41 protein-coding genes and 1 tRNA gene (2 of these 42 running past the window's edge) are annotated in these 57,671 nt (G+C 33.0%); 15 read left to right on the top strand and 27 right to left on the bottom strand.

Annotated features, from left to right (window positions below):
* Window positions 1–158 carry the final stretch of an ABC transporter permease gene (locus HH304_RS07380; RefSeq protein WP_169679679.1) on the top strand. Its footprint begins 1,123 nt before the window's first position, so the window shows 158 of its 1,281 coding nt (coding positions 1,124–1,281); its start codon lies off the left edge, out of view; it ends in the stop codon at window positions 156–158.
* A gap of 10 nt (window positions 159–168) precedes the next feature.
* The gene (locus tag HH304_RS07385) at window positions 169–906 is read left to right on the top strand and encodes an outer membrane lipoprotein-sorting protein (RefSeq protein ID WP_169679682.1); all 738 of its coding nucleotides are present in this window, start codon (window positions 169–171) and stop codon (window positions 904–906) included.
* 63 nt (window positions 907–969) lie between these two features.
* Here HH304_RS07385 and HH304_RS07390 read toward each other — a convergent pair whose 3' ends face one another.
* The 5 genes from HH304_RS07390 to HH304_RS07410 form a co-directional block, all read right to left on the bottom strand.
* Complete coding sequence (locus HH304_RS07390; RefSeq protein WP_169679686.1) at window positions 970–1,425, bottom strand: outer membrane insertion C- signal; 456 nt, start codon at window positions 1,423–1,425, stop codon at window positions 970–972.
* Window positions 1,426–1,737: 312 nt separating this feature from the next.
* Window positions 1,738–2,568 (bottom strand): hypothetical protein, encoded by an 831-nt coding sequence (locus tag HH304_RS07395; RefSeq protein ID WP_169679689.1) that lies wholly within the window; start codon window positions 2,566–2,568, stop codon window positions 1,738–1,740.
* Between the two features lie 212 nt (window positions 2,569–2,780).
* Window positions 2,781–2,854, bottom strand: a tRNA-Arg gene (locus tag HH304_RS07400).
* Between the two features lie 137 nt (window positions 2,855–2,991).
* Entirely contained in the window at window positions 2,992–3,702 is a 711-nt protein-coding gene (locus HH304_RS07405) for a DUF547 domain-containing protein (RefSeq protein WP_169679692.1), read from the bottom strand.
* Entirely contained in the window at window positions 3,695–4,915 is a 1,221-nt protein-coding gene (locus tag HH304_RS07410) for a bifunctional alpha/beta hydrolase/OsmC family protein (protein ID WP_169679695.1), read from the bottom strand. The genes HH304_RS07405 and HH304_RS07410 overlap by 8 nt, the downstream gene beginning before the upstream one ends.
* A gap of 187 nt (window positions 4,916–5,102) precedes the next feature.
* Here HH304_RS07410 and HH304_RS07415 point away from each other — a divergent pair, with 187 nt between their 5' ends.
* From HH304_RS07415 to HH304_RS07425, 3 genes are read left to right on the top strand one after another with little or no spacing between them, the layout of a single operon-like run.
* Complete coding sequence (locus tag HH304_RS07415; RefSeq protein ID WP_169679698.1) at window positions 5,103–5,966, top strand: hypothetical protein; 864 nt, start codon at window positions 5,103–5,105, stop codon at window positions 5,964–5,966.
* A gap of 18 nt (window positions 5,967–5,984) precedes the next feature.
* Window positions 5,985–7,172: an ergothioneine biosynthesis protein EgtB gene (egtB, locus tag HH304_RS07420; protein ID WP_169679701.1), complete on the top strand. Its 1,188-nt coding sequence runs from the start codon at window positions 5,985–5,987 to the stop codon at window positions 7,170–7,172.
* A 5-nt stretch (window positions 7,173–7,177) separates the two neighbouring features.
* On the top strand, window positions 7,178–8,143 hold the full coding sequence (locus tag HH304_RS07425) for an L-histidine N(alpha)-methyltransferase (RefSeq protein WP_169679704.1): 966 nt from the start codon (window positions 7,178–7,180) through the stop codon (window positions 8,141–8,143).
* 26 nt (window positions 8,144–8,169) lie between these two features.
* On the opposite strand, the gene HH304_RS07430 is transcribed toward HH304_RS07425, so the two are convergent.
* Together HH304_RS07430 and HH304_RS07435 are read right to left on the bottom strand one after the other, a co-directional pair.
* The gene (locus HH304_RS07430) at window positions 8,170–10,362 is read right to left on the bottom strand and encodes an FUSC family protein (protein WP_169679707.1); all 2,193 of its coding nucleotides are present in this window, start codon (window positions 10,360–10,362) and stop codon (window positions 8,170–8,172) included.
* Between the two features lie 77 nt (window positions 10,363–10,439).
* Window positions 10,440–11,549, bottom strand: a complete 1,110-nt coding sequence (locus HH304_RS07435; RefSeq protein ID WP_169679710.1) for an alkene reductase — start codon at window positions 11,547–11,549, stop codon at window positions 10,440–10,442.
* Between the two features lie 168 nt (window positions 11,550–11,717).
* Between HH304_RS07435 and HH304_RS07440 the strand changes: the two genes are divergently transcribed.
* Entirely contained in the window at window positions 11,718–14,126 is a 2,409-nt protein-coding gene (locus HH304_RS07440) for a GAF domain-containing protein (protein ID WP_169679713.1), read from the top strand.
* A gap of 13 nt (window positions 14,127–14,139) precedes the next feature.
* On the opposite strand, the gene HH304_RS07445 is transcribed toward HH304_RS07440, so the two are convergent.
* From HH304_RS07445 to HH304_RS07465, 5 genes are all read right to left on the bottom strand, one after another.
* Entirely contained in the window at window positions 14,140–14,424 is a 285-nt protein-coding gene (locus tag HH304_RS07445; RefSeq protein ID WP_169679716.1) for a hypothetical protein, read from the bottom strand.
* Window positions 14,425–14,494: 70 nt separating this feature from the next.
* Window positions 14,495–18,166 carry a BamA/TamA family outer membrane protein gene (locus HH304_RS07450; RefSeq protein WP_169679719.1) on the bottom strand — a complete coding sequence of 1,224 codons (3,672 nt, stop codon included), beginning with the start codon at window positions 18,164–18,166 and terminating at the stop codon, window positions 14,495–14,497.
* A gap of 6 nt (window positions 18,167–18,172) precedes the next feature.
* Window positions 18,173–19,324: an aminotransferase class V-fold PLP-dependent enzyme gene (locus tag HH304_RS07455; protein ID WP_169679722.1), complete on the bottom strand. Its 1,152-nt coding sequence runs from the start codon at window positions 19,322–19,324 to the stop codon at window positions 18,173–18,175.
* A 165-nt stretch (window positions 19,325–19,489) separates the two neighbouring features.
* The gene (locus tag HH304_RS07460; RefSeq protein WP_169679725.1) at window positions 19,490–19,858 is read right to left on the bottom strand and encodes a VOC family protein; all 369 of its coding nucleotides are present in this window, start codon (window positions 19,856–19,858) and stop codon (window positions 19,490–19,492) included.
* Window positions 19,859–19,998: 140 nt separating this feature from the next.
* Window positions 19,999–20,829 (bottom strand): SdiA-regulated domain-containing protein, encoded by an 831-nt coding sequence (locus tag HH304_RS07465; RefSeq protein WP_169679728.1) that lies wholly within the window; start codon window positions 20,827–20,829, stop codon window positions 19,999–20,001.
* Window positions 20,830–20,871: 42 nt separating this feature from the next.
* On the opposite strand from HH304_RS07465, the gene HH304_RS07470 reads away from it, so the two are divergent.
* Window positions 20,872–22,101, top strand: a complete 1,230-nt coding sequence (locus HH304_RS07470; RefSeq protein ID WP_169679731.1) for a Pycsar system effector family protein — start codon at window positions 20,872–20,874, stop codon at window positions 22,099–22,101.
* A gap of 15 nt (window positions 22,102–22,116) precedes the next feature.
* Here HH304_RS07470 and HH304_RS07475 read toward each other — a convergent pair whose 3' ends face one another.
* The 5 genes from HH304_RS07475 to HH304_RS07495 form a co-directional block, all read right to left on the bottom strand.
* Entirely contained in the window at window positions 22,117–22,713 is a 597-nt protein-coding gene (locus HH304_RS07475) for an outer membrane beta-barrel protein (RefSeq protein WP_169679734.1), read from the bottom strand.
* A gap of 3 nt (window positions 22,714–22,716) precedes the next feature.
* Window positions 22,717–23,358: a DUF4136 domain-containing protein gene (locus HH304_RS07480; RefSeq protein WP_169679736.1), complete on the bottom strand. Its 642-nt coding sequence runs from the start codon at window positions 23,356–23,358 to the stop codon at window positions 22,717–22,719.
* Between the two features lie 38 nt (window positions 23,359–23,396).
* Window positions 23,397–25,577: a hypothetical protein gene (locus HH304_RS07485; protein WP_169679739.1), complete on the bottom strand. Its 2,181-nt coding sequence runs from the start codon at window positions 25,575–25,577 to the stop codon at window positions 23,397–23,399.
* Window positions 25,578–25,629: 52 nt separating this feature from the next.
* A complete protein-coding gene (locus tag HH304_RS07490; RefSeq protein WP_169679742.1) occupies window positions 25,630–26,220 on the bottom strand; it encodes a porin family protein in 591 nt (196 codons plus the stop codon).
* A 76-nt stretch (window positions 26,221–26,296) separates the two neighbouring features.
* On the bottom strand, window positions 26,297–27,229 hold the full coding sequence (locus HH304_RS07495; protein WP_169679746.1) for a DUF4421 family protein: 933 nt from the start codon (window positions 27,227–27,229) through the stop codon (window positions 26,297–26,299).
* A gap of 104 nt (window positions 27,230–27,333) precedes the next feature.
* On the opposite strand from HH304_RS07495, the gene HH304_RS07500 reads away from it, so the two are divergent.
* Window positions 27,334–28,905 (top strand): GAF domain-containing protein, encoded by a 1,572-nt coding sequence (locus HH304_RS07500; protein ID WP_169679749.1) that lies wholly within the window; start codon window positions 27,334–27,336, stop codon window positions 28,903–28,905.
* A 34-nt stretch (window positions 28,906–28,939) separates the two neighbouring features.
* Here HH304_RS07500 and HH304_RS07505 read toward each other — a convergent pair whose 3' ends face one another.
* Window positions 28,940–30,178, bottom strand: coding sequence for an OprO/OprP family phosphate-selective porin (locus HH304_RS07505; protein ID WP_169679752.1), 1,239 nt, complete (start codon window positions 30,176–30,178; stop codon window positions 28,940–28,942).
* Between the two features lie 170 nt (window positions 30,179–30,348).
* Window positions 30,349–32,733: a TonB-dependent receptor gene (locus HH304_RS07510; protein ID WP_169679754.1), complete on the bottom strand. Its 2,385-nt coding sequence runs from the start codon at window positions 32,731–32,733 to the stop codon at window positions 30,349–30,351.
* A 550-nt stretch (window positions 32,734–33,283) separates the two neighbouring features.
* On the opposite strand from HH304_RS07510, the gene HH304_RS07515 reads away from it, so the two are divergent.
* Complete coding sequence (locus tag HH304_RS07515; RefSeq protein ID WP_169679756.1) at window positions 33,284–36,469, top strand: TonB-dependent receptor; 3,186 nt, start codon at window positions 33,284–33,286, stop codon at window positions 36,467–36,469.
* Window positions 36,470–36,517: 48 nt separating this feature from the next.
* Here HH304_RS07515 and HH304_RS07520 read toward each other — a convergent pair whose 3' ends face one another.
* A complete protein-coding gene (locus tag HH304_RS07520; RefSeq protein WP_169679758.1) occupies window positions 36,518–37,987 on the bottom strand; it encodes a GAF domain-containing protein in 1,470 nt (489 codons plus the stop codon).
* 536 nt (window positions 37,988–38,523) lie between these two features.
* On the opposite strand from HH304_RS07520, the gene HH304_RS07525 reads away from it, so the two are divergent.
* Entirely contained in the window at window positions 38,524–39,702 is a 1,179-nt protein-coding gene (locus tag HH304_RS07525; protein ID WP_169679760.1) for a GAF domain-containing protein, read from the top strand.
* Window positions 39,703–39,705: 3 nt separating this feature from the next.
* Here the strand turns inward: HH304_RS07525 and HH304_RS07530 are convergent, their stop codons facing one another.
* The 3 genes from HH304_RS07530 to HH304_RS07540 all read right to left on the bottom strand — a co-directional run bounded on the left by HH304_RS07530 (window position 39,706) and on the right by HH304_RS07540 (window position 42,421).
* The gene (locus tag HH304_RS07530; protein ID WP_169679761.1) at window positions 39,706–40,119 is read right to left on the bottom strand and encodes an META domain-containing protein; all 414 of its coding nucleotides are present in this window, start codon (window positions 40,117–40,119) and stop codon (window positions 39,706–39,708) included.
* Between the two features lie 47 nt (window positions 40,120–40,166).
* The gene (locus HH304_RS07535; protein ID WP_169679763.1) at window positions 40,167–40,922 is read right to left on the bottom strand and encodes an NYN domain-containing protein; all 756 of its coding nucleotides are present in this window, start codon (window positions 40,920–40,922) and stop codon (window positions 40,167–40,169) included.
* A 62-nt stretch (window positions 40,923–40,984) separates the two neighbouring features.
* Entirely contained in the window at window positions 40,985–42,421 is a 1,437-nt protein-coding gene (locus tag HH304_RS07540; protein WP_169679765.1) for a pyridoxal phosphate-dependent decarboxylase family protein, read from the bottom strand.
* 265 nt (window positions 42,422–42,686) lie between these two features.
* On the opposite strand from HH304_RS07540, the gene HH304_RS07545 reads away from it, so the two are divergent.
* The 5 genes from HH304_RS07545 to HH304_RS07565 all read left to right on the top strand — a co-directional run bounded on the left by HH304_RS07545 (window position 42,687) and on the right by HH304_RS07565 (window position 50,361).
* Window positions 42,687–43,736, top strand: coding sequence for a hypothetical protein (locus HH304_RS07545; protein WP_169679767.1), 1,050 nt, complete (start codon window positions 42,687–42,689; stop codon window positions 43,734–43,736).
* 24 nt (window positions 43,737–43,760) lie between these two features.
* The gene (locus HH304_RS07550) at window positions 43,761–44,222 is read left to right on the top strand and encodes a hypothetical protein (RefSeq protein ID WP_169679769.1); all 462 of its coding nucleotides are present in this window, start codon (window positions 43,761–43,763) and stop codon (window positions 44,220–44,222) included.
* 102 nt (window positions 44,223–44,324) lie between these two features.
* A complete protein-coding gene (locus tag HH304_RS07555) occupies window positions 44,325–47,426 on the top strand; it encodes a WD40/YVTN/BNR-like repeat-containing protein (RefSeq protein ID WP_169679772.1) in 3,102 nt (1,033 codons plus the stop codon).
* 69 nt (window positions 47,427–47,495) lie between these two features.
* Window positions 47,496–48,692 (top strand): hypothetical protein, encoded by a 1,197-nt coding sequence (locus HH304_RS07560; protein ID WP_169679774.1) that lies wholly within the window; start codon window positions 47,496–47,498, stop codon window positions 48,690–48,692.
* Window positions 48,693–48,702: 10 nt separating this feature from the next.
* Window positions 48,703–50,361 carry a hypothetical protein gene (locus HH304_RS07565; RefSeq protein WP_169679776.1) on the top strand — a complete coding sequence of 553 codons (1,659 nt, stop codon included), beginning with the start codon at window positions 48,703–48,705 and terminating at the stop codon, window positions 50,359–50,361.
* Between the two features lie 72 nt (window positions 50,362–50,433).
* On the opposite strand, the gene xrtN is transcribed toward HH304_RS07565, so the two are convergent.
* From xrtN to HH304_RS07585, 4 genes are all read right to left on the bottom strand, one after another.
* Window positions 50,434–51,747, bottom strand: a complete 1,314-nt coding sequence (gene xrtN / locus HH304_RS07570; protein WP_169679778.1) for an exosortase N — start codon at window positions 51,745–51,747, stop codon at window positions 50,434–50,436.
* On the bottom strand, window positions 51,722–54,262 hold the full coding sequence (locus tag HH304_RS07575; RefSeq protein ID WP_169679781.1) for an XrtN system VIT domain-containing protein: 2,541 nt from the start codon (window positions 54,260–54,262) through the stop codon (window positions 51,722–51,724). Before HH304_RS07575 ends, xrtN begins: the two co-directional genes overlap by 26 nt.
* 136 nt (window positions 54,263–54,398) lie before the next feature.
* On the bottom strand, window positions 54,399–54,914 hold the full coding sequence (locus HH304_RS07580) for a nuclear transport factor 2-like protein (protein ID WP_169679784.1): 516 nt from the start codon (window positions 54,912–54,914) through the stop codon (window positions 54,399–54,401).
* A gap of 345 nt (window positions 54,915–55,259) precedes the next feature.
* Window positions 55,260–57,671, bottom strand: the 3' portion of a protein-coding gene (locus HH304_RS07585; protein WP_169679787.1) for an alpha-L-rhamnosidase-related protein. 237 nt of this gene lie beyond the right edge of the window; 2,412 of the gene's 2,649 nt are visible here — the last part of the coding sequence; its start codon lies beyond the right edge, outside the window; its stop codon occupies window positions 55,260–55,262.

A 57,671-nucleotide genomic window follows, 5' to 3' on the forward strand; every position in this document is an offset into this window, starting at 1 on the left:
TGATTATGTCATCAGTAATCAGAGCCAGGGTCTCTTCTTTCCTGTTTGTTATTGGATTCATACCTGGTGTTATAGCTACTCTTTCGGGAAGTTTATTATCCGGAGTTGGAATATTCAAAAGGCAAACAGCAGATCTTTTTAAAGAACTAGAACTATAATTTTAATATTATGTACACCATTCTTTTGTTAATCAAATTAATAGTGATTGCAGGTTTTCAAACTAGCAACCCTGATGCTGCTGAAATATTGAAAAAGGTTGATGAAAACCTTGTTTCTGATAATCGAATTACAACTTCAAGAATGGTAATCAGAGGCAAGAGAACCGAGCGTATTATTGCTGCAAAAAGTTATATAAAAGGAACAGAGGATACGTATACAGTTTATCTTTCTCCGGAAAGAGAAAAAGGCACGAAGATGTTAAAACTTTCTGATAAATTGTGGATTTACTCTCCTTCTACAGATAGAATCATCCAGATATCAGGGCATATGTTAAGGCAGTCAGTTATGGGTTCTGATCTTTCATATGAAGATATGATGGATAATACAAAATTACTTGATGCCTACGATCCTAAAATAATTAAGGAAGAGACAATCGATTCAAGGTCTTGTTGGGTTATCGAGTTGATTGCAAAATCCTCAGATGTATCATATCAAAAACGTTTGTTATGGGTTGATCAGGAGAAATATATTCCGTTAAAAGAAGAACTTTATGCAAAAGGTGGTCAATTACTTAAGAGAATAACCCTATCGGATATAAGAGAAGTAGATGGTAGAACATTCCCATTTAAGATGAACTTTAAGGATATGCTTAAAGATGGAGAAGGAACTGATTTTATAATTGATGATTTATCCTTTAATAAGGAAATTCCTGAAGAGTATTTTAACAAATCTGTTTTAAAGAAATAATAAGTAAAAAGCATGAACGGTTACGATCATGCTTTTGTGTATAGTGGTGGTAAAATAATTTAGTTATCTTGTCTCTCCTGCACTTCCAAAACGCCATCTAACGTTTAATCCAAACCCTTCTGCATCTAATTCTGTGTCTTCAATAATTTCGAAGTACGGACGCCAATCTACACCTATAGCAATCGGAATATTATTAAAACGATATTCTAGACCTATTTCTCCAACTGCACCTAATTCAAACGGATCTTCACCTAAAACTGTATAAGGTCCAAAACCCATATACCAGTTAAACGCCTCACCTCCCAGCGGGCGATAAAATAAATCCCAAATAACATCAATACCTACTCCATCACCAAAAGATACGTTGGCGTGAATTCTGTTAAACTCTCCAGATTTAAAAACTGCGTCTAATGCAACATGATTTCTTCTGATCGCACCAAACCTGGCACCTATTTCCTGGCATTCAGCATAAAAGGACGTACCTAATACAAATGCTAATCCTATTAGAATTTTTTTCATAACTAAATAACTTTTGTTGAATGTGTAGTGTCTTATTGTCTTTCCCAACGGAACGTCTATATTAAATATATGAATTATTTGATATTAAACATACATATTTTAATAATAATTATACGTAGGAATTATTTTTTTGCCCTTTTCTTTAAAAGAACATTATACTAAATAGATTATTGAGGCATTTTGTTTTGAAATATCTTTTCTTTTTTTCAACTCAGAGAAAATTTCAACTTTATTAATGATATTCCCCCATTTTGTTAATCTAAATACATTTAGTATATACCTTTAATGAAGTGAATGTACTATAAAAAGGTGCTACTTATGCTTAGAACCGTGTGGAGTTCTTTTAATCATATAGTTTAATGCTGCGTTGTGAGAGTCAATATCTGTTCCAAATGCATTTCGATCTTCTGAATAAACTATTTTGCCATTATCGTTAATAACTTTTAAACCAACATTAACGTCGTATTCTATGACTGTGCTAGTTGATGAGGTAGTTATTTCTGAACCTTTTTGTTCCCTATCTTTTCGGTCATCACTTCTACTGTCTTTGTCTTTATAAGTAGTTACGTTAGAGCCATAAGATCGTGCTCCTTTATTAGTAATGGTTGTTGTTCCATAAGCAACAAATTCAGTACCTAAAAGTTCAGCAATTTGTTTAGGTGTTTTGGTTTTTATATTGTTATAATCAATACCATGTTGAGCCAACAAAGCATTTGTTGTCATAGGGTCTTGGATTTGGATACCAGAAGTATTTTTCTTGAAAGATGAGGCAGCCTCTGATTGAACAAGATTGCTATACTGTTCAGGATTAATGCCCGGATCATTTGAAATTATGTCGAATGGTAATACTGCCAATTTTCCACGTCTGGATTCCGGTGTCGAGGTCGGCCCCATTGCTGCCGTTGTTTGCGAGGTTTGACTGGATTCATTAAAAACTTGTTCACGACCACTGGCGAAGGCTATTTTGTTTATTTCTGATTTTTTAATTTCATACTCCAAATCTTCGCCTTCAAAAACAAATTTAATTATATCGCCACTGACTGCAGTGACTTTACCTTTCATTACCTCACCATTTAATTTGTAAACAATATCGTTTTCTGATTGAGCTATTAGAGTGTTTGCCAATAGGATGAAAATTATCATTAGGATGGCTGAGTTAATATTTTTCATTTTGGTAAATGTAGATTGGTTTGCTATATAAATTAACTAATTTATTGTCAGTATTTTAACAGAGTAGTTAATGAAAGTTTATTCAATTGAAATCCAAGATTGAAGAAGTCGTTGGAGATATGAGGGAAAAAGTATTTATTAAGGGTATAAAAAAAAGCCTTAGAACTAATTTCTAAGGCTTTTTGTGATCCCACCAGGACTCGAACCTGGAACCTACTGCTTAGAAGGCAGTTGCTCTATCCAGTTGAGCTATGAGACCTTCCGTGTTGCGTTTTTCTGTGTTTCGCGGTGCAAATATAATCCCTTATTGCATTTAGGCAAACCCTTATCAAAAGATTTTTCTAATGTTATTTGCTTCTTTCTGATTTTCAGTGAAATAAATTTCAAAATATTTTTTCAATTTGTCAATTCATGTTCCTTTAAATAGTCTTTTGCAATATTATCCGGGCTATCTTCATGGTTGTATCGGGTGAACTCTATTTTATAATGCAGTTTATCTTTTTCGATAATTCCAAATCGAAACAAAATTTCCCTTACTCCTTTCATTCCTCCAAAATCACCTAGGTACCATTGAAATATTCTTGTTGTATATATTTTATTTAAGTTTTCAACTACTCTTGTTTCTGCTCTTAAAAAGTTGATACTGGCATTATCGAGTTTTTCATTTAGATCCTCATTTGAATAGGAAGATATCGGTGGGCAACTAATGGCTCCACAGTTTAGCGTAAAGTGTATCCGGTAGTCTACTCTCGAAGGCATAAGTTGGCCATATTTAATAAATGAAACCGGATTATTAATATAACCTACACCATATTTCATCTTACCTCTTCTTAGTATCTGATGTTCGATCACATCAAGAGATAGACTTTTCTTATCTATATAAATGGCTTCAACTTTGTAAATTTTGGGTTTTGCTATATCTTTTCTATGTAATAACATGAATGAAGCATTGTAAATATTTATCCAGAAGCTGATCTTTTCAGAATCATCATTTAATGAGTTTAGATTAACATTCTTAAGCGAGTGAGTTGCCTGATTAATATTTTGCTGATCATTAGCTATCACAGCATCTAAAAGCTTAATACTCAGGTTTACTAAATTATTCATTAATAATTTCTGTTTCGATTTTTGATTTGGTAGAAAGCGTTTTATGCACAGGGCATTTATCTGCAATTTCACCAAGCCTTCCTATTTGATCCTGATCCAGATTTCCGGTTATTTTGATTTTTCTTTTAAACAAATCAATTTTCGCTCCCTTCTCTTTGTTATTATCACAATCTTCAGCATGTGTTTTATCGTGCTCTATTTCTACATTGATTTCTTCCAGACTCCAGTCTTTACGGTCGGCATACATTTTTATTGTCATTGCAGTACATGCCCCTAAAGCAGAAGAAAGTAACCCATACGGAGTCGGGCCAAGGTCATCTCCACCAACATCTTCTGGTTCATCAGCCAGCCATCGATGCTTTTTGTCAATGATTTCAGTAGTATAGCCATCTTCGGCATTGAGGCGTATCTGTATATGCTTTTCATCGCCCTTAATAACTTTTTCTTTTGGTGGAAGATATCTTTTAACCCATGTTCCAATTACATTACCCACATATTGTGAATCCTCATTGTTTGTTAATAGGTGATCAGCCCCATCAAGACTCATAAAGCTTTTAGGATGATGGGCGGCTTCATATAATTTTCTGGCGTGGTCAATCCCTACAATTTCATCTTGAGGAGAATGAAGAAACAGAAAAGCCTTATTCTTTTGTTTTTTTAATATAGAATCAAGTCGTTTATCTTGTAGGTCCTGAATAAATTCCTTCCTGATATTAAATGGCCTCCCTCCTATGTTTACCTTAGCATATCCCTGTTTCATGATTTCATCAATGTTATTTTCAAATAAATGAGACACATGTTCGGGATCAGAAGGAGATCCGATTGTTGCCACAGCTTTTACTTCAGGAATTTTATCAGCAGCATAGATTACCGCAGCTCCACCAAGAGAATGTCCAATTAATACAGAAGGTGCTTCAAAATTTTCTCTGAGATAATCAGCACCGGCAACCAAATCCTGAATATTTGTACTAAAATCGGTGTCTTCAAAATTTCCTTTGCTTGATCCGAGCCCGGTGAAATCAATTTGAAGTACACCAAATCCACTGTGAGTCATAGCTTCCGCAATTTGTTTTACAGCTTTGAAGTTTTTGTTACAGGTAAAACAATGCGCAAAAATAGCAGTATGATAAGTTGCTGAGCCTACTGGCCGGGTAAATCGTGCGGCGAGTACATTTCCATCTGCATTTTCAAAGGTTACATATTGTGATTTCATAAAACCGGGGTTTAAAACAATAAGTTAATTATACAATTATGTCAAGACACATTTTTCACGATGAAATTTTTCATTTGTCAGAATAAAGACATTACGATTTTTTAATACACAAATAATTTAGATTGCTCGCAGACCTAGCATTATTGTTTTATCTTAAAGAAAATTAACCAATACTATATCTTTTCCTATGACAGATGAATGGCGTACTTTGAAGGTTGTTCATAGCGAAAGTTTGAATAAGACTATTGTTACCCTGCATAAGTTATCACAATACTTATCTTGGGTTGGAAGTAGTTATATAGAAAAAGCTGATGACTTTAGTCATACTAATCTAGGCTGGGATGCAATTAATAGTTCATTGATTGGAAGATGGACTTCTGATGGCGTTAGAATCAGCTTTAATTTTCAAGAATTCAGTTATAAACTAGAAGCTCCATGGCATTACTCTATAATCCTACCCGAAGATCAAACTTTTGGAGAGGTAGAAGAATTATTGAGACATTTATTAATTGCCTGCGGACTAACCGGATCGCATTTTCAACCTTCTGATGATTATCAGCTTCCCTATGAATTTGATTCAGATGAGGAAGTAGAAAGACCAAAAAGCAAATATTTAAGTTATTGGGCAGACTGTAGGTCTAATGCAGATCTAATGCTTCATAAACTGGCAGCTGAATATGCCGGATCGAGTGAAGTAAGAGTATGGCCACATCATTTTGATTCAGGCATGGTTATTCCTATTGAAGTAAAGAATGACAAGACATTAAAGTCAATTGGTGTCGGGTTATCTATTGCAGATGGTTTATCTAATGAGCCTTATTTTTACCTTAATTATTTTTCGAAAAATGATGAGAAAGGAAGCCTGGTAGATTTAGAAGATTCAGATGCAAGGACAATTAATAAAAAACACTTTAAAGGATATATTTTACCCCTATCCATGATTGTAAGTTATACAGGATCACAAGCTCAATATGACATTACTATGGATTTTTTAAATCGAGGAATCGATGGAATAATGAGCTATTCAGGTCTTACAAAACAAATGGTTTAATAGAATAGTATATATTTTATGCATAGTCAATCAATTATTAATCCGGCCGCTGAAAGCTTATTATCTCTAACCGATCGCTATAATAGTGTAAGGGAAAAATCTGTTGAATTAAGCAGGCCTTTAAATAAAGAAGATTTTGTTGTTCAACCTGTTGAATTTGTTAGCCCGACCAAATGGCACCTTGCTCATACTACCTGGTTTTTTGAAGAATTTTTGCTGGTTCCATTATTAGCTGATTATAAACGTTTTCACCCTGACTTTGCATTCTTATTTAATTCATATTATGAAGCAGTAGGCGAAAGAATGATCCGGTCTGAACGGGGTAATATTACCAGGCCAGGTGTTGAACTTATTTTTGATTATCGAAAATATGTTGATGACAGAATGCAGGTCCTACTTAAGAATTTCCCTGATGATAAGGTGGAATTACTTGAAATTGGTCTAAATCATGAACAACAACATCAGGAACTATTATTGACAGATATAAAGTACGTTCTTGGCCATAATCCATTATTTCCTCCATATAGTCCTCAGTTTGATGAAAGCGCTCGTTTTTCGAATGGCACCGATTTTATAAAAATTGAAGAAGGACTTTATACCATTGGTCATGATGGAAACGGATTTGGTTATGACAATGAGTTTCCTCAGCATAAGGTATTCCTGAATTCATACGAGATTAGTAACAGCCTGGTAACAAACAGTGAATACCTTGAGTTTATTGATTCTGGAGGCTATGAAAATCATGAATGGTGGTATAGTGATGCCTGGGCATATTTACAGGAATCAGGAATTAAAAAACCACTCTATTGGCACAAAAAGAATGAAAACTGGTATCGATATTCAATGAAGGGTTTAGAGGTTTTAAATCCTGATGAGCCAGTGACACACGTCAGCCATTATGAAGCAGCAGCTTTTGCCGAATGGAAAAAAATGAGATTACCGACTGAGTTTGAATGGGAAGTGGCAGCCGATCAATTTGATTGGGGATGGCGCTGGGAACATACGGGGTCTGCATATCGACCCTACCCTGGGTATAAAAAGGCAGATGGTGCTATTGGAGAGTACAATGGTAAATTCATGATTAACCAAATGGTCTTAAAAGGTGCTTCAATTGCAACTTCACCCGGACATGCCAGAAAAACATATAGAAACTTTTTTCATCCTGAATTGCAGTGGCAGTTTACAGGTATAAGATTATGTAAATAAAACCTATGGAAGCAAAGACTAAAACATATGATAAGGTTCTGGCTAAAGCTGTAATTGATGGATTAAGTCAGAAAAATAAATCACTTCCAAGCTGGTTATTTTATGATAAAAAGGGAGATAAGCTTTTTCAGCAAATAATGAAAATGCCTGAATATTATCTTACTGAAACTGAACGTTCGATAATTGAGAAAAACAGGGATAATTTCCTCCATGATTTTGAAGGCAAGGATCATCAGTTTGATTTGATCGAGCTTGGTGCTGGTGATGGAACAAAAACCGAAATTTTATTAAAGCATTTTTATGTACAGAACGCGCGTTTCAGATACATTCCTATTGATATATCTCCTGATGTATTGATAGACCTCGAAAATCGCTTAAATAAGCATTTACCAGATCTTATTGTAATTCCTAAACCTAAAAGTTTTTATGATGCACTTGATGATCTGGATGATAAAAGCAAGGTCAAACGAGTGTTGCTGTTTATGGGAGGAAATATTGGCAACTTTACGCTCGATGATGCTACTAATTTTATTCAGGAGTTGAGTAACAGGCTTCGTCCCGAAGATGAGCTATTCGTTGGGTTTGATTTGAAAAAGGATCCACGACAAATTCAGGCTGCTTATGATGATTCACAAGGAATAACCAGGGCATTTAACTTGAACCTTCTGGAGAGGTTAAATAATGAACTTGAAGCAAATTTTAATTTAAGAGGATTTGAACACTATCCTTATTATAACCCTGAAACAGGAGAAGCCAAAAGTTTCCTTGTAAGCCAAAAAGATCAGGTTGTTCACTTCAATGCCATTGATAAAAAAGTATCGTTCAAGAAGTGGGAATTAATATATACTGAAATAAGTCAGAAGTATGATCAGGCTATGATTGAGAAAATGGCTTCTGATACAGGACTAAAGATATTCAGGCAGTATTTTGATAGTAATCAGTATTTTTGCAATGTGATTTTTAAAAAGTAAATCTCTTCTTAAACTGCCCTGATATATTAGGAGATAAATGATGACTTGATTGATTCATTCAGAATAGATAGCCTTTCAATCTGGTCTATTAAGAATCGGGTATGTAGTACTTCCGGAGCAAGGCTATCCGGCTCAATATTAGTTTCAGGAACTGAGGTTTGAATATTCTTTTCAGCAGTCAATATTTTAATTTCTTTAGTATAATTTAATTCTTCAATAAGCTTGTCTGCGTGTGGAGATACTAAATCAAGATCGTAAACCTTTTGTTCAAATTGAGTCATATAAACGCCTATTGATGAAGTAGTTATCATGAACGAATAATTGTTCATGATTATATTGTAGCTATTCTTTTCTAGTTTCTGCTTTTCTTTAGGATCAGTCATTAACCGATTATAAGATGAAATCAGATTTGCCATCTTTACATATGAATCCTTTCTGTATGAACGATACGTGGTTTTATCGATTTTTCCTGTTTTAATAGCTTCAAGTACATATAATGCAAGTTGCTTATTTGAGGACCAGGCTTCATTGATAAACACAGGGATGCTCTTTTGCTCCCAGAATGGGAAAATCGTTCGTATTGCAATGTAGCACAGAATACCTCCGAATATTGTATCAATAACTCTGAATAATATTATTTGTGTATTTAACCTTACTAATACACCAAAGAGAAGTAAAACAAATAAAGTAAAGAACAATGTGGCTTTTACGTAATCTTTAGGTAGAAAACTAAAGGCAAAAAAGAATGCTATTGCCATTAGAAATATTCCCAGTAAAGGAGAAATATTTAGGTAAGCTAACGGTAAAACAATTAAGGCTCCTGCAATTGTTCCATAAATACGTTGACTAAAGCGGTTTTTGGTAATACTATACCCTGGTTTCATAATTACAAGAATGGTAAGTAACACCCAGTTTGGATTTTGAAAATGAAGAAACCCAGCTAATATATATCCGGTAACAGAAGTGATTGCCATTCTGATTGCAAACCTGAAATAACTTGAATCTAGCGTCAGGTTTGATATAAATGCATCTTTTGTAAGTTTCCTCGCTGGTATGAAGTTATGCTTACGTGAGGCATCAAAATCCATTTTAACAAGGTTATCCCTGCCAGAGGTGAGAAAAATTAACCGTTCTATCTTATTTATTTGGTGTTTAAGATAAATGTTGAACCTGTTTATTATTCTAAAATCTTTTACCTCTTCTTTTGATGGATTTTTATTTTGTTTTAGTTCAGACACTATCTTGTCGAGATAATTCAATTTTTCAAAAACATCAGGTGTTGATACAACTTTGCCTTTTTTCTGACTGACATATTGAGATAGTTCACGAAGAATCCCGGGTAACTGTGCAATAGTATCTTCAATTGAAACCGTGCCAGGATATTTTTTCTTAATTTCCTGGTAGGTTTGAGGGTTGAAATGAGTTACTAATGCTAACTCAAACATTTCAATCAACTCAATAAAGATAAATAAGTATAGTTCGTTTTTTCTTTTTGAACCCAGAAGATCCATCCTCTCCTTTAATATCAAGTCTCTTATTTCATCATATTTTGGATTTAGAGCTGTCTGGAATTGTGCCAGATTATATAATACTTCTTCCTCTTTAAAGCTATCTGTTGTTAAATATTTAAGTCTCAGGTCAAAATAGTCAGCAGTCAGATTCAATAAATCAGAGATCTTTCTATTTATAAGCACTGGTTTATACAGATAGAAAACAATCATTGAATAAGCTACATATAACAGTTCACCGGTTAGCACACCAGATAAGTGTCCTCTCAATGCATCAACTTCAATTCTTGCTGAAAAACTTAAACCTAACATAATAGACAGGTAACCAGAGAAGGCTAACATAGCCATATTGAAATCAAAGGCCGCTATGTATGCAAGAAGAAAAATAACTATAGCCAGGAATATATTTAATAGAACTGTAGAATCTGCTAATAATATAACTGATGAATGTAGAATCAGAGTTAAAATAAAGGCAGTTAAATATATTTTCAGCTTACTGACAAAATTTGTATTTAAATCAACAGCTGAAATAAATGAACCTCCCAGTAGAACTTGAATTGCTAACTGATTTTCTTTAAAGTAAAATAGCAATAAAACTGGCGTAAAAACGCCTATCACAACCCTCAGTGCACTTACCGTTGATTCTGCTCTAAAAAAATCCTTTATTTCCTTTTTTGAAACGCTAAATGTCATCAGTGTTAAATTAGCCATAAAAATACATAGAACTAATTAATACAAAAAAAGCAGGTAAAAGATTACCTGCTTTTTTGTTTACTAAATTATCAGGGCTATTTGGTTTCTACTTTGTCTTCCAACATAGGATAATCTATATACCCTTCAGGACCAGGTGTGTAGAATGTGTTTTGATCGTAATCATTTAATGGGGCATCTAATTCAAATCTTTTTACCAAATCCGGATTTGAAATAAATAACTTTCCATACGCAACTAAATCCGCATTCTCTTTTTCAATTACTTCATTACCTTTTTCCTGATCAAAATTAGCATTAATCATCAAAGTGCCGTTGTAGATCTTGCGGTACCTTTCAGCTATTTTAGGTTCGGCAAAAGGAACTTCACTTACATCATTAAAAGGTTCGGAAAGATGTAAATAGGCAAGATCATAATCATTTAATTTATTTACTATATAGTCAAAGGTTGGAATGGTATCTTCATTTAAAGTCATACCAAAAATCCCATGCAAAGAAGGATTCAGCCTTACACCAATGTTTAGGTCTGGTACAGCCTTCTTAATTTCATCCAAAATTTCAAACAGGATCTTTGACCTGTTTTCAATAGTACCACCGTATTCGTCAGACCTTTTATTAGATGTAGATGCGAAAAACTGATGTAACAAGTACCCATTTGACGCATGGATTTCGATGCCATCAAAACCTGCTTCTTTAGCATTAACTGCAGCATTTTTGAAATCTTCAATTGTTGATTTTATATCTTCAATTGTCATTTCTTTTGGTGTTACAGTTTCTTTAAACCCTTCCGGAGTAAATGATTTCTCATTTGGATTAATAGCAGATGGAGCAAGTGGAAGTTCTCCATTATGAAAATCAGGGTGCGAGATTCTACCAACATGCCATAACTGTACATAGATAGTTCCTCCTTCCTTGTGAACCGACTCGGTAACTTTCTTCCATCCTTCTACCTGATTTTGAGTGTAAATGCCCGGGACATTAATATATCCAATTGCTTTTGGTGATATTGGAGCTCCTTCAGTAATTATAAGCCCGGCAGTTGCTCTTTGCCTATAATATTCAACCATCAGGTCATTTGGAATATTCCCTTCATTGTTGGCCCTTGATCGCGTCATTGGAGCCATTACTACTCTGTTTTTTAAGTTAATATTGGATTTATATGGTTTTAAAAGAGGTTTAACATTATGCATAGAAATAAAAGTTTTGTTTTTATGTTGAAACGTTATTTGTGTAAACAAGTTACGTTAAATATTTACTAGTTTTATTTTAATTATTTTTATATATGAACATAAAATATTTGCATATTTCCCTGTAACCCTTACATGTTGAAATAGGTTTAATATACAAAGCACCATGAAATGAACTTACAAGACCTGATAACAAGCACAGAAAAAATCTCACCAATATATTCTCAGTTATCATTTGAACCATTACTGAAGATTTGGAAAGAGGCGATAGAATCAGAACCTAATTCAGGAAGGAGTCATATTTTGCAAAAAATGTATGACAGAATATCCTCAAATCCAGAGCTGAGGGGAGATAATTTGTCTAAGGATGTGGTTTTGAAATTTGAAGATGATTTTGAAGTCATTTTAGGGTCTTTATTTCCATTAAGTACAGAGGCACCAGATAAGTTATACACTGTCTGTTTACCTTTTGATATTGATCCATTATATTCTTCAAAAGCTTTTAGTGAACACTTTCTTGATGATGAAGGTAAAATGACTCTGCCTGGCGAGCTTGATCTTCAAAGACTTACTATAACACGTATATCGCAAGCTTATAGAATTATTCTTAGCAGGTATTTTAATAAGGAAATTAAAAATTCAGCCCCTGTAGTATTTAAGTTTATTGATAACAATGGACTTCTTAAGTATTTTCAATTTGATGTTGACTCCAGGTTTATGGATGTCGAACTTAAAGAAGATACTTGTCCTCAAATTGATACAGATATAGTTTGTGGTCAGGTGCCATCTGTGAATGACATAGAAAACTGGATGAAAAAGCTGCCTCTTGATAAGTTTGTCTTTAAAGGATTTGCAGTGATCACCTTAAGAGATCTGACCATGACTCAGGGAATATCAGATCTTAGAAATGAGCTTATGCTTCATCAGGATTTTTCTGACCCTGAATTTCTTGCGCAAATTCAATTGACTGTAAAAAGCATTCTTCAATGTCCGAAAATTAATGTTGGTATAGCAGCATTTCAAAATTTTGAAGGCAGACAAATGCTTTCAGAAAGAAGGTTGGCAAATAGCTTTTTGATTAGTAAACTTTGTGATGGTCACTGTGCTGAAGAGTATCAGGAAGTAATAAATTTACTAGATCATGTCAAGACGCCTAAGTTCATTAAAAATATTCAGCAATTCACCGAATCTTACCCTGTATTAAGAAAACTTAATAAGACTGATATTAATTCGGTTATTCTTTATCCTCTGTTTTATGATGAATCACCTGTTGGAGTATTAGAAATATCATCAGAGAATGAAGATGTTTTAAACGAAACAATGATTCATCTGTTAGATCAGGTAACTCCGGTAATTGCGTTAGCCTTGCATCGAAGCGCGGAAGTACTTGTAAATAATGTTAGAAACATAATTAAAACAAATTACACTGCAATTCAGCCAGTTGTTGAATGGAAGTTTAACGAAGCCGCAGTTGATATTTTACTTGAAAGAGAAAATGGTAATAACCCACAAATTCCGGATATAAGCTTTAAGAATGTTTACCCATTATATGCAGCTTTAGATATAAGACAATCGTCAACTGAAAGAAACAAATCAATTCATATTGATCTTAAAGAACAGTTAAATCTTGCTGGCAAATTGGTACAGGAAGCTGCTGAGCTAATTGATTTACCGATACTGGATAAATATTTGTCACAAATAAATAAAATGCGCTCAGGTATTAAACATATTTTGATTCCTGAAGATGAAAGATCAATTAGTTCTTTTCTTGTAGATGAATTGAATCCTTTATTCAAGCATCTTGGTAATTCTTATAGTTCTTTAAAAGAATTAATAAAGAGTTACTTTGATAATTTAAGTTCAAAATCAGGAATGATACATTCCAGAAAGAAAGCCTTTGATGATAGTTTGCAGATCATTAATGACACTGTATCAGATTATTTAGAGAAAGAACAGAAAGAAGTACAGAAAATATTCCCTCATTATTTTGAAAAATACCGCACTGATGGTATTGAATATAATATTTATATTGGTCAGTCACTAGTTAAAGAAAGACAGTTTAACGAGGTGTATTTGAAGAATTTGCGGTTTTGGCAGCTTAGAACATTAATTGAGCTTGCTAAAATCACAAATGATCTCAAAAAGGAAATGCCATATAAATTGGATACTACTCAATTAATTTTAGTTCATAATGAGCCCTTATCTATTAAATTCAGGATTGATGAAAGAAAATTTGATGTAGAAGGATCGTACAACATTAGATATGAGATCATGAAAAAAAGGATCGACAAGGCTTTAATAAAAGGTACAGGTGAGCGTCTGACACAACCTGATAAAGTCGCTATAGTTTATAGTCGTCCTGAAGATATGGATGAGTACATCGAATATATTTCGTATTTCCAGGAGAAAGGGTCAATTGATGATGATGTTGAAAATTTGGAAATAGATACATTGCAAGGAGTCCAAGGATTAAAAGCATTAAGGATCTCTTTGAAATCTAAATCTGAAATTGAAAGAAAAAGTTCGAAAAGAGAAGAAAAAGAGGAAGGAAAGAGTATAATTTATAGAGAGGGCATATAAGCCCTCTTTTATTTTAGTAAACTACTATACATCCGTTTTGGATAGAAACAATATCGCCGCTTTTTACTTTTACTTCTCCACATGGAGTTTTAATAATACATTCGGTTTCCATTCCTTGAACAGTCACAGAGCCTGTTCCTCTACCTGAAAATTTTACTTTTGTATCACTACCACCAATATTTACTTTCATATTATAAGCTTGAGTATCCTTATTAGTATATCTTATTATAACTGAAGCAGAAATAGTGTGAAAAGAAACAAAAAGTGCAGCAAAAAATACAATTAACTTACTTTTCATCTGGTAAAATGTTGATTATGTTTGGTTGAACATCTTGTGCAAGGTTAATTATAATTTTTATAATTTCAAATCAGAATTGAAATTTGGTTGTGACATATGGCAATAATTCTTCTTCAGAATATCCAAGTGTTACTGTTAATACTACTAATTTCAATGGTGATATGTAGATTCCTCCCCCATATCCTCTATGCCATTTGTCACTATCCTCATTTTCGTACCATACTCTTCCGATATCGTGGAAAAGGACCATTCCTATTGATGCCGGGAATAAATAGGTATTAAAACTAAATAGTCTTGTACGTATTTCCGTGTTGTTATAAAATGATCCATCTCCAGAAAATCTAAATCTCCTATATCCTCTAAGGTTATCAGTACCTCCAAGTGTTTGTGCCTGGAAAAAAGCATAATCTCCAAAGGTATATCCACCTCCAAACCTTGTAGCCCATGTAATTCGCCCCGGTAACTTGAAAGTCCAGTAAAAGGATAAATCTGCTGAAACAAAGCCAAAGTCATCAGAATAATCAGTGATTCCCTTCAATGCACCAAGTGAAGCCAGAAATCGTATACCTCTTTTGGGCATTACCGGATGGTCTAAATCATTATAGACTACTTGACCTGACAGACCGATATAATTTCGTGCATTAAAAACAAAATCATCATTAAATTCATCAGGAGGTAAATTATCTATAAAATTATCTACATTATCATCATCATCTAGTTTAAAATACTGATAAGCTAGTCCACCTTTTAGATGAAATTTATTCGCCAATCGGCCACTTAGCATAATACCAATATTTGCCTGATTAACTCTGGCTCTATAATATGATATATCATTATCGCTTTCATCAATTCCTTCTGTTTCATTTCCAAAGCCAAAAAAGTTTCTAACATAATTTGGTGCCTGAAAATTGGCAATAATGTTGAGATCGACATTGTTAAAAACATCAATGAAATCACCCGAATACCTTATATTAAAGGCATTTGTTCTGAAAGCATAATTAGCAGACAAGCGTTGTCTTAATGCATATGGTGATTTTCTGAATTTATGCTTGATGTAATCGAGGCCACCTCCTATAAATATTCCGTCATCTACATTATATTCTACAGAAACTAATGGAAGCAGAATGTCATATTTAAAGGTTTTTCTATCGTAATTATACACTAATGGATCTTTCTCTTTTTTGACTTTCCACCCCTTACCCTTATCGTAATAGCCTAATGAGTCATAGTAATTTTTATAAACAATGATTTTTGGTTGTTTGACAGGAGTTTCATTTCTCAATGTATCCTGTCCAGCTCCTTTAAAAACCCTTATTTTGATTTTTGATTTCAAATCTCCTTCAAACTCAATAACGTCTTCCCCTCCCCTTGTGTATAATCGTAATTCCTTTGTTACTTCCGGATCAAATTTTCTTTCATAGATAACTTTCTTTCTGTCCCTGTCATTAGTAATTTTCTTTATTTCTACCCTTACCTCGCCGTCATCCTGAATTTTAACCTCTACTTTTTCATGTTTATCAGAGGTGTAGATATCAACCGCTTTTGAAATGAATTCATAATATTCTACGGCATTTTCCACTAATGCATCTCTTCTTGCTTTTAACTTTGTTTCAACTTCTTCTACCATTGAATTGGGGATATTCTTGGGGAATTCTTCCATTGCAGATTTAATAACATCATCAGTTAATTCTGATTGAACTTCTTCCGCAATTTTTAACCAATCCTTTTTATCTAATTCATTTAGAAATGTCCTGTCAAAATATCGTCCGTTGAACATGAAAGTATTTACATCGTCAACTTCACTATCAAATCCTTGAAATTTTGGCATTAACCATTTTCTTGATGCCATTTTTGGAATAAATCCTTCATTTACAAAGTAGGCCTGATCGCGATCTCTTGGAATAGCAATATATCGATTCCCCTTGCCATCATCGATTTGAGCCCACCTCCATTGATCATCATGGCGGTCCCAATCTGCAATTACTAGATCCAAAAGTCTCGCCTTTAGTAGCAACTTCTGATCGACATAATTGTCATTATCTTCCTTTAAATTTTCAAGAACCTTGTCTGTACTATCATAATCTTCAGGATTAGCATTTGGTGGTTTAGGTTCTCTTCTTTCAAATAAGTAAATATTGTTGGCAAATTCTTTTTGATATATACCTAGTGCAGGGTCATCTGGTAACCATACTAGTTCTGGTTCTGCATGAGGAATCCCGATAGCTTCAGCCATTGGAGGTATAGTAATTGCTGCATATGGATTACTTGCTGATATTTGATCTTGAACAATATCTTTAGCTACTGTTTCTTTTAATAACTCGGGAATAGCAGATTCTGGGAATTTATTTACTGATCTAAGAACATATTGAATACCTGATGAATCTTCAAGGCGTAAACTCTTAGTTTGCTGTCCACCACCTCTTTTTATGATTTTTAATCCTCCTTTTTCTTGAGTTATATCGAATACCCTAAATTCATTTTTTACCGACCAGATATCACGGTAATTCTCACCAAACATCTTTTTTTTGAATTTAGGTGCTTCATATTGTTGTGATATTAGTGTGTCTATTGATTCTGGAAAATCAGGTCTTGAGCCGAAATCTTTTCCTTTCTGAAAAGCACTAAGATCATGGTCAAAAAGCTTATTTGAATATAATGAATCACCATTACTATCGAAAAAATTAAGAATAACCTGATTATTTTTTATATCTAAGACGGCATACCCATTTTCTTCTGCTGAAAAAAGAGATGGTTTTTTTCTTCTTTTAACATGAGAAGTTTTCGCTCCTGAGCCACTGACAACATAATGACTATTGTCTGTCTGGATATACTGAAGTGAATGCTCATGGCCAGCAACATGGACTGTAAATGGATGCCTCTTTAGAAGTTCGTGTAAATTTTTACTTAATTCTTTATAAACGGGATGTGGACTATCCTGTATATTACCAAACCATGTTCTGTATAGTGGATAGATTGATCCTATACCTGGCAATGGAATATATAAATTGTTGTTTAAAGCAGTTAATGGGAAAATATGATCTTTGACGGTATAAGCCCCATTGTGTTCACCATATGTAAAAACCGGGTGGTGAGTTGCAATGATTTTGATTTTTTCTTTGTGTTGGATAAGCAGGTCATTTACTGCTAAGATTACCTCTTCTCCAGTTTTATTTTCACAATCGCTATCGGTTCCAAGTCTTGTGTCTTGTGATTGCAACCACCATTGACTGTCAATATAGATTATTATGACTTTATCATTTATAACTCTAAACTCTGGCCCCGGGCAGCCATTATTGGGATAAAAGTAAAGGTTATCCTTATTCTGAGCATTTACATAATTCTGCTGATTGATTATCTGTGATAAACCATATCTTTTCCCTTTAGCCCAATCATGATTTCCAGGAATAAATGACACCTGGGAATTCGGGAGCTCAGTTGTTTGTATTTGTCTATCTAATATTTCTCTATACTCATTGTAATTTTTGTCATCGGGTGAAGGGAGTCCCAATGGGTAAATATTATCTCCAAGGAAAATAATTTCTTTTTGAATATCATTGTTATATTTAGATAGAACATGATCTACTACCGGGTGCTTATCATCAGTTTCAAATTTACCGGCATCACCAATGAGAATTATTTTCAATTCCTGCCCATGAAGATCGATAAATAATGTAGAAAATGTTAATACAAATAGAAATGGAAAGCTTAATCTTTCAAAGAATTGTACCACTATTCTTTTCATCGGTTGTTATAGATCAAATTTGTCTAATATTTCAATGAATTTAGCTATATCATTCTCCGAATTATAGACATTTGGAGAAATTCTGATTAAAGTTTTTCTTACCGATACTGAAATTTTCTTTTCTTTCAATTTCTGAGCAATAGTATTTGCGTCTAGTCTACTGTCTGAAGGCAGGTTAATTCCTAAAAGATGATTTTCAAGTTCTTCAACTTTATTAAATAGGTATCCCTTTGTTTTAAAGTGATTAATTATTGGGCTTGTAAGTGAGGAACAATAATCATTTACTGCTTCGACAGTCCATGAGTTTAGCTGTAATAAAGCATCTTTTAACATCGGTAATAAAATAAAATTACTGAATTCACCTACATTGTATCTTGATGCTCCGGGATTGTATTCATCTGTATAATTTGTTAATGAGGTAAAGTCGGTTGAATTAATTCTATTCATCCATGAAAATTCTATTGGGTCACCATTATTTAATTCAGGAGAAATATATAGTAATCCAATATTGTATGGTCCAAACATCCATTTATATGATGCAGTAACCAAAGCATATATATTGCATTCCATAACATCAATTGGTACAGCCCCTACCGATTGAGTTCCATCAACGATTAGTTTTATATTATGTTTTTGACAAATTTCGCCTATTTTCTTTAAATCAAAGCGTGTTCCATCAACCCAATGAGTCGTAGGTATTGCAATAATAGAAGTTCTTTCATTTATTGAATTTATTATCGTGTCAGTCCAGCTTTGTTCAGTATTCAAATCTGGTTTGTCAACAATCACCATTTTTACATCCCACTTCTTACACCATTCATTTACAGTGTAATAGCTACTTGGAAAATCATCTTTTACTATTATGATTTCCTGTCCGGTTTGGCCTTTTATATTATTAAAAACAGACGCAAGGCCATAAGAAGTTGAAGGAATTATAGCAATTTGATCTGAAGAGCAATTTATAAGATTTGAATACAGATTTTTAATATCTTTTTCTGTTTGAAAGAAATCATCAGTTGAGATTCTTGTAGGTACACCTTTTTGCCTAATGCCTTTAATTCCAACTTCTTGAGTGGAATTCAACAATGGTGACATATATGCGCAATTCAGATAAACTTCATCGTGATCTAACGAAAATAAATGCTTTTGACAATTCATTAAGGGATTTTTAAGAGTATATGACAGGTAAAAATTTACACAAAGAATATCAATAAACCAATGTTATGGTTTAACTAAAATTGGTTGCTAGTATAATATTCTAGTGATATTATTAAATCTATTATGGTGTCGAATATTAATATAGCTTCAGTCTAATATAAAAAATTATAACTTGCTTCTGTCTACTCTAATTGTGTTTCCATCAGGATCAACTAATGTTAAGGAAGATAGTTGATTTGAAAATGAATCTTCTTTCGCATCAATAATCTTTATTCCTGACTTATTGAATTCATCTCTTAACTTTGAAATGTCATTTGAATTGAATTTTAATATATTATTGTCAAATAGTCCTTGAAATAGTCCGATTTCGAGATTTTCATTTCTTAATATTCTCCATTTTGTAATGTTGTTATCCGGGAATCCATTGTTTGTATGTCCTCCGTCAACTACCTCAAAACCAAGTTGTTCATAAAAGCGTATGCTTTCCATTATGTCTTTTACTTTTAGGCTCAAAAGGAATTGTCCTAATCTCATATCACCCCCCATTTTTATGTGATAAATTAAACGTAACCGGCTCTATTATAATTATTTCAATCTAAAATTGAATTTTACTTATAATTTAACGAATAAAAATATAATTTGTTATTAATGGAATAAATATTTATGATAAATATTTACTTAGGGTTAAATGGGAATTCTATGATATCAGGACTACCTCCAGCTGCTTCATTTGAAATAAACATATCTCCTTTATTGTTGAATGCAATCCCTTCAGGCTGGGCAAAAACTTTGGGGTCAAGATTATGAAATGATTTAAACTCTCCAGATTTATCATAAACCATTATCCACTTGCTACTATGCGAAATTATATAAATATCTTTAGTAATGGGGTGTTGAGTTGCATCAGAAGGTTTAATTCTTATCTTACTAGAAACAAAATCAGGACGTTTAACAGACCATTTATCAGTTTTAGATATCTCTTGAGTAAATAGGTTAAATGAAAAAGATGAAGATTCTGAATTTTTGTCTCCTTTACAGTTCTTACAAATGATATATAGATTGTCTGAATCCTCGGTTAATAGTAGTGTTTCAAAATCATTTTGTCCTTTAAAGGGGAAGTTTATCTTTTTTGATTTTGAATTTTCCTTAAAGGCATTTTGAATCACATAAATATCACCATCACTTTTCAAGCAATAATAAGTATCATTATATTGTGTAACTGCCTCAATATCAGCACTCCCCTCAAATTTAGATTTATCCAGTATCTTTTTTTGACTAATATCTACTTTATAAAGAGTTCCTTTTTCGTCTTGAATGCAAATAAAAACATGTTGTTTAAGCCATAAAATACCAGATACTTCGTTGAGTTCAGAAGGCAAGAAATACTTTTTAGACTTTTCATAAGAATATCCTTGTGGTAGAGAATATTCTTTATATTCCTGAAAAGAACATGTAACAGAAAGCATGATTGCCCCTAAAATGAAAATAATTTGATTATATTTCATAATATATTGAAAGATCTATTAAATATACAGAATTAATAATATATGTCTGTGAATGTAGATATACTATCCAGAGCAGAAGATCATGTTCGAGAATTGATCAGTGCTAACCAGAATAACAACCTGATATACCATAATCTTGATCACACTATTAGTGTTGTTAACGCGTGTGAACAATTGGCTGATTTCTATAAATTAAATATTACAGATTATAATATTCTTATCTGTGCTGCCTGGTTTCATGATGTAGGCTATTTTTTGGGAAATCATGAAGCCCACGAAGAAAATAGTGTTAAAGAAGCGAAATTATTCTTGGAGCAAGAAGGTGTTAATGAGGATTTTATTAAAAAAGTGGAAGGTTGTATTATGGCAACCAAAATGCCTCAATCTCCCACAGGACTATTACAAGAAATCCTTTGTGATGCAGATTTATTTCATTTAGGAACTGACGACTTCTATTCAAAAAGTAACCGTCTGAAAGAAGAGTTTGAAGTTATATGCGATAAGGATATACCAGATGTTGATTGGAATAGAAATACAATAGCCTTTCTTAAATCTCATGAGTTTCATACAGATTATGGAAAGAAATTTTTAACTCCTCTAAAGAGAGAGAATCTTGATCGGCTTCAGAAAACATTCGGAACTGTAGAAAATGATCTTGAAGATAAATTTGATAATATATCATCCTCTTTTTCTAAAGAAGAGGAATCAATAGAAAAGCCTAAGAAAAAGAAGAAGTCTAATAAGCCTGAAAAAGGTATTGAAACGATGTTTAGAATCACGGCCAGGAATCATATTGAGCTAAGTGCTATAGCTGATAATAAGGCTAACATTATGATTTCTGTCAACTCGATCATTGTTTCAATTCTGGTTACAGTTTTATTTAGAAAATTAGAGGAATTTCCATCACTTGTTATTCCATCAATTATGTTACTAAGTACCTGTCTTGTAACTATGGTTTTTGCCATTTTGGCTACACGTCCAAATGTAACTTCAGGTGTTTTTACAGAGGAAGATATCCGTATGAAAAGATCAAATTTATTGTTCTTTGGAAATTTCTATAAAATGAACCTTGAAGATTATGAGAAGGGGCTTAATGAGTTAATGAAAGATAGAGACTTTCTTTATGGTAGTCTTACTAGAGATATTTTCTTTTTAGGGAAAGTATTAGGCAGAAAATATAAACTTTTAAGGTATGCATATACTGTATTTATGTTTGGGTTTATATTTTCTGCCATTGCTTTTGGTGTTGCCATGTTATTTCATGGTGAATAGGCCAAAAGCGATTTATTATCTTGAATAAAATGAAATACCAGCTTGTATTCCCACATAATTTTGTGCGTCAAAGGTGTCATTCTTAAAATTCGCATAGTAAGAAACACCAAAATTTAAGCCAAAACCCGGGTAAACCCAGTATACAAATCCAAGCTCAGGGTTTAATGAAAATTGCCATGTATCATCCTTAAATGCAAATACTCCAATATCGGTTTCTCTATCTATATAAGATGTACCGATACCCAAATTTATATATGGCCTGAAGTCATCTTCAAGAAATTGCTTTCCTATGGTAAAATAAATTGGGACAACATGCTCATATCTATATTGACGCCCGGAAATGGTGGTATTTCCATCTGTAGCGGTTTTATATCCACTATCCTCATAAAAGGCATTATAACCAACTTTTACGCCTAACATTAGCATTTCATTTACTTCAGATCTAAAGGAGAATGTAAGACCTCTAAATGATGCATCTTCAATATAATCAGCCAGATCACCAGTAGGTAAACCCATAGAATAATTAAGTGAAGAGTACTTAGATTGAGCAAATCCTATTGAGGAAGTCAATAGAAATATGATAATCAATGTATATAATTTGGTATGTTTCATCTCTTATTTGTTTAAATATGGTGATTGTTCAAAACCCTGATCAATAGATGTATTAATTCTCTGAATAACTGAAGAATTACTTCCCTGCAAGAGTCCATTTACGACCAGATTCCATCTCACTGGTACCAAATCAGCAACTTGTTGACTATTTTCAGTCATTTGAATAAGGATAGTTCCTGTAGTATATCCTGTGGTTATCGGAGGATATGGATACCACCATCCGCCGCCACCACAATACCATGGATCCCACCAGCACCAATAGCCCCAGTCATAATAATAATAAAGGGTAGTTAGTGTAGTATATGAAGGAAGAACTATTACGTCTGGGTTATTTTCTTCATCTACTCTTGTCCATCCATAATTACTAAAGTTTTCCTCAATTTGAGCAAGTATTGGTTCTGCAAACTCAGGATCAAGAAATTCAGGGGTATTACCATTATTTGACTCACCATCAATTTCAATAATTTCATCAGGTAATGCGTAGGTAGAAACATTATCAAAATTAAAATTTTCATCAAAATTGGTAATCACAACATCAAGGTCGGACACATATTCGGCACCACCTGGTTGGCAGCTATTTATCAAGCCAATTAACATAAAAAGGCCTGCTGCTCTCGTAAATTGTTTTATCAAATTTCTAACCATTACTTAATTTATTTTATGATTGATAGATTAATTTTTAGTTACCTCCTTCCACCACGACTTCTTGTGGCAGGTTGTCTCTGAGGCATATTTCTTTGGGCATTATTTACCCTCGTATTTCCCCTTGAACGTTGGTATTGCATTTTATTTAAATTGTTAGTGTTTGACGACGGTCTTGTCCAGCTGTTATCAGATCTTTGCTGCCAGCCAGATTCTCTAGTGTTTCTATAAACATTCCCATTTCGATCAGAATACACATTATTCGATGATTCCCTTGTTGAAGGACGTGTGTTTGTACTAGGTCTCTGCCCTACTCTATCATTTGTTGTTGGTCGAGTATTTGGGTCTCTGTTGTTAGAAGGCCTGGTAACATTTCCTCTATCGGGGTTTCGATCATAATCAGGTCTGTTATTTGGTGCAACCGGTCTGGAAGGTGGTCTGTAAGGTCTGTTTGGGCGATTGTTTGAAGAAATCCCCGGTCGCTGATTATAAATGTTATTATGGTTTCCGTAGAAATTATTGTTTATAATAATGTTATTATTGCCGTATATTCCTCCCGGAGGCCTATGCCAATAATGTGGTCTATAAGCAGGAGGACCCCACCAACCACCGTGATGATGATAATAAGAACCATGTCCTCCCCATGAAAAACTAAACCATCCTACACTAAACCCAAAGCTCATATTCCATCCTGACCACGGATTATAATGCATGCCAAATCCCCAGGTAACAGGTCTTGGGTAATAAACAGAACCGTACCATGGACGATAATGATACCCTGTACCATAAACAATTGTGGGGCCATAACGGTAGCACCCAAGATAACCTGGTGTATATCCCATATAAACATATGAAGGGGTAACATCATACACATGAACATATTTTACATTGTATGCAGGGTTATCTGGAGGAATATTTTTGACATCCTCAGGTCTGTCTGTAGCTACTGCCCATGGACCTTCCGGATCATTACTAAAAAACCACACACCATTTTCTACGGCATAATATCCTTTATTATCCCTAATTACAGTGGCAGAGGTATTAACAGCCAGACTTAAACTAGTTCCTTTAATTTGTTCGAATTTAGGTTTGCCGTCATATTCTACGGTACAAGTGGCTTCTTTTCTATTTACTTTTGCAGTTTGTGGAATTTGAGCATCCAGAAGAGCTTCTTCAGCAGCAACTGTACCTGCCACATTTGCCAGTACATTATCTTTATCAGAACCTTCAGGTATTGCTTTAAAATCTTCAGGTAAAGATTCACTATCTACAAACTTCCACTGACCAGTTATTTGATCTGCCCTGTACCATCTACCTGAAAGTACAACATAGTACTTTTGGTCTTTAATATTCATAAAGACATCTTCATTAGAATTGTCCATGTAAAGTAGATTTGTTCCTTGTATGGATGAAAAAGATGCAGGTCCGTCAGAACTTATTAGTTCAGCAGGTTTTGTTTTAACTATAATTTCCGGAGTTGAATTAAATACCTTTTCACTTTCGTTTTGTTCACCAGCGTTTTCCTGACTCTTAATTTCTTTATCAATCTGAGCAAGTTTTCCTGATAACTTAGGAATCTCTTTCCAACCTGACATCAGATCATTTGAAGTAAACCAGTATTTTTCACCATAGAGATAAAATTTACCATCTTCTTTATCTTTAAAGATTAGGAATGGAGTATTTACAATGACGTCTACTTTTGCATCCTTTTCTTCTCGATAAATAGGATCTCCGTCTATTGTAACTAAAATAGCTTCATAATCCACGTAAATTATTTCAGGAGGTGAATTGTTATAATCAGGCTTAATATTTTCCTTGTCTTTATCAATAGTTGCTATAATTTCATCAATATAGATCTCAAGTCCCCATGATGGTGCGCTTTCTTCAATTAATGATTTTAGTTTTGCTGAATTATCATCGCTTAATTTATCTGGGAAACGGATGTCTGTTATTTCCACACTTTCTAATGTTGCAATTCTTGAATCCCTGTCTATTGACATTGTTGAGGTAGACCATACTGCTCCGAAAATGGGTTCGTCATTTTCATTTTTTTTGATGCTTACTGCCGCTCTGGTTTTTAATTTGTTACCATTCAATTCCTCCGGATGAGGTTGATATACCGTAACCATTCCAGATTTAGTTTTTATTGTTTGAGGCCAATTGTTTTGAGCATTATGGCTTATATAAATAAACAATAACAATATTGTTAATAAGGATTTCATTTTGGTTATGTGTTTAATTATGGTGTCTTTTCTGCTTACGGTTATGAGTATGCTAAAGTAGTTTTATACCCAAACCAAATAGTGCTGAGTTAAGTTTAAGCGAATTATTATCTTGCTCAGTCAGGTCTGTTAAAGTATGCTGATATCTTAGCATTATGCTTAAAATTGATATATCTAATCCTGCTCCGGCATGTATATTCCAGCTATTAGATTTTATCTTTCCCTTTTCATAACTATCTCCGTTTACATAAATCGAGCTATCAATAAACTTAGAATACCCCGGACCAGCGAAAATATGGAATCTTCCCAGATCGAATTTTGTAATATTATACCCTGCCAGGAGATTAAAATCAATGGACTTAAGTCCTAATTTATAGTCATTAAGTTGGTTATTGATATTACTTGATACTGAGGTTGACTTCGCGCCATATAATGCTTCTAATTGCAAATACCATGCCTCATTGAATAAATATCTCCCAAAAATTCCGGCATTAATTCCACTACCGGAAGTTTGTTCATCATACTCTAAATCAGTGGATATAAAGGTTGAGCTCATCAGTATTTCAGGGCCGATTTCCCATTCCTGAGCTTTTACATTAAAAACAATAAGACATATAACTATTAAAAAGATAAGTCTGCTCATGAAAAGTAATTTTTAAGTGGCATCAAATAGTTATAATAATTTAATTAAAAATTTTAATTATAGTTATTCAAATGCATTAATTGTGATTTATTCTGTACGAAATAACAAACCTCATATTTCCTATATCCATATTAATAGAACTATTCTTGTTATTGGAAAGAAACCTTGTTCGTTGATTGAAAAGTGAACATCCAATATTCCAATTGCCCAACATTATACCTGCAAAAAGTCTTATATTAAAATCAGGTTTGAAATAAAACTCTGTAAAAGTATTTCCATTTGTAAAATCAGTTTTAGTATAGCCTAATGCAAGCGCTGTAGAAACACCACCATCTAGAATAAAATGTTTGAGAATTACCAATTTAAATCCAACGCCAATAGAAGGTGCTATTTTGGTGAAAAACACTTTGTCATATGAAAAAGAAGGGTCAGTACCTAATCTAACAGGAACTAATGAAGAGTCTCCCATGATTGATCCAACAATAATTTCTGAACCTAATAAAATGGAATATCCGCTGTATTGATTTATGTAGTGACTCATTGTAGGAGGTCGAATGTCAAAATGATTGTTATTCATTACTTTCATGATCTCAGCTCCTACCACATTAACTCTAATGTCAGGCCTCAGATAATAAGGTTCGTTTTTCTCAAGTTTTGTTGCAAACCCTCTGTAAAACTCCCCAAATCCATCAATAATAAATTTATTGGAGAAAGTAGTATGAAATTGTAAATCAAGATATTGAGTATTTCCTTTTGTTTTTCTATTAGGATTTAGAAAATCAAACCCATATGCAAGGTTCAGGGTAGCCCATTTATAAGTTGCTCCCACCCCCATATTAAGCGTTGTACTTGGTCTGTATTTGAATGTTTGATGATCATCGGATTTAAATTGTAGGGTAGTATACTTCTTTGAAAAATAAAATCTTCCAATAAGTCTTTTTTCATGACTCAATTGTTTTAGCGAATCTTTTTCCTGAGCAATTGATGACACGCTCAATAAATTGAACATGAAAAAAGATAGTAATACCGATATTTTGAGTTTGATTTTCATCGATTCATAAAACCATATATAAATTATAATAATTATATTGAATATTCATATATAGTTATTTGATGAAAAGTGAAATCACATATATTGAATATGGATTCTTAAATAAGTTAATGATACTTACCATCGTAGTATTGGGAACTTTCATCTCATTTGGGATACTCAATATTCACGATCATAATGTATTACTTGTCTTACCAATATTTGTTTTAAACATTGCGGGTTTGGTGTTTTTGAAAAAAGGCGATTTAGTTGAAATTAAAAATAAATATGTTGGAGGATATTTAGGACTGTTGTTTTTTGTTGTCATTGGCATGATCCTTATTAATGGAAAAGCGTTTTCTCCTTATCTACCCTGGATAATTGTTCCTGCATTTTTATCTTTTTTATTAGGAGGAAGAAAAATATCTGTCACATTTCTGGTTTTAACAATTGGGTTTATTCTTGTGTTAATGATTTATTCCAGAAATGAAATAATACAAGGTAATTACTCAGTAGTTATGACTGAATGGCACATTGTCAGTGTATTTGCTCTTTTAATAACTACTATTTTACCAATGTATTGGTTTTTTAGTAAACTGGTTAACCAAAAGGATACTATATTCTCCCAATACACCCTGCTTCAGGAGAAATCAAAACAGATAGAATTCCAGAACCTGGTTATCGATGAGCAATTAAATAAAATCAATATTCAAAATGTAAACCTACACGATAAACATATTGATCTCGAGGCGGCAAAAGAGATGTTAAATTTTCAAATCAAAAAAATGAGTGAAACAAAAGCCCGAGTTGAACGATATACTCGAACTTTACTTAACATCTCAAAAAATGAAGCCGTACATAATGGCAATGTTCAAAAACTTTGGTCCATAATTGCCAAGACAATTCGAAGAAATTTAAATGTTGACAGAGTTAGTTTTTGGATATATTCTATATCAGAGAAGAAATTAACATCACTTTATCTCTATGAAGGTGATGATACAGAGAGCTTTGAACAAGTTGAGATTTATGAAAAGGACTTTCCCGAATATTTTAATGCCTTAAAGGAAAAGGAGATAATTACTGTTGATGATGTGATGAATGATGAAATAACTATTTCAATGGTTGAACCATATATGATGGTAAATGGCGTAAAATCAATGCTTGATGCCCCATTTATTGTAAATGATAATTTAGGTGGAGTTATTTGCTGTGAACATAAATCACATCATATTTGGGAACCTGAAGAGCAGTTTTTTATAAATGCCGTATCTGATCTGATGAGCGTAGCCTACAAAGCAAAACAAAGAAATGAATATCAAAAGGAACTTCTGAAAAAGCAGTCTGAAATTGAGAAATTAAATAGTCAGCTTGAAGAAAAAGTCAGACAAAGAACTATTGAATTAGAAGAACTTAATGAACAACTGATGGATTACGCTTTTCTTAATTCTCATGTAATCAGAGGCCCTGTTTGCCGGGTTGTAGGTTTAAACAATATTTTGAGTTTAAGTGAGGATGATACTGAAAAGAGGTTTTTAATTGCTCAAATTATTGATACGGTTAAAGAAATTGATGACGTTACTCACCAGGCATCAACTATTTTATCAAATGGCTCAGTTTCAGAATTTCTGGATCAAAAAAGAAAGCCACAGTATTAATACCGTGGCTTAAAATATGTTGAGTACAGATTATTTAAAATGAAATATCCCACTGGATTCTGAACCTTAATTGATCTTTTCTTTCTTCAAATTCATTTTTATATGAAAAATCAGTTATTTCAGCACTTAACTTATTATTGTGTCCACTAAAGAACCAATTAAGAGCAAGTCCGTATTCTTCCATTGATTCACCTGGAAGGTTCTCATAAGGGTCAAATTTCGCATATCTGGTTGCTATTTCAAGTGGCTCAGGGAACCAACTAATAGCATTGTGAAGGAAGTAGCTGGCTTGTAAATAATATCCTTCCATGAATGATTCCGCATCATTATTTAATCTATCAGTAATTCTTTTTCTATGATATTCAGATTGCCAAGCAAAGCCTTTGTACTTAAATGCAGTTTCATAATTAATCTGATCCGTTTTGTATTGCCCAGGCTCACCATCTTCAAATCCTAAAAGGGATCCGCCACCACCTGTTGAAAACCTGGTATAAGGAGATGTATTGTTTAATAGTGCAACTGCAAGTGATGCCTGTGGTTTAGTTACATTTTTTAGATCACTCCCTTTAAAGTCAACAGCTTCACCGAATGGATTCCACTGTAGTCTTCCAAAATACATTAAATTGTTATCATCATTTTCTCTTGCACCACGACCAGTACCGGCAAACATCCCAAACCAATAATCAAAATTCAACGCACCTTTATGGTTAGTATTTCCATATACTTGCGCACCTTGCTGTCTATCAGCTGTGAAAGGCCTGTTAATGATTGAACGATCAACCATTGTTTGAGCACCTGAAGAAATAAATCGCTCTCTTGTAAACTCTACTTTCCATTGACCAAACTTAAATTTCAACCAAGGATACTTCTCAATCATAATTCTGAAATCAAGAAGTCTAGAAGTAGCTAATTCATACTCAAAGTAATACTTCAACCATGGCTTATAACCATGTCCACCAACTTTTAATCTGGCACGGTTAATCTTAAATACAGGCTTTAGTTCTCCGGAAAGATCATTAAAAGTAAGAGGGTCCTGATCTTCGGGTGTTGCAAACCTGAATTGCAACCTTGCTCTGATATTCATTGAGAATTTGTTATCCTGAGATCTCATTTCAAACCCATTTTTCCCATAAGACAAGGGTTTAACATCACTCTTTTTCTCAATAACAACTACAGAATCTTTAACAATTGTAATTGTAGTATCCTGCTCCTGAGCAGTAATTGAAACAAGGCTAATAAAAAAGGCAGCCAACCAAGCTAATTTCTTTGACATAACAGTCAGATTAATTAAATGTTAATTTAATGTTTAAAAATCGGTCGCAAAGTAAGCTCCTAATTCCAAAATATCGCAATTATTATTGAGCCTATGTTAACAATCTAACATAACCTTAACATTGGAATATGTATTAACCTGCTTCTGTTAACATTAAGTTAACATTGATGTCAAAAATCTAACACAACACCTATAGATGGAAGTACAGAGCCATCGTTCAATGATTCGATTTCGATCAGTTTTCTTGGTTCAATAATATTACCTTCAGAGTCTCTGTCATATCCAATTGTTGCTGGAGATGGAGATCTGCTTCCAAGTATATTTTGTATTTCTAAGAATACATTTAATGATGTCTTTTTGAAATTCCATTTTTTGTCAACCCTTAAATCAATTTGGCTGTATGATGATAGTCTATTTGAGCTTAGTGTTGAATAGTCATAAATAATGACAGGGTAAGTATCGACTGATGCATCTAAATCTGCAATTGGATAAGGTGATTCCCCTACATATCTGGCACGTATACCTATTTCCCAGTTATTATTAAACTTATAACCTCCGGTTAAAGACAATAAATGTCTGCTATCCCAGGAACTTGGAAGATAATCATCAGTATCAAATCCAGAAAACTCACTCCAGAAAAGTGTATATGCAAATATTGCATAAAAGTTATTTTTGAACTTTTGATTGTATAGAAATTCCATTCCATAAGTTCTTCCAAGTCCTACTGATTTGACTGGCTCATTACCCAATACTTCAAAGCCACCTCCCAAATTGGCTAATGAAACACTATCTCTTACTGATACCGGGTAATTATCATATTTTTTATAGAATCCTTCAATGCTAATTTTTGTTGCGTCATTTAACAAATATTCAATACCTGCTACAAAATGATCACTTTGAATATAATCAACAGATTGATTTTCTTTTTCGTTAAGATTATTTGTATAACCAAGAACAGTATACGGAGGTAATTTATAATAACGACCAACTGAAGCATTTATAGACCATTTTTGAGCTTCATCAAGCTTATAAGTCGCTGATAATCTAGGGCTAAAGGTCTTATAAATTTTATTTCCATTGTCGGTGAAAGAATTCCCATCAAATCGAAATCCTCCGCTAATTCCTAGTCTATCTTGTAATAAGTTTACACTTGCCTGACCAAAGAAACCATACTTAATAAAGTTCAGGTCTGTATTATAATCGACATTATATACCTGATCAGAAGTATTATTCGTATAGTTAGCATTCTGAATGGTAGCTCCTGTACTAAATGTCCAATTGTCAATAAATCTTGTTGCTTCATACCTTAACTTAGTTTCCCATTCTCTAGAGTTATTATTAAAGATTACACCGGTTTCATTAATGTTATCTTGATACCTGGTGAATTCATTATTAAGAATATTGGTACTCAAAGTTGTTCTCATAAATCCATCAACATCTTTAAACCTTCTTTTCCAGCTTAATCCTGATGTGGTTGTCCATTGTTTGATAACAGGCACTTGCTCTAGTGATGCAATTTGTTCCGGATCTGCATCTGATGGTTCATTTACTTTAAAATCATCTACAGAACCTATCCCTGTGAAAATCAATTCATTATAATCATCTATTTTATGTGTGATTTTATATTGATAATCCCAATAATCAGGTAATATTGTCAAATCAAGAAGTTTGAATAAAAACTGTAAGTATGATCTTCTTACTGAAACAAGATAAGAGGTATTTGAAAGACCTGACTCATTTTTCTTTCCAAGAGGACCTTCAACAGTTAATGCAGCTTCAGAAGCACTTATTCTAAGATTACCATTAAACTCTCTCATATTTCCATCCCTTTGATCGAATTGTAATACACCAGAAAGGACATTGTCATATTGAGATGCAAATGCACTAGTTGTTAATGTTACTCCTTCAAAAAAAGAAACATTTAATAACCCCACAGGTCCACCTGCACTTCCCTGAGTGGCAAAATGATTAATATTTGGTATTTCTATACCATCCAGATAATATACATTTTCATTAGGAGCCCCTCCCCTAATTATCACATCATTTCTGAAGCCCGCAATACTGCCTGAAACACCTGGTAATGATTGTACTACCTTTGCTATATCATTATTCCCACCTGGATAGGCCGCTATCTCTTCTCTTGAAAGTCTTTGAATTGAAAGTGGAGTTGATTCTAATTTCACAAAAGGGTTTGCTTTTACCACAACTTCTGAAAGTTCAGAAACATTTTCTTGCATTTGAAAATTCAAGTCTGGATTACCAGCACTTCTAATTATAACATTATACTGAATGTTCTCCTGAAACCCAACAAATGAGGCTTTAATATTGTAGGTTTTTGGCTCAATATTTTTAATTAGATAGTAACCATTAATGTCAGTAACCGCCCCTTTGGTTGTCCCGTCAAGAACTACTGAAACACCTATTAAAGGTTCGCCTGATTTTGAATCAGTTACAGTTCCTCCAATTGATGCATTTCCTTGTGAATATATATGAGAGTAATTTAAAAATACTCCGAGTAAAAAAATGATAAGTGATTTTATGGTTTCTGACTTCATCCTCATTATATGTTTAAAGAGATTTTTATGTCTTTAGTAACTGGGTGTAAATCTAATTTGTTTAAACAATATTAGTTTACCTTTAAACAAAAAAAATGTGGAAATAAATTAAGAATGATGAGTTTAACTAAAATTCTTACATGTTAAATCCATAAGCAAGTTTGGTTTTACAAGATTTGGTTGACACTCGAATACATAAGAATTTACGAAATAGTTGGATTATTTTTATAGATCCCAGATTATTAAAATAATAATGTTTTCAGGATTTTGATTTTAGCAATCAAATATTTTTCTTATATAGAATTAAGTAATTGTTAAATAATATTAAATTTTCTATTTGTTCATTACTTATTAATTAGCTGAGGCGAGTTTTGACAAAGAAACTTTGATTTTGTTATTGTATTTAAAGTTTTACCTTTGCAAGCCAAATGGGCGCTACTCTTAAATATAGCAAAAATTCCGACTGTATTTTTCTTAAAATAGAGCAGGAAGCCTACCCCCTAATTTTCAGATCGAATTTTCTAATTAAACCTATAATTAAACTTTTAAGATGAATCAGTTTTACAAATTACTGACGTTACTCTTGTTTGTGTTTATTTCAGGTTCTGCATTTGCGCAGGGTTTGACAACATCGAGCATGAGTGGAGAAGTTTATGATATGACGGCAGAACCATTACCTGGGGCTACTGTTATTGCTATTCATGAACCTACCGGCACTCAATATGGAGTAGCAACTTTACCAGATGGATCATTTAAGATCCCAAACATGAAAATTGGTGGTCCATACCGAATCACGGTTACTTTCGTTGGGTTCATTCAAGAACAATTGTATGTTGAAAAACTTCAATTAGGGGAGAATTTTTCATTCACAATTGCCTTGATGGAGGAGTCAACAAGCCTTGGTGAAGTAGAGGTTGTTGCTTCAAAAAGCGATGATGCAGAAAAAACAGGAGCTGCCACATATGTAAAAGGAGAGCAACTTAGAGAGCTTCCTTCAATTGCAAGAAGCCAGCAGGACTTTACAAGATTAACGCCACAGTCTGATGGATTTAGTTTTGGAGGTAGAAATAGCCTTTACAATAACTTTTCATTAGATGGATCAGTATTTAACAACTCATATGGTCTTGACGTACCTACTCCAGGTGGTCAAACGGGTGCACAGCCTGTCTCTCTTGATGCAATTGATCAGATACAGGTTTCTATGGCTCCATTTGATGTTAGACAAGGTGGTTTTACAGGAGCTGGTATTAATGCTGTGACACGTTCTGGTACTAATGAAATTTCTGCTTCGGTATATCATTTCTTTAGAAATGAGAATTTCGTAGGTGAAAAAGTTTCTGATGTAAAAGTTCCAAATCTTGATTTTAGCACAAATACATCAGGATTCAGGGTTGGAGGACCAATCATTAAAAACAAGTTGTTCTTTTTCGTGAATGGTGAACTTGAAAGAAGAAATGAATTAGCTACTGGATATGTAGCCAGCAATTCTGAGAATCAGGGAGATCCAAATGCAACAACAGTTTCAGAATCAGACATTATTGCGGTTCAGAATCATTTTAGAAATCAGTATAATTATGATCCAGGTGCTTATCAAGGATATTTTCATGAAACTTACAATGATAAAATTCTTATTAAGCTAGATTGGAGTATAAATGATAAAAATAATTTCTCTATTAGATATAATTATCTGAAAAGCTGGAAGGATATCCTACCACATCCTGAAGCGCTTGGAGGAAGAGCTCCTGAACCATTTAGACTTGCATTTGAAAATGCATCATACAGAATCAATAACAATATAAACAGTATTATTGGTGAGCTAAATTCTCAACTTAGCAATAATCTGTTCAATAAATTAGTAGTTGGATATTCAGCATTCAGGGATTTTAGAGATCCGAAGACAAAGAATTTCCCAACAATTAATATTCTTGATGAGAATGGTCAGATCGCGATATTTGCTGGTTCTGAGTTATTTTCAACAGAAAACGTGCTTAATCAGGATGTATTTCAGATCAATGACAACCTTACCATTGTAAAGGATAAGCACATGTTCACAGTGGGTACTAACTTTGAGTACTTTTCATTTGAAAACAGTTTTAACCTGTTTTATTATCCTCAGTATTTTGCTGCTTCAGTTGATGACTTTTTAAACAATACTTATGTTGACGCTGGAGTTATCGATGACTTTACTCCTATCATTGATGATGCGAATCAAAAACCCTTGAATATAACTAATGTTGAAGTTGCACAATGGGCAATCTATGGGCAGGATGAATTTACAGTTAATAGTAAGTTTAAGTTAACTGCCGGGTTGAGAATTGATATCCCATTGTATTTCTCTGATATTAATGGTGATCCTAGAGTTGATGGATATGATGGTTGGGTTGATGAAAATGGTAATCCAGCTGAATTTAAAGCCTCTGAATGGCCGGACTCAAAAGTTCTATGGTCTCCTAGAGTTGGATTCAACTATAAACCTCTTGAAACGAATAAATTAACAGTAAGAGGAGGAACAGGAATATTTACCGGACGTATTCCATTTGTATGGTTAGGAAACCAAGCTGGTAATGCTCGTTTCACTCCGGGCTACACATTCCAGGTTAATTCAACTGCGGATGACTTTAAATTCCCTCAGGTATGGAAAACTAACTTAGCCATAGACTATTCTACAGATAACAACTGGACATTTACTGGTGAGTTACTTTACGGTAAGGATGTAAATGCTGTAGTACACAGAAATTACAACATGAACGTACCTACTGAGAGACTTTCAGGAACCGGAGATGACAGGTTAATATTTACTGATTTTAGTGATGTGAATATTTACAGCACAGATCCTGATTCTGAAACATTCCTTGATGCTGGTGCAATTTTACTTGATAATACGTCAAAAGGATATCAGTTTAATGTTACTGGACAAGTTTCAAAGTCATTTGAGAATGGTCTGAATTTTATGGCTGCTTATACATACCTTGATTCAAAGGATTTAACTTCTATTCCGGCGGAAATTGCAGCAGATGCTTTCCAGAGAAATGTTGTTGCTGGTAACCCTAACAACCCGGATTATAGCTGGTCAAGATATGGTATGGAGCATAGGTTAATTGCGTCATTTAATTATGCCAAGTCATATTCTAAAGACAAATTCAGAACATCTATTGGTATGTTTTATGAAATTGGATCTGGAGGAAGATATAATATGGTATATGCTACTGCTCCTGATGCAGCTGCAAGTATAAATGGTGATAATATTGCCTTTAACGATCTTATTTATATTCCTGCTAATTCAAGTGATATCAATTTTGGTACTGTTGATGTTAATGGTGCTGGTGTTGAAGCTGCTGATGCTGCACAGCAATGGGCCGCTTTAGATGCATTCATTAGTAGCAATGATTATCTTGATAGCAGAAGAGGTAAGTATTTTGAAAGAAATGGTGGACAGCTTCCTTGGTTTGCACAAATGGATATCAAATTCTTGCAAGACTTTAATTTCATTGCAGCAGGAAAGACAAACACTATTCAGTTGTCTGTTGATATTCTGAATTTTGGAAACCTGTTAAATAGTGATTGGGGTGTTAGACAAATTCTTTCTACGAACTCACCAATTACATACACTGGAACTGATAACAATAACGTTCCTTATTTTAACTTCAATACTGATTTGAAAGATAGCTATACTGATAATGTGTCATTAGTTTCTAAGTGGCAGATGCAAATTGGTGTTAGATATATCTTCAATTAAGATATAAATTATATAATAGTAAAAAAGGCTGTCGATAGACAGCCTTTTTTATTTGCTTATTACTAATTCATCATCTTCTAAAATCTTTGATGCCATTTTGGTTACTTCATCAAGCTCTTTTAGACTGGCAACCATATGATTCTTAATTTGCTCTGGTTTTAAATCTGAATCCATTTGTAGAAGAATTTGCAATCCCAATAACCTACACAATGGACCTCTTATTTTGTGGGCATTAATAAAGGCATACTTAGTTAACTTTTTATTCATTTCCCTAATTCTTTCCGTCCTTTCATATACAAGAGTTTCAAGATTAGAATTTAATTCAGCTATCTCTAATTGTTTGTTTATTAACTGTTGGTTTGCCTCTTTTCTTTGAGCAGCTTTTAATGCAATTAAATATGTGTCTGCAAATGCTTTAAGTAATAAAATCTCTTCATCCAGCCATTCCCTTTTTTCCACAGACTCACAACAAATAACTCCTTTTATCTCACCTTTATCTCCTAATATCGGACAATCAAGCAAAGCTGAATATGGATAATTTGAAAGGCTTTTTTTCTTGACATTTAACAGAATCTGATTTTTCCGGATGTCTTGAGCATTCAAAACCTCATTGCCTCTAAGAAAATCAAAGTAATCTCGATTTTCTGCCTTTTTAACTTTTGTAAGAATATTCTTATAGGAATTATAATTTGTATCTTCAGTTAAAAACAAAGTTTCTTCGAGTTTATCATATTCCCAAAAAGTAACTCTGTCAACAATCAAATAATCTTTAATATATTGAATGATTAACTCCTTTACTTTGGTCAGATCTCCTTCATAGACCTCTCCTCTATTGGTGATTTGATACATTGCTTTTAAAACCTCACCAATTTTTTCTTTTTTGCGATTAAGGATCAAATTGGCAGTTTCTAATTGATCATGACTTGCTCTTATTTCTTCAAATTGTTCGGTAATTGTGGTAGCCTGATCTGAGAGAAGTTTTCTTTGAAATTCAAGATCCTTATTTAAATCATTTAACTTTTTATTGATTCTTAAAACTTCATTTTGATAAACTCCAACTACAAACAAACAAATAGTTAATAAACCGGTTACAGAAACAATATACCACCATTTAGTATCCCCTATTTGATTTATTACTACTTGATCTTCATAGAAGTACATGACTAATAATGACATAAATATCAATGTAGACCAAAAGACTATTGCCTTCTTGTCAAGTAAAAAAGAAGCGAGTAATACAACAATAATATACCAGTGTGTACCTGGTGCAACAATACCAGATCTTTGTAAGGAGTAAATTGTTATCCCTACATATAACGAGATACAGATCAGCCAGCTAAATAATTTTATATATCGAAACTTGTGTAAAAGAAAATATAAAGTCAATAAGATAACTGTAGAAACAGAGAAAACTAATGTTCGTTCAATCGTATTGAAGTAATAGTGCGAAACTGTTAATAACACTAACACTCCAATTGTAATTCTATATATACTTAGTAAGATTGGGTACTTATCCATGCGCTAAAAAATATTTAATGTGAGCGCTAAAAAAAAGTGATAAAACTTTTATTTGTATTAACATAAACTCTATAAACCAATATAAGAATTTAAAGATTCAATGGCACGTTAAAAGACTTATTTTTTTCGATGAATGGCTATAAAATGAAGGTAAAGCAAATTCAATAGTGATCTTAACAATGTTACATATCATGAATTTTTTAAGGATGAATTTAGTTGAAATGCTAGAATGAAATAAATGGTCCTTCCCTGTTCTACACTTAATTTTTCGAAATAGTTAAATTATATAATTAAAAAAAACACCAATGCTTAAGGATTTATCCAACACTCTAATTTTTCAATTTGTTTGAACTTCAAACCTGAAGATTAATCATAAAATTGGGAGTAAAATCCTGCTTTTGGATGAATCTAGCATTGTATAATTTTGATTTATTAGTCAAATAAATAATTACTGTAAATTTTCTGTTACTAACTTCATATTGAATTACTATTTTAACTATATTAAGTATACTTATTAATTTTTATTTGTTTATTAGATGAAAATCAGTGACTTAAGAAAAGGAAAAGGGATTTCACCTATTTTGCTTGCTGAAGCTGAAGACAAGGAACTTAAGGCATTAGTTAAGAAAGCTGCATTCAAATTAGGTGCTCCTATTGCTATGGTTAATTTATTGCTTGACCATATCCAATATTTTCGTGCTCATTATGGATTACCGAAAGATTTAGAAATTGCAAGAGGTACCAATAGAGATGTTTCATTTTGTCAGTTTGTAGTTAATAAGGGAAGTGTTTTTGAAGTCAATGATGCTGAAAATGATAAACGGATTCCACAGCATTTGGTAAAAGAATATGGAATAAGGTCATATCTTGGAATACCCATAACAGCTAGAAATGAAATTGTTGGTTCGTTATGTGTTATCGATACTGTTCCACGAAAATTTACAATGCAGGAACAAGAAGTTTTATCTGAACTTTCAACCATTGTAAATAAGAAATTTGAAAAGATAATTACAAAGAAAGAGAAGGAAAGACCCAATTTACTTGAAAAGAATATATGCTACGCACTGGAAGAAATAAAAACCTCAATTAGTCCAATTGAAATAGGGATAAATAATGGATTCAATTTTGTTGAGGGAGTGAAATCATTTTTAAGATTATCTGAACATAAATTAAATGGTAATTCGGTTCCTACCTCTTCATTATTAAGTCTATTGGAAGCTGCAAAAAAGTCTTTATATACCCTTGAGAATGACCTATATAATATGGATGCTGCCTACGGTGATACTATAGATTCAATAAAGGCTATGGAAAACCTTTACATTCAGAGTAATGAAACTTATTTGATGGATATAGCTGAATCTGGCAGAGAGTTATCAAGACATTTGACTAGAGATATTGGAGGAGTTTATTTACCGGATATAGAAGAAAACTTACGGTTGTCAGTAAATAAACAGACGGGTATTGCACTAATAAGTAATTCTCTAATACATATGGCAGGTGTTTTATTAACCAAAAATGAATATTCCGGAGGCATAAGAATGAACTTATCAGATTTAGAACATGAAGCCTGCGTTTCGATACAAGCAAATGAATTTGAAATGGTTAATTCAAAAGATCTTGCTAAAACGTTAAATCTGTTAGTCCATGATGATCCATCTGTTGATGTTATCACTATACCAAATGGAATTGAACTGAGATTTTCGATTTTAAAATGAATATCATTTTCCAGTAGTGTAAGTAAGAAGGTCACCTTCCTTATTACTTAATATCAGCAAATCATTTTCGATTCGATAATTAGTTGTTTTTCCTAATGAAAGAATTAAATCATTCTCACCTCTACCTGGACATTCCTTTTTAGTGATTGGCAATAGTTCGAAAACTAGATTATTACCTTCAGATTTATATTTCCCTTTAAAAATATTACAGCCGGTATTACCATGAAACCAGCCGTCTTTTTCAAATGATATATTGGGAATTCTTTCAAAAGAACTTGCATCATTAACTTCTGACATATGAATTTTATTTAAACGCCAGGTATACTTCATTAAAGTTTCAGATTCTGATCCTAATTGAGAGGATTTACACCCAGAAAAGAGAATAATGCATAATAGAAAGTAGAGCAAATGTTTCATATCAAATAAATTATCTTTATTTAATATAATAAAATATACTCATATTTCTATTTTTTATTTCTTACAAACACATGTTTAATATTAGATTTCTCAGTCTTTCTTTCGTCAATTTCAAATTCTGAATTAAGATCCTTAAGAAGCGGAGTTAATTTTGGGTAGCCATAATTTCTGGCGTCAAATTCTGGTCGCTTTTTAATTACAAGGTTACCTACATCACCAAGAAAAGCCCACCCATCATCATCAGCTATATCATTTATTGAAGACTTTATAACTCTCAGAACTTTTTTATCGAGCTTGGTCCTATTCTTTGTTTTTGATTTTGTGGCTGTTTTTTTATTCTCCGTAGATTTATCATCTTCATCTTTACTTAATATTTCGATGTAGATAAATTTATCACAAGAAACTATAAATGGATCAGGTGTTTTCTTTTCTCCAATGCCAATAACTTTCATACCTGACTCTCTTAATCTAGTTGCTAGTCTGGTAAAATCACTATCACTAGATACAATACAAAATCCGTCAACCTTGCCACTGTAGAGAATATCCATAGCATCAATAATCATTGCAGAATCAGTAGCATTTTTACCCTGAGTATATGAGTATTGTTGGATTGGGGTTATTGCGTTTTCTAATAATATATTTTTCCAACCTGAGACAGTAGGCTTTGTCCAATCTCCATAAATCCTTTTAGTTGATGGAATACCAAATTTGGCAATTTCTTCCATCATTTCTTTAACATTTTTATAAGGGATATTATCAGCATCGATCAATACTGCAAGTCTCAGTTCTTTATTATCATTCATAAATTACATTTTTTACAATATACAAAAAGAGTTGACTATTATTTTAGTCAACTCTTTTTGATTTATTTATTTAGTCCCATTGACTTCATTAAATCTTCACGAACATTATATATATATAATGATAATTGGTCTATTTCTTTTCGGGTTAATTCAGGATTGATAATACACAATCTTACTACTGGTCTATTTAGCAGTTCGGTAGATGTGATTATATATTTTCCATCTTCTAAAAAACGACCAATCATAGCTCTTGTTAACTGGTCTTCTTCTTGTTCAGAGCTATTTGATAGTTTTGGACGAAAATTAATTATTGCAAGTCTGGCCGGTGTAACAATTGTCCAATCACCCTGATTCATCAGATTTTCTTCAATTCTTTTAGCTAAGTCCATTCCTAATTGAATAGCCCTTCTAAATTCAGCAACGCCGAAAAACTGTAATGAAAGCCATAGTTTCAGCGCCTTGAAATTTCGAGTTAATTGAATTCCCTGATTATAATAGTTTAATTGTTCGGCATCATCATATGTTTCTTTAAGATATTCAGCTTCAATATGAAATGCATTTAACAAATGTTCTTTATTTTTAACTAATAAACATCCTGCTTCATATGGTTGGAACCACCATTTATGAGGGTCAAGTGTAATCGAATCAACGGTTTCAACTCCTTTTAAAAGCTTCTTTCCTTCTTCTGTCAATACACTTGCAGCTCCATAAGCACCATCAATATGTAACCACATTTTATGGCTATCAGCAATTTCTCTAAGACTTTGAATATCATCTATAGCTCCTGTATTTGTTGTTCCGGCATTTCCTACAATAACAAATGGGATGTATCCTTTTTCCTTATCTTTTTCAATCGCTATTTTTAGCTTGTTAAGATCAATTGAGAATTCTTCATTGTGATCAATAGGGACATATTGGTCAGCCTCAAAGCCTAAAACTCTAAGTCCTTTCTTTACTGAAGCATGTGTTTGTGAGGCTCCATAAATTTTAAAATTTCGCCAATCTTCAGAATGAAAATTTCTTCTGGCTGTTTCTAAAGCTGACATATTAGCCATACTTCCACCACTTAAAAATAATCCTCCGCCAGTTTCTGGTAATCCCATTGATTTTAAAAGCCAATTGATAGTTTGCCTTTCCACTTTTGCAGGACCTTTTCCAACTAGCTGACTTCCGGAAAACGAATTAAAACCTGAAATAATCAGATCTGCAAGATTACTTATGAAATTCGAAGGACCAGGAATGTAACCTAAAAACCTTGGATTGGAAGGTAATGATGTTTCTTTATAAATTTCTCTGGTAATTAAATTCAATAACCCTTCAAATGATTTACCTTCTTCTTTAAATGGGTTTACCTGTAACACCTCTTCAAGCTTATTGCTAGGTTTACTTAGAGGCTTATACTTTTGATTCACCTGGTGATCAATAATTTCAGCAATTACAATGTCCGCGAGGCGGCGCATTTCTTTGGGCTCAATTCTTAGGGGAGTATTGTTGTTCATGAGTTAAAAAGATTTTCAAAATATGAATGTTTAAAGCTAATTAATGAAAAGAATATCCTCGTTTAAATATTAATTTTTTATATAAACTGTTTATTTCAATCGCTATAATATAATTACTTAGTGGCATTTTTTATCTGATGATAACTGAGATTAGTCATATTAAAATTGTATTGTACCGAGAATATTTATTCATCTATTGATCTTAACCTTTTAAAACCTTTTCTTTGCCGAAAATTTATTTTTTTAACTATTACTTATTCTTTCAATGAAAAATTTAAAATTATTTTTTGCAAACCTGATTCTAATTTGTTCAGTGTTCAGTATCTCAGCACAGAATTTAGATAGAAACAATGTATCATTTTCAAGGCTAAGATTACCACTCACACCTCTTCCAGAGAATGTAAAGTATTATAATCCAAAACTTGACCTAGGCTATATCTATATGGCAGATAGTAAAACCGAGGTTGAGAATTTATTGATGAATTCAATTAAAATTGATGGATTAGAAAGAGGTCCTTCAGGTGATGATTGTTTAACAATTATGGCAAGACTTGAGACTTACTATAAAAGTGAGGTAAGATATATTGAAACTGAAAAATCTGTAAAAAGAGGTGATGCTACTGTTAAAGTTAAGTATCACTCATTAACATTTGATTATAAGTATCCTTTATACTACGAACTAACATTACCAGGGTCATATGAGGCTGATTCTAAAGGGTTTATTAACAACTCTCAGTTAATGCAAACTTTTACATCTAAGGAGTATGAAAATAAGAGTGATTTATACAAGTGGTGGAATGAAAATTATAAGACAATCCAGGCTAACCTAAGAAAAGAACTTTTAAACAAAAATGCATCAAGTCTTGCTAATTTACTTGATAACAGATTTGGATATAAGCAGATTAAGGATTCAGAAATGTTCTTTACTGTAAAGAAATTTAAAAAGCACGACTATTCTGATCTTGATGAAGCATTTGCTATTGCTAAAGAAGGATTGGAAATGATGCAAGCAGATCAACCTCTACCTTCTGACGCAGCCCGTTCAACGATGACAAAAGCAGTAGATATTTGGGTTAAAGCTCTTAATGAAGCTGATTTAGAAGATAGAAAAGTAAGAATCAATTCAAAAGTTGCTGGAGCTATCGCAAACAACCTTGTAAATCTTTATACTTTGATGGGTGATTTTAACAAAGCTCAGGAAATCATTACCAAAGCTGATGAAGAATTTAAAAAAGATGGTTGGACTGGCTATGCTCAAACCAAGCTTGATGATATTAAAAAGAGAATAACTGCAAACAATATAGAAGTTCAATAATTAAGCATACAATATTTTTTGATTATGAATAAGATTTTTAATTTTTTATTACTGGCTTCCTTATTTATTTCTATTATTTCTTGTTCTGGTGCTGATGTTGAAGAACCAAGTGTGATAACAGATAATGAAGGTGTAGTAGTTGAACTTGATTGGGAAACGAATTCTGATAACCCCATCAAAGATGCTGACTTGGATTTATTTATTGGAAGATCAGTTAATTATGAAAATTCAGATTTTGCTTCAACAGAGGTGTTTTATTTTGAGGAAATCATTTTAGACGATGTAATTTCTGATAATACATATAATGTATTTGTAAAGAATTACTCTGGAAATACACGAGTAGATTATACTATCCGAGTATATGGTTTAAATGATAGCCAAAGAGAGTTTACATATAATGGATATTTTTTAGCTAATGATAATATAAATGTTCATGAGTTGATTAAAATTCAAAAATCTGGCTCTACTTATACTATCATAAACTAATATAGTAATAAATAATATATAAAGGGCTTCATTAATGAAGCCCTTTTTTTATACCTTATTATTTTATATTTTGGATCATAACTCAAACCTAAACAGGTAATTATGAACCAAATTTCACTTCGATTCTTATTATTATCATTCTTTATACTTACTTCAATCACCTCGTATGGTCAGGAATCAATAGATTTTATTGTTTTGGATGCCATGACTTATCGGTCTATAGGCCCTTACCGTGGTGGTAGAAGCGCAGCAGTTACAGGAGTCACAGGCAAACCCAATTTATTCTATTTTGGATCTACGGGTGGTGGTGTATGGAAATCTACTAATGGAGGGAATTCATGGCAAAATATTTCAGATGGATTCTTCGGTGGTTCTATTGGAGCTGTTGCTGTAAGTGAATATGATAATAATGTGATTTATGTTGGAGGTGGTGAAAAGACAGTTAGGGGTAATATGTCTTATGGTTATGGAATGTGGAAAAGTGTGGATGCCGGAAAAACCTGGAAGAATATTGGATTGAAAAATTCAAGACATATTCCAAGAATAAAAATCCATCCCAAAAATCCGGATATAGTTTATACTGCAGTCTTAGGGAATGTGTTTAAACCAGGTGTAGAAAGAGGTGTCTATCGTTCGTATAATGGGGGAGAAACCTGGGAAAAAATTTTATATACAAATGACCGATCAGGAGCTGTTGATTTAATAATGGATCCGACTAATCCAAGAATATTATATGCTTCAACCTGGAATATTCAGCGTACACCATATAGTCTTGAAAGTGGCGGACCTGGTTCTGCTTTATGGAAAAGTATTGATGGTGGAGATAACTGGATAGAAATTTCAAAAAACGAAGGTTTTGCTAAAGGAACTCTTGGCATTATTGGAGTAACGGTTTCTCCTGTTAATAATGAAATTGTGTATGCAATTGCTGAATCTGATGATGGAGGTGTTTTTAAATCTGTAAATGGTGGAGATACCTGGGAAAAAGTGAATGACAAGCGAGATTTACGACAAAGAGCATGGTATTACACAAGGATTTATGCAGATCCACAAAACGCTGATAAGGTTTATGTTTTAAATGTTCAATACCATGTGTCTGAAGATGGAGGGAAAACTTTTTCAAGTCATGTAGCACCACATGGTGATCATCATGATTTGTGGATCGCTCCAGAAGATCCTAGTCGAATGATTATAGGAGATGATGGTGGTGCCCAGATATCTTTTGATGGTGGTAATTCATGGTCTACTTATCATAATCAGCCAACAGCACAGTTTTACAGAGTTACCACCGATAACCATTTCCCTTATAGGATATATGGTGCTCAGCAAGATAATTCGACTGTTAGAATTTTACATCGTACTGAAGGAAGTTCTATTGATGAGGATGATTGGGAATCAACTGCCGGAGGTGAAAGTGCTCATATTGCTGTAGATCCGGAAAACAATGAAATTGTCTATGGAGGAAGTTATGGAGGCTTTTTCACCAGATACAATCACGATACAAAGCAAATTAATTTTATAAATGTGTGGCCTGATAACCCGATGGGTTATGCTGCAAAAGATATCAAATATAGATTTCAATGGAATTTTCCAATACTTTTTTCTCCTCATGATAATAATCGTTTATATACTGCTTCTCAATATTTACATGTTAGTACAGATGAAGGCAAATCATGGAAGACTATTTCTCCGGATTTAACGAGGAATGATACTTCAAAAATGGGTGCTTCAGGTGGTCCGATTACGAAAGACAATACATCGGTAGAATACTATGGAACTGTTTTCGCAATAGCAGAATCACAACATGAAGAAGGAGTTATTTATACCGGTTCTGATGATGGTTTGATATATATCACCAGAGATGGCGGTGAAAACTGGAAAAACATTACACCAGTTGATATGCCAGAATGGTTAATGGTAAACAGTATAGAGATTGATCCATTTAACGAAGGAGGAATGTATTTTGCGGCAACTGGTTACAAATCAGGAAACTTTGCTCCTTTTATCTATAAAACAGATAATTATGGTAAGTCATGGAAGAAAATAACAACAGGAATTAGTGATGAACATTTTACACGTGTAGTTAGAGCAGACCCTATGAGAAAGGGACTTTTATATGCAGGTACTGAGTCCGGAATGTATATATCATTAAATGACGGAGCCTCCTGGCAACCTTTTCAACTAAACCTTCCTATTGTTCCTATTACTGATTTGGTAATAAAAAATAATAATCTTATTGTAGCCACACAAGGGAGAAGCTTTTGGCTGATAGATGACCTCACTCCTATCCATCAATATAAATCAGATCTTACGAATAAAAGTATCCATATATTTGAACCAAAAAATGCCTATCAACTCGGTCGCTCTACAAGTGAAAAACCAATTGGCAAAGGAGAAAATCACCCAGCTGGTGTAATGATTTACTATTACTTAAAAGATGATCCTGACAGTCTGAAAGGAATACAATTAAGCATTTTGGATAGTAAAGGGGATACAATTAAAACGTTTTCAACTGTTACACAGGATAAAGAATTAAAATTTGAAGCTAAGAAAGGAAGCAATCTATTTGTTTGGGACATGTATTATCCTAGTCCCGAAAAATTTGATGGAATGATATTATGGGGAGGTGGTCTTTCAGGACCAATCGCCACTCCTGGTAAATATAAGGCAGTATTATCAAGTGGAGTTGAATTTAGCGAGACGAATTTCACCATTCTAAAAGATCCTCGATCAGATATTTCAGATGAAGATTATCAGGCTAAATTTAATTTTATTACAGATTGTCAGAGTAAACTATCAGAGACTCATCTTGCAATTAAATCTATCAGGAAAACAAAGAAGTCAATTGATGATGTATTATCTACATTATCAAAAGAAGAGAATAAGGAATTATTTGCATATGCTGATTCAGTAGTTACCAGCCTTGATAAAATCGAAAATGAGTTATATCAGACTAAAAACAGAAGTCCTCAGGATCCCCTGAATTACCCAATAAAAATGAATAACAGGTTATCTGCATTATGTAATCTGGCTCAATATTCTGATTACCCTCCTACTAATCAGATGTATGAGTTTAAGGCAGAAATCACAGCGGAAATAGATCAGCAATTAAAGTCACTAAAAGAAATTTTCAATACTGATATACCGGAATTAAATAAATTAATTAACCAATCAGAATATAAACCACTTAACGCAACATATTAATAATCAATAAAATAATGTTTTCATTTATTTCATTATTAGTTATGTTGGATTAAATAAAACTGAATAGATATGGATTCTATCACTTTAAAGGCACCACCAATAGTTTCTGAAGAAAAGAAACTTGAAACGCATACAATACCTATATATGTGTTTGCTACAGTTATATCATCTATAAGCATAATGATTGGTCTTATTTGGGATATAAGTTGGCATACAAGCATAGGTAGAGATGGATTATTGTCTCCCCCACACCTTGCAATATATTTTGGAGGGGTATTAGCTGGAGTATTTTCAGGAGTAAGAGTACTAAAAGTTTCTTTTTGGGGTACTGAAAATGAAAGATCTAAGAGTATAAAGTTTTGGGGAATATTTTATAGTTCCTTAGGAGCTCTATTTTGTATTTGGGGAGCATTTGCAATGCTTACCTCTGCTCCGTTTGATGATTGGTGGCATAACACCTATGGGTTAGATGTAACAATATTATCACCTCCGCATACGGTTCTTTTATTAGGAATGGTTACCATACAGTTTGGCGCAATGGTGAGTGTGTTAGCAGTAAATAACAGATCTAACTTGACTGGTGTTTTTAATCAAAAAAGACTTGCCAACGCTTTGTTCGCTATCTCATCAGGCTTTTTAATTTGTATGATATTTACAGTGCTTAGTGAATTTCTGGGTAGACATGATATGCATCGAGCATCATTTTATCAGGTGGCATCTATTGCATTCCCCTTATTATTAGTGGCGTTTAGTATTGCAGCTCCTTCTAAATGGGGTGCTACACAGTCAGCATTAGTTTATTCAATCTTCATGGCTGCAATGGTATGGATTTTACCATTATTCCCTGCTGAACCATTACTTGGTCCAGTTTTAAATCCAATTACTCATTATCAGTCATTTGAATTTCCTTTGTTACTTCTTTTGCCAGCCATTGCAATAGACTTAATTAATCAAAAGACAAAAGGAAAAAATGAGTGGGTTCGTTCATTATTATTTAGCCTGAGCTTTTTAGTTATCCTTTTTGTATTTCAATACCCATTCGGAGATTTCTTAATGTCTGACTATGCCAGAAACTGGTTCTTTGGAACTGAAAGTTGGTATTTTGGTTCAAATCCGGATTGGGAATACCGCTTTAAATATGCCGACTTTATGGAAACTAAAGGTTTGGACTTATTTACAGGATTATTGACAGCATTTGGGTTTGGAGTTTTAAGTTCACGCCTGTCAATCAGATGGGGTAAATGGATGAATAACATTAAAAGATAACCAATCAGCCATGAAAAAGATATTTTTATATACAATATTGTTTCTCAGCTTAATCCTGCTTCCATCACATATTGGAAGCCCTGGGGTAACACTTGAAGGTGAGGCTGGTCCATATCGGTTGACTGTAGTGGTCAATTCACCTGAAGTAATACCAGGAACTGCTACAATAGATATTTACACGACAGAAAGAGGAATTGATTCTATTCAGGTAAAGCCAATGTATTGGTATGCCGGAAGCAAGGGCACGCCAAAATCTGACCCTGCCTTACCGGTTGAGGGTGAGCCTGGGCATTATTCAGCTGAAGTTTGGTTGATGAGTAATGGCACGGCTGGTATTTCTGTGAATGTATCGGGCAATAAGGGTGATGGAGAAATATTAGTGCCCGTTATGGCAGTATCAACAGCCCAAAAATCAATGGATGCATCATTAGGATGGACCTTGGCTGGATTAGCAGCATTTCTTGTGATATTAATGGCTACTATCATTAGTTTGAGTATGGGCGATAGTCAAAAGAATCCTGGCGAAGGTCCTGATAAGAAATTAAGGAGAAATCGATGGATCGGAGCTGGTTTAGGGTTCTTAATTTTAGTGTTGATTTTATGGGGAGGCAATTCATGGTGGGAATCATGGGCAAAAAATTATCAGCGATACATGTATAAGCCATATACGGCAACAACTGAAATAGTTAAAGAAAACAATATTCAAAATCTGGTTTTTAAAATTGATTCAACCAAACTTGAATCACTTTATTTAACCAGAAGTTTAAACTATCTGGTTCCAGATCATGGAAAGATAATGCATATGTTCTTACTTAGAGCTGGTAATCTCGATGTCTTTGCCCACCTCCATCCTACCAGATTAGATTCATCTACATTCAAAACTATTATTCCACCATTGCCACCAGGCGATTATTATGTATTTACAGACGTATCAAGGTTGAGCGGATTTTCAGAAACTATAGCAGATACAGTAACTATAGGGCAACCAGATGAATATTTAGTTAATAGTTGGAACGATTCATTATTATTGGATATCGATGATACATATTACATTACAGACCCATATATTAAGAATACTGAAAAAACAACATTACCCGGAGGCGATATTGTAGTCTGCGGAAGTCCAGGAGAAAGGACTATGTTACCAGATAGTAGTTGGGTTACATTGGAGTTACCAGAAGAGAAAGTGTTTAGATCAGGTCAGCTTTATGATTTAACATTTGCTTTTGATGATGAGAATGGTCAACCGTCAGAACTAGAACCCTATTTAGGAATGATGGGACATGCGGTTGTCTTTAAATCTGACGGTTCAGTTTATATTCATTTACACCCGGTTGGATCTTATTCAACGGCATCGCAAAAGACAATGTTATCAAGATTTCAAGGGGAATCGGGCATGGTTGACTGGGACAATCTCCCTGAGCCTAAAGCTTTTATAGATAGCGTAGATAATTATATTTCACATCTGAACAGTCTTTCTGATGAAGATAGAGAAAAAATTCTCCTGGAAGATATGAATCACGATTATGAAGATCCTGAACATCAGGAGCACTCAGTAGTTTCTTTTCCTTATACATTTCCAACTTCCGGAAATTATAGAATCTATGTTCAGATGAAGAGAAATGGAAAAATATTGAATGGCGCTTTTGATGTATTAGTTGAATACTAGTTTATAATACCGAATGAATTATTTGTCCAACAATTAATTCATTCGGTATATTATTGATTTTTGGATTTTCTTTTACCTTGAATAGGAATTTACTAGTTTTTGATTCAAGTGACTAATAATTTCACTATCGAGCTCTTCTTGAGTATTACAAGTGATATTTATCAAATAAAATTTCTCATTAGTCGATAAAGCAGTCTTTCTCCATTCCCATTCACTACCAGTTTGATTCTGTTTGCTTTCAAACCACCAGGCAGTAAATAATTGGTCTTTACCCTTTTCTAATTTCCCTACATTAATACTTATGTCATTATATTCCCGACTATCTATAGTAGTTATAATATAACCACTACCCTTCCAGCAAACAGCAGGAGTATGATCTGCTTTATATGCAGGAACTGGTGGTTTCAGATATATGAGGCTATTGTCATTTTCTATTTTGACTGTTCCACTTTCAAGTATTGAAGACCCGGGAATAGAGATTACGGAGGTTTTGAAATTAATATCCTGTACTGTAGAGAAGTATATTCCTAATGCAAATAAAGTTGCTAGCATTGAATATTTAAGGGTTGGAAACTTAAATGACTCATAGATATTAGCTTCATCTTTTATTTTATCTTTATCAAATAGAGTAAGTATTAAGTAAAAGGGTAAAATAACCTGAAAGACATAAATGAAAATCCCCAACCCTTCATGTAACCAAACTTCTGGTAATATTTTAAATAAAATGATTAGTGTTATCCGTACAATGTTGGCAGATAAGATTAGAAATAATAAAATTATATAATAAAGGAAAGTTCTGATATTTGAAAAAGGATTTTTTCGATGAAAATAAGCTATTAATAAAGATCCGGTTAATAAGCCATAGCCCAACATATTTATTCCAGCACAAGCCTCATCAATAAGAAATTCGGATCCATCAAAATTCACAAGATTACCATTGACACTAACTTCAAATTCTCCTTTTGAAATAATCCATGAAGTTATTTCAGTTAGTTTTAACCTTAAAGGGAAGCTTATTAATGAATTGATATAGAGGAATAATGGCGAAATAAGAAATGCATGTATTATAAGTGATATGTTATTTACACCAAAAAAGCTTTCGCACATCACTAATAAGAAAAATATAGCAATTATAAATAAACCTATAGATGTAGGGAAAAACAGATTAATTATTCCCAGAATTAAGGCGAAATAAAAGAAGGTGTTACTTTTTTTGTTAGCATTGCCGATACTCAATGGAAAAGTCGCAATACAAATCCAGAAAAATGTATTTTTAATTAAGTATTCCGGTTCTAGTAAAATGAATAAAACCAGAGGTGAAAATGCTGATATAACAGCTAATATCAGCATTTTTCTATGCTCAATTAAATTTCGTTGCAGATACATATTTTAAAAGCTTCTTTCTGTAAAGACTAAATAAAAACATAAATCCGATAATGATTAAAGCCCATTCATGAGGCTCAGGTGCTTCACCGGAATTATTGATTTTTGCATTACCAAGGGAATCTTTTTTTGCTTCGATATCAAATCGATCATAATCCCTCTGGGTTTCAAGAACTATTAGGGATGAAACCGGGGTAACTATATTAGCAGTGGCTGTAATTTGATTTAGAGACTCCAGATTATCTAGGGAATCAATACCTTCGAAATATGATTTACCTATATCATCAATTGTTTTATAATATGAAAACAATCGTAACAAGTGATCAACGCCTTTAGCTTCCTCTACTGAATTACTTTCTTTGATGATACAGGCGTCTGTTCCTGGTAATTGAACTATGTTTTTACTATAAATTGAAGTAGGATAAATCCCTTTTTCATAAGATTTAAATATATCATCTAAGCTCATTTTTGTATAATCAATAACATGAAACTGTTTTAATGATTGATTATAATCAGAGGTTTTTTGACCAATATCTAAAACTAAAGGTGCATTAGTATTTGTAGTAAAAAATTGATTTGAGGAAGTAGCAAACTTAGATTTTTTAAGATCTGAAAGATTTGGTGTTGATTCCTCTCCTTTGGTAATTACCAGGGATTGTTCACAATTATCTATTTTATAATAAGGGAATAGAGAAAAGTTAGGAAAATTAATGAGCTCAATATCTTGATTGATACTTTTAGGTTTTCCAGTTAGAAAGTCAAAATATATAATCTCACAATTCTCGAATATTTTTTGTATTGATTCAATTTCTTGCTTTTTCCAGTTATTAGTTAAATCCAGATATATGGTTTTTATATCACGTTGAACGATTTTATTTTGAGCCTTAACTAATTTATAACTGTTATCATGAAAGGTAAAAGCTGAGTTTTTTAATTCAGGTTTTTTCATAGAAATCATCCAGGTTTCCATATAATCTCCGGAATACTGAATCAAACCGTTATTAGTTCTTTCAAATTTGCTGTCTACATTGATTTCATTTACACCATTGACAAGGATATTAATTGCCTGTGTGGCATTATGTGATGAAGGTCCTTCAAAAGTAACAGGTATATAGATTAAATTTTCACGTTCAACTTTAACCGGGGCTGAAATCCCAATTTTAAATTTACGATCTTCTAAAGGAGTGCATGGAAAGACTTTAGCCCTAATCTTATTGCCTTCCATCCAGTAAACAACAGATGGATCTCTTCTTTCAAAACCAACAATCGAATTATATGCAGTTTCTGCTTTTTCTTTAGTCGTTAGTATTCCTTTTTGTTCAATGCCTTCTATCCAAAGTGATAATGAAGATACTACTCCCCCTTCTGGCAATTGGAAAGTATATACAGCTTCTTGTTGATTGATTCTTTGACTATTTCCTTGTTGGTAATTATTCTTAATTGATAAGATTAATTCAGTGAACGATATTCGTAATTCAGGAAAGATCTCAACGTTATTGACAATTTTACTAGTTGTTAAATTATCTCCACTCCAAAACCGATCTGAGTTGTCGTGCCTCTTATTATAAAGATAATTAAGGATTTTTAGCTTATTGTTTTCACTTAAATCATTGTTTTTAATAAATAATCCAGCTATAGCAATTATCGGCTCATGAATTGCAACATTCCATTGATTAAATCTTCTAAATGAAAACAAATCATCTGAATAACTTGTAAATGGCTGGTAAACAATATCGGATTTCAAGTATAATCTTAACCAAAATGAGTCTTCTATTTTTTGTGAAATTCTAATCCAATCAGGTAATTCATTTACAGAAAATGGGCTATCAATACTTAGACTTAATTCTTCAATTTGTTTATTAATAGAGTACATTTTAATTGATGAATAAGCACACGCAATTATACAAAGACTAATTCCTGTAATAAATACAAATTTTGTGCTGTAACTAGAAATAAGGCTCTTAGATAACTTAATTAATCCTATCAGATAAAATAGTGGTACAAAAAGTAAAAGTGAAATTCCTAAAAATGGCATTGCCATAAAAGCAATTCCGGAGAATGGAAGAACCATTATCAATTGATATATATGAAAAACTAATCCAATAGAAATAATGAATACGCACAAGTGTATTAACCATAAAGGCTTTTTTCTAATAAATGCTATTGTAAGTATTATTAGGCTTTCAAGACAAATGAAAATAGATAAGGATAAACTTGAAGGAAAGAAAATTTCAATTGTTTGATTTAATGAATAAGCACAAATATTGAAGTTCAATAATAAAATTAAATGAGGTTCTAATAATTGCCCTGAAAACAGTTTGAAAAATCTCTTTTTAAAATTTACCCACAAATAAATAAAATATGCAATAGATAGTGAGTAGTTAATGAAAAATACTATCGAAATAAAATCATTAGTGGGGTTAGAATAGGTTATTTCTGCAAGAAATATTAATGTGTTGATTAAGAAAATAATCACCCCTACTATTATGTGTTGATCGGTTCTAATATTGTTTTTCATATTAATAAAGTACTTTGTAATATAAAGTTGATAGATAAAAAAAAGACTTCATGTATATTTTCATGAAGTACTTTATAATACAAAGTAAATATAATTTATTTATTAAAAACAGAGATTTATTAAAAAAAATGTTAAATCAATATTCATCATCTGGAGACCCCAAATCAAAATTCATAGATTCGACAATCTTAAGTCTATCGTAATAAAAATGAACTTCTTTAATCTTTTGATCTACAAACAATATGGCCAAATGATATGGGATGGTAACAGTTTTACCATTATCATGTGAGTTTCTATTTTTACCCCAATGATATATCCATATGCCTTTTTTATCATTATCATACTCACCTATCAACCATTTTTTCTCAATAATTTTAGGGTTGAGTGTCATTCTTAATTGTTCCCAGAAATCTATATGTTCATTTGTGTTTAACATATCATTGCCACCGAGATTGAATGCTTGGGAATTATCCGCTAATACAGCTCGCATATTTTGCCAGTCTGCATCTTCATAGGCTTTGATCCACTTTTTGGCAAGTTCTAATTCTGTTTCTCCTATAATCGAATTTGAAGCAATAGATTGTGCTGTGCAATTCGTTGTGGAAATGAATATTAAGATAAATGCGAAGAATACAAATTTAAAATTTTTCATGGTGTCCAATGTCAAAATGTTGGTTCTCGAGATGATATACTTATTCTCAATTTCCTCATGACAGGAAACTTCTTAGCTCTTCAAATACTGCTTCTGATGATTCTAATCTTTGTATATAAACGAAGATAATTTGATAGCTGTTGTATGTTACTCATTAAAATAACATTGTAATCAGAAATTTCACCCATTTTAGGTTAAAGGATGACCCGGAATTTGTAAAAAATCAATGAATAATTACGAACACATTTTATAACAAGTTGTCTAATAGATTGATTTATCAGGATAACAAAATCTATTTTATGAACTAATAGTTAAAGTATTAAAGACATTAATAACGATCAAAACTTAATGCTCTAGTTGATCTAGATTTATTAATCTTATATGGTCTAACATAGCCATATTAATCTCTCCATCCATATTAGTATTCCAATCATTAAAGCTAATTCTAAATGTATATTCACCAGGTGAAAGATATGTTTTAAACATATTAGAATATCCCCAATCAGACCATTCATCGGTCCCCCTTTGTGGTAATACAATTACCCCTTTATATGTATTATCTATATAAAAACTTCTGATTGCACAGTTATTATCAGTATTCCAGGGTCCGGATCCATTCGAATATCTGAAATCTATTAAATACCAGCTTTCTTCCTTAATTGAGATTGTTATAGAAATTTCCTTGTTTTTACTATTAGAAATCTCGATATATCCATCTCCAGAATAATTTTTGAACTGGTTGAGTCTTTTATAATTATTATTTTCAAATTCAACAATTGATATATTTTCCTTATTGAAATTGAAGAATGGTTCTGAAGTAAATGATTCATACCCTGTGCTATCTAAAGCACTTACCTTATAAATATTGTTATCTCCAATTTCTAAAGGATAAGTATTTGAAACTGATCGATCATAAATCTCCCCATTTTTATAAATCAAGTACTCTTTAGCTCCTGCTATTTCGTTCCACTCTAAATGATCTTTAACAAATAAAGGTCTAGGAGCAGGTAATGAAAATTGATTTTGCTGCAAATTGATTCCATCGCTATCAAACTTTTCATTACTCATATCGATCTCTATAGTATGTTTTCCAGAGAGGTTTGCATCAAAGAAATATTGGTCAGATTCTTTTCCGTCAATTATGAATTTTGAAATCTTATTACCATACCCGGTAACTGTTATATCTAAAACAGCATTTCTGTACTTAAAATTCTCTAATTTTCTTTTCCCACCATAATTCTCTGGTATCACAGGAGAAAATGTAATACCATTGGTCTCGAAATTCATTCCAATAAATACTCTATGGACCATAGCAAGATTACCAGCCATGCTCCATAGCATTCGATGAGAATTTATTTCAGTACCTTTGTAGTCACCACTTTCGGCAACGAAGTTTTCATAGTTTGTAAGAAACAGCCCTCCTGCCCTGTATAAAGAAGCTAAACCATGATTAAGAACAGTTTCATTTCCTGCTTTCGCCGCAGCAAGGTTCCAGTATGATTGCACAAATGGCCAAATTCCATTATTATGATAAGGAGGAATACCTGGTATTTGTGGATATATACAAGTAACTCCATATGGTGTTAAAGGTGATCTAGCAATTAGTTTTGCAGCCCTGTTTTCATCGGCAACCTCAAAAATCACTGCTAGTGCAGATCCTAATGCCTCAAATCTTGGTGATAAGTTTAAATAAGGTCTACCATATAAATATTGACCATAATAATCCTTTTCCTTCATCCATAAATACTTGTTTATCCCATCCTTAATTATTTCAGCTCTTTTTATATAACCCGAAGAGTCATAGCCAAGTTCTTTAGCCATTTCACTTAAAATAATGTGAGCCTGATAATGAACGACATTTGTCCCCAGATTTTCAGAATAATAAATATCTCTATTATCCATCCATTTTGGATAAGTTTGTTCTCTCCAGTCTAAGAATGAAGATTCACCTTTGAAAAGTCCGGTTTGAGAATTGAATAATGTTTTGTAGTCATCTTCCAGGGTGTTTTTAATTATTTTGTATGCTATTTCTAACCATTCCCTATCTCCGGTTATTTTATATAGTTCCCAGGCTGCTAAAGTCCATGTAGTTCTATCAGATGATACTGGCCATGCACCACCCGAACCAGTATCTTGAATTATCCTGTCTCTTTTTACCTTCTTAAGAAGACTTATTTTAGCCACTTCCGGTTCATGGTAGGCAAAAGCAAGAAAAATGGAATAGCTCACATCTCTGGTCCATACACCTCCCCACTTTGCACCTGTTCTTAGTGTACTATCAGGTTCTATGTTTAAAATAGCTTCTTCAAGAGACATGTTGAATAATGCATCAACAATTGGCTGGTCTGAACTATAATTTGGTTTTTCAATTAAACTTTGAGATAGTTTCCAACTTTTTTCTTCACCTTCTGATTCATTGTAAGGATTAAATACAAGGTCTATTTTATAGATATTTTCATCATTAGTTGGTTCTAATTTTAATCCTTTATTATCCAGGTTTACAAAATCCCACGATAAGGGGTCTGAATTTCCTGCTATATAAACACCTTTATAATCTTCCTTTGCAATTCTCGTTCCATCAAAGGCTTCAAAATATCCTTTCTCCTCAAACGATTTGAAAATTGGAGTTAGATCTACTTTAATGGTATAATTATAATTGATTGGTAAACCATTTTCAGGGACTTCCTCATTTTCAACGTACTGTTTTCCAAAGGTTATTATAGGTGAGGAATGTTCATCATTTATAACTACAATATG

This window comes from Marinigracilibium pacificum, assembly GCF_012926615.1.
GTDB classification, from domain to species: domain Bacteria; phylum Bacteroidota; class Bacteroidia; order Cytophagales; family Cyclobacteriaceae; genus Mangrovivirga; species Mangrovivirga pacifica.

Bases quoted from the DNA above. Each gene is read 5' to 3' on its own strand.
- HH304_RS07385 (WP_169679682.1), top strand. From the start codon at position 169: ATGTACACCATTCTTTTGTTAATCAAATTAATAGTGATTGCAGGTTTT.
- HH304_RS07390 (WP_169679686.1), bottom strand. From the start codon at position 1,425: ATGAAAAAAATTCTAATAGGATTAGCATTTGTATTAGGTACGTCCTTT.
- HH304_RS07395 (WP_169679689.1), bottom strand. From the start codon at position 2,568: ATGATAATTTTCATCCTATTGGCAAACACTCTAATAGCTCAATCAGAA.
- HH304_RS07405 (WP_169679692.1), bottom strand. From the start codon at position 3,702: ATGAATAATTTAGTAAACCTGAGTATTAAGCTTTTAGATGCTGTGATA.
- HH304_RS07410 (WP_169679695.1), bottom strand. From the start codon at position 4,915: ATGAAATCACAATATGTAACCTTTGAAAATGCAGATGGAAATGTACTC.
- HH304_RS07415 (WP_169679698.1), top strand. From the start codon at position 5,103: ATGACAGATGAATGGCGTACTTTGAAGGTTGTTCATAGCGAAAGTTTG.
- egtB (WP_169679701.1), top strand. From the start codon at position 5,985: ATGCATAGTCAATCAATTATTAATCCGGCCGCTGAAAGCTTATTATCT.
- HH304_RS07425 (WP_169679704.1), top strand. From the start codon at position 7,178: ATGGAAGCAAAGACTAAAACATATGATAAGGTTCTGGCTAAAGCTGTA.
- HH304_RS07430 (WP_169679707.1), bottom strand. From the start codon at position 10,362: ATGGCTAATTTAACACTGATGACATTTAGCGTTTCAAAAAAGGAAATA.
- HH304_RS07435 (WP_169679710.1), bottom strand. From the start codon at position 11,549: ATGCATAATGTTAAACCTCTTTTAAAACCATATAAATCCAATATTAAC.
- HH304_RS07440 (WP_169679713.1), top strand. From the start codon at position 11,718: ATGAACTTACAAGACCTGATAACAAGCACAGAAAAAATCTCACCAATA.
- HH304_RS07445 (WP_169679716.1), bottom strand. From the start codon at position 14,424: ATGAAAAGTAAGTTAATTGTATTTTTTGCTGCACTTTTTGTTTCTTTT.
- HH304_RS07450 (WP_169679719.1), bottom strand. From the start codon at position 18,166: ATGAAAAGAATAGTGGTACAATTCTTTGAAAGATTAAGCTTTCCATTT.
- HH304_RS07455 (WP_169679722.1), bottom strand. From the start codon at position 19,324: ATGAATTGTCAAAAGCATTTATTTTCGTTAGATCACGATGAAGTTTAT.
- HH304_RS07460 (WP_169679725.1), bottom strand. From the start codon at position 19,858: ATGAGATTAGGACAATTCCTTTTGAGCCTAAAAGTAAAAGACATAATG.
- HH304_RS07465 (WP_169679728.1), bottom strand. From the start codon at position 20,829: ATGAAATATAATCAAATTATTTTCATTTTAGGGGCAATCATGCTTTCT.
- HH304_RS07470 (WP_169679731.1), top strand. From the start codon at position 20,872: ATGTCTGTGAATGTAGATATACTATCCAGAGCAGAAGATCATGTTCGA.
- HH304_RS07475 (WP_169679734.1), bottom strand. From the start codon at position 22,713: ATGAAACATACCAAATTATATACATTGATTATCATATTTCTATTGACT.
- HH304_RS07480 (WP_169679736.1), bottom strand. From the start codon at position 23,358: ATGGTTAGAAATTTGATAAAACAATTTACGAGAGCAGCAGGCCTTTTT.
- HH304_RS07485 (WP_169679739.1), bottom strand. From the start codon at position 25,577: ATGAAATCCTTATTAACAATATTGTTATTGTTTATTTATATAAGCCAT.
- HH304_RS07490 (WP_169679742.1), bottom strand. From the start codon at position 26,220: ATGAGCAGACTTATCTTTTTAATAGTTATATGTCTTATTGTTTTTAAT.
- HH304_RS07495 (WP_169679746.1), bottom strand. From the start codon at position 27,229: ATGTTCAATTTATTGAGCGTGTCATCAATTGCTCAGGAAAAAGATTCG.
- HH304_RS07500 (WP_169679749.1), top strand. From the start codon at position 27,334: ATGAAAAGTGAAATCACATATATTGAATATGGATTCTTAAATAAGTTA.
- HH304_RS07505 (WP_169679752.1), bottom strand. From the start codon at position 30,178: ATGTCAAAGAAATTAGCTTGGTTGGCTGCCTTTTTTATTAGCCTTGTT.
- HH304_RS07510 (WP_169679754.1), bottom strand. From the start codon at position 32,733: ATGAAGTCAGAAACCATAAAATCACTTATCATTTTTTTACTCGGAGTA.
- HH304_RS07515 (WP_169679756.1), top strand. From the start codon at position 33,284: ATGAATCAGTTTTACAAATTACTGACGTTACTCTTGTTTGTGTTTATT.
- HH304_RS07520 (WP_169679758.1), bottom strand. From the start codon at position 37,987: ATGGATAAGTACCCAATCTTACTAAGTATATATAGAATTACAATTGGA.
- HH304_RS07525 (WP_169679760.1), top strand. From the start codon at position 38,524: ATGAAAATCAGTGACTTAAGAAAAGGAAAAGGGATTTCACCTATTTTG.
- HH304_RS07530 (WP_169679761.1), bottom strand. From the start codon at position 40,119: ATGAAACATTTGCTCTACTTTCTATTATGCATTATTCTCTTTTCTGGG.
- HH304_RS07535 (WP_169679763.1), bottom strand. From the start codon at position 40,922: ATGAATGATAATAAAGAACTGAGACTTGCAGTATTGATCGATGCTGAT.
- HH304_RS07540 (WP_169679765.1), bottom strand. From the start codon at position 42,421: ATGAACAACAATACTCCCCTAAGAATTGAGCCCAAAGAAATGCGCCGC.
- HH304_RS07545 (WP_169679767.1), top strand. From the start codon at position 42,687: ATGAAAAATTTAAAATTATTTTTTGCAAACCTGATTCTAATTTGTTCA.
- HH304_RS07550 (WP_169679769.1), top strand. From the start codon at position 43,761: ATGAATAAGATTTTTAATTTTTTATTACTGGCTTCCTTATTTATTTCT.
- HH304_RS07555 (WP_169679772.1), top strand. From the start codon at position 44,325: ATGAACCAAATTTCACTTCGATTCTTATTATTATCATTCTTTATACTT.
- HH304_RS07560 (WP_169679774.1), top strand. From the start codon at position 47,496: ATGGATTCTATCACTTTAAAGGCACCACCAATAGTTTCTGAAGAAAAG.
- HH304_RS07565 (WP_169679776.1), top strand. From the start codon at position 48,703: ATGAAAAAGATATTTTTATATACAATATTGTTTCTCAGCTTAATCCTG.
- xrtN (WP_169679778.1), bottom strand. From the start codon at position 51,747: ATGTATCTGCAACGAAATTTAATTGAGCATAGAAAAATGCTGATATTA.
- HH304_RS07575 (WP_169679781.1), bottom strand. From the start codon at position 54,262: ATGAAAAACAATATTAGAACCGATCAACACATAATAGTAGGGGTGATT.
- HH304_RS07580 (WP_169679784.1), bottom strand. From the start codon at position 54,914: ATGAAAAATTTTAAATTTGTATTCTTCGCATTTATCTTAATATTCATT.